At 52.5% G+C, this 57,671-nt stretch carries 50 protein-coding genes, 2 tRNA genes and 1 pseudogene (1 of these 53 running past the window's edge); 17 read left to right on the top strand and 36 right to left on the bottom strand.

Annotation, left to right across the window (positions count from 1 at the left end; translation table 11 throughout):
• The 3 genes in view from pyrH to CIK92_RS11380 are tightly spaced (at most 16 nt apart) and all read right to left on the bottom strand, a layout consistent with a single transcriptional unit that may run on beyond the window.
• Positions 1-200: the beginning of a UMP kinase gene (gene pyrH / locus CIK92_RS11390; RefSeq protein WP_022309541.1), read on the bottom strand. It extends 511 nt beyond the left edge of the window; the window shows 200 of its 711 coding nt (coding positions 1-200); it begins with the start codon at positions 198-200; the stop codon falls past the left edge of the window.
• A 16-nt stretch (positions 201-216) separates the two neighbouring features.
• On the bottom strand, positions 217-936 hold the full coding sequence (locus CIK92_RS11385; protein ID WP_371594222.1) for a biotin--[acetyl-CoA-carboxylase] ligase: 720 nt from the start codon (positions 934-936) through the stop codon (positions 217-219).
• 5 nt (positions 937-941) lie between these two features.
• On the bottom strand, positions 942-1,322 hold the full coding sequence (locus CIK92_RS11380) for a YraN family protein (RefSeq protein ID WP_094389148.1): 381 nt from the start codon (positions 1,320-1,322) through the stop codon (positions 942-944).
• Positions 1,323-1,688: 366 nt separating this feature from the next.
• Here CIK92_RS11380 and CIK92_RS11375 point away from each other — a divergent pair, with 366 nt between their 5' ends.
• On the top strand, positions 1,689-2,456 hold the full coding sequence (locus CIK92_RS11375; protein ID WP_094384753.1) for an immunoglobulin-like domain-containing protein: 768 nt from the start codon (positions 1,689-1,691) through the stop codon (positions 2,454-2,456).
• Positions 2,457-2,519: 63 nt separating this feature from the next.
• On the opposite strand, the gene CIK92_RS11370 is transcribed toward CIK92_RS11375, so the two are convergent.
• On the bottom strand, positions 2,520-3,500 hold the full coding sequence (locus CIK92_RS11370; RefSeq protein ID WP_094384755.1) for an IS982-like element IS1187 family transposase: 981 nt from the start codon (positions 3,498-3,500) through the stop codon (positions 2,520-2,522).
• A gap of 689 nt (positions 3,501-4,189) precedes the next feature.
• Between CIK92_RS11370 and CIK92_RS13980 the strand changes: the two genes are divergently transcribed.
• Together CIK92_RS13980 and CIK92_RS11355 are read left to right on the top strand one after the other, a co-directional pair.
• Positions 4,190-6,175 carry a DNA methyltransferase gene (locus CIK92_RS13980; protein ID WP_216820588.1) on the top strand — a complete coding sequence of 662 codons (1,986 nt, stop codon included), beginning with the start codon at positions 4,190-4,192 and terminating at the stop codon, positions 6,173-6,175.
• Between the two features lie 4 nt (positions 6,176-6,179).
• Positions 6,180-6,935, top strand: a complete 756-nt coding sequence (locus tag CIK92_RS11355) for an HNH endonuclease (RefSeq protein WP_094384758.1) — start codon at positions 6,180-6,182, stop codon at positions 6,933-6,935.
• A 484-nt stretch (positions 6,936-7,419) separates the two neighbouring features.
• On the opposite strand, the gene CIK92_RS11350 is transcribed toward CIK92_RS11355, so the two are convergent.
• Positions 7,420-8,592, bottom strand: coding sequence for an esterase (locus CIK92_RS11350; RefSeq protein ID WP_094389147.1), 1,173 nt, complete (start codon positions 8,590-8,592; stop codon positions 7,420-7,422).
• A gap of 171 nt (positions 8,593-8,763) precedes the next feature.
• Complete coding sequence (locus tag CIK92_RS11345; protein ID WP_094389146.1) at positions 8,764-9,555, bottom strand: Fic family protein; 792 nt, start codon at positions 9,553-9,555, stop codon at positions 8,764-8,766.
• A gap of 407 nt (positions 9,556-9,962) precedes the next feature.
• On the opposite strand from CIK92_RS11345, the gene trxA reads away from it, so the two are divergent.
• Entirely contained in the window at positions 9,963-10,277 is a 315-nt protein-coding gene (gene trxA, locus CIK92_RS11340; RefSeq protein ID WP_094384765.1) for a thioredoxin, read from the top strand.
• Between the two features lie 109 nt (positions 10,278-10,386).
• Here the strand turns inward: trxA and tsaE are convergent, their stop codons facing one another.
• The 6 genes from tsaE to CIK92_RS11310 are packed head-to-tail and all read right to left on the bottom strand — an operon-like array spanning position 10,387 to position 19,409.
• Positions 10,387-10,800, bottom strand: coding sequence for a tRNA (adenosine(37)-N6)-threonylcarbamoyltransferase complex ATPase subunit type 1 TsaE (gene tsaE, locus CIK92_RS11335; RefSeq protein WP_094389145.1), 414 nt, complete (start codon positions 10,798-10,800; stop codon positions 10,387-10,389).
• 6 nt (positions 10,801-10,806) lie between these two features.
• Positions 10,807-12,360 carry a bifunctional response regulator/alkaline phosphatase family protein gene (locus CIK92_RS11330; protein WP_094389144.1) on the bottom strand — a complete coding sequence of 518 codons (1,554 nt, stop codon included), beginning with the start codon at positions 12,358-12,360 and terminating at the stop codon, positions 10,807-10,809.
• A 22-nt stretch (positions 12,361-12,382) separates the two neighbouring features.
• Positions 12,383-16,570, bottom strand: a complete 4,188-nt coding sequence (locus CIK92_RS11325; protein ID WP_094389143.1) for a metal ABC transporter permease — start codon at positions 16,568-16,570, stop codon at positions 12,383-12,385.
• 1 nt (position 16,571) lies between these two features.
• Entirely contained in the window at positions 16,572-16,949 is a 378-nt protein-coding gene (locus CIK92_RS11320) for a hypothetical protein (protein ID WP_094389142.1), read from the bottom strand.
• Positions 16,946-18,193, bottom strand: a complete 1,248-nt coding sequence (locus CIK92_RS11315) for a 3-phosphoshikimate 1-carboxyvinyltransferase (RefSeq protein WP_094389172.1) — start codon at positions 18,191-18,193, stop codon at positions 16,946-16,948. The genes CIK92_RS11320 and CIK92_RS11315 overlap by 4 nt, the downstream gene beginning before the upstream one ends.
• 25 nt (positions 18,194-18,218) lie before the next feature.
• Positions 18,219-19,409: a zinc-dependent metalloproteinase lipoprotein gene (locus CIK92_RS11310; protein ID WP_094389141.1), complete on the bottom strand. Its 1,191-nt coding sequence runs from the start codon at positions 19,407-19,409 to the stop codon at positions 18,219-18,221.
• Between the two features lie 344 nt (positions 19,410-19,753).
• Between CIK92_RS11310 and CIK92_RS11305 the strand changes: the two genes are divergently transcribed.
• Positions 19,754-19,826 (top strand) — tRNA-Pro (locus CIK92_RS11305).
• Positions 19,827-19,871: 45 nt separating this feature from the next.
• On the top strand, positions 19,872-20,222 hold the full coding sequence (locus CIK92_RS13830; protein WP_094389140.1) for a hypothetical protein: 351 nt from the start codon (positions 19,872-19,874) through the stop codon (positions 20,220-20,222).
• A gap of 144 nt (positions 20,223-20,366) precedes the next feature.
• Here CIK92_RS13830 and folK read toward each other — a convergent pair whose 3' ends face one another.
• The 6 genes and pseudogenes from folK to CIK92_RS11270 all read right to left on the bottom strand — a co-directional run bounded on the left by folK (position 20,367) and on the right by CIK92_RS11270 (position 24,675).
• Positions 20,367-20,780: a 2-amino-4-hydroxy-6-hydroxymethyldihydropteridine diphosphokinase gene (folK, locus tag CIK92_RS11295; RefSeq protein ID WP_022311745.1), complete on the bottom strand. Its 414-nt coding sequence runs from the start codon at positions 20,778-20,780 to the stop codon at positions 20,367-20,369.
• On the bottom strand, positions 20,773-21,939 hold the full coding sequence (gene queA / locus CIK92_RS11290) for a tRNA preQ1(34) S-adenosylmethionine ribosyltransferase-isomerase QueA (RefSeq protein WP_094384773.1): 1,167 nt from the start codon (positions 21,937-21,939) through the stop codon (positions 20,773-20,775). The genes folK and queA overlap by 8 nt, the downstream gene beginning before the upstream one ends.
• Positions 21,920-22,639, bottom strand: coding sequence for a tRNA pseudouridine(55) synthase TruB (gene truB, locus CIK92_RS11285; protein WP_094384775.1), 720 nt, complete (start codon positions 22,637-22,639; stop codon positions 21,920-21,922). The genes queA and truB overlap by 20 nt, the downstream gene beginning before the upstream one ends.
• A gap of 9 nt (positions 22,640-22,648) precedes the next feature.
• Complete coding sequence (locus CIK92_RS11280) at positions 22,649-23,452, bottom strand: undecaprenyl-diphosphate phosphatase (protein ID WP_094389139.1); 804 nt, start codon at positions 23,450-23,452, stop codon at positions 22,649-22,651.
• 98 nt (positions 23,453-23,550) lie between these two features.
• Positions 23,551-23,775, bottom strand: a pseudogene (locus CIK92_RS11275) (DUF3098 domain-containing protein); the annotation flags it as partial.
• Between the two features lie 18 nt (positions 23,776-23,793).
• The gene (locus CIK92_RS11270; RefSeq protein WP_022311740.1) at positions 23,794-24,675 is read right to left on the bottom strand and encodes an ABC transporter permease; all 882 of its coding nucleotides are present in this window, start codon (positions 24,673-24,675) and stop codon (positions 23,794-23,796) included.
• A 133-nt stretch (positions 24,676-24,808) separates the two neighbouring features.
• Between CIK92_RS11270 and CIK92_RS11265 the strand changes: the two genes are divergently transcribed.
• Genes CIK92_RS11265 through CIK92_RS11255 form a run of 3 tightly spaced genes read left to right on the top strand, consistent with a single transcriptional unit; the run spans position 24,809 to position 26,697 of the window.
• Complete coding sequence (locus CIK92_RS11265) at positions 24,809-25,588, top strand: radical SAM protein (RefSeq protein ID WP_094389138.1); 780 nt, start codon at positions 24,809-24,811, stop codon at positions 25,586-25,588.
• Between the two features lie 27 nt (positions 25,589-25,615).
• Positions 25,616-26,143 carry a hypothetical protein gene (locus CIK92_RS11260; RefSeq protein WP_022311738.1) on the top strand — a complete coding sequence of 176 codons (528 nt, stop codon included), beginning with the start codon at positions 25,616-25,618 and terminating at the stop codon, positions 26,141-26,143.
• A gap of 5 nt (positions 26,144-26,148) precedes the next feature.
• A complete protein-coding gene (locus CIK92_RS11255) occupies positions 26,149-26,697 on the top strand; it encodes a hypothetical protein (protein ID WP_144289417.1) in 549 nt (182 codons plus the stop codon).
• A gap of 265 nt (positions 26,698-26,962) precedes the next feature.
• Here the strand turns inward: CIK92_RS11255 and CIK92_RS11250 are convergent, their stop codons facing one another.
• Positions 26,963-27,310, bottom strand: a complete 348-nt coding sequence (locus CIK92_RS11250) for a hypothetical protein (protein WP_094389136.1) — start codon at positions 27,308-27,310, stop codon at positions 26,963-26,965.
• On the bottom strand, positions 27,300-27,554 hold the full coding sequence (locus CIK92_RS11245) for a type II toxin-antitoxin system Phd/YefM family antitoxin (RefSeq protein WP_094384785.1): 255 nt from the start codon (positions 27,552-27,554) through the stop codon (positions 27,300-27,302). Before CIK92_RS11245 ends, CIK92_RS11250 begins: the two co-directional genes overlap by 11 nt.
• Between CIK92_RS11245 and CIK92_RS11240 the strand changes: the two genes are divergently transcribed.
• Positions 27,553-27,792, top strand: a complete 240-nt coding sequence (locus tag CIK92_RS11240) for a hypothetical protein (protein WP_094389135.1) — start codon at positions 27,553-27,555, stop codon at positions 27,790-27,792. The two genes, CIK92_RS11245 and CIK92_RS11240, sit on opposite strands and share 2 nt — an antisense overlap.
• A 116-nt stretch (positions 27,793-27,908) precedes the next feature.
• Here CIK92_RS11240 and CIK92_RS11235 read toward each other — a convergent pair whose 3' ends face one another.
• Positions 27,909-30,113, bottom strand: a complete 2,205-nt coding sequence (locus CIK92_RS11235; RefSeq protein WP_022311732.1) for a sodium-translocating pyrophosphatase — start codon at positions 30,111-30,113, stop codon at positions 27,909-27,911.
• 319 nt (positions 30,114-30,432) lie between these two features.
• On the opposite strand from CIK92_RS11235, the gene CIK92_RS11230 reads away from it, so the two are divergent.
• Positions 30,433-30,642, top strand: a complete 210-nt coding sequence (locus CIK92_RS11230) for a hypothetical protein (protein WP_144289416.1) — start codon at positions 30,433-30,435, stop codon at positions 30,640-30,642.
• Between the two features lie 1,392 nt (positions 30,643-32,034).
• Here CIK92_RS11230 and CIK92_RS14100 read toward each other — a convergent pair.
• The 13 genes from CIK92_RS14100 to CIK92_RS11165 all read right to left on the bottom strand — a co-directional run bounded on the left by CIK92_RS14100 (position 32,035) and on the right by CIK92_RS11165 (position 47,521).
• Positions 32,035-33,714, bottom strand: a complete 1,680-nt coding sequence (locus tag CIK92_RS14100; RefSeq protein ID WP_254046080.1) for a T9SS type A sorting domain-containing protein — start codon at positions 33,712-33,714, stop codon at positions 32,035-32,037.
• A 15-nt stretch (positions 33,715-33,729) separates the two neighbouring features.
• Positions 33,730-34,722, bottom strand: a complete 993-nt coding sequence (locus CIK92_RS14095; RefSeq protein ID WP_254046079.1) for a C10 family peptidase — start codon at positions 34,720-34,722, stop codon at positions 33,730-33,732.
• Positions 34,723-34,780: 58 nt separating this feature from the next.
• The gene (locus CIK92_RS14215) at positions 34,781-34,909 is read right to left on the bottom strand and encodes a hypothetical protein (RefSeq protein ID WP_256387338.1); all 129 of its coding nucleotides are present in this window, start codon (positions 34,907-34,909) and stop codon (positions 34,781-34,783) included.
• A 423-nt stretch (positions 34,910-35,332) separates the two neighbouring features.
• Positions 35,333-35,414 (bottom strand) — tRNA-Leu (locus CIK92_RS11210).
• Between the two features lie 55 nt (positions 35,415-35,469).
• On the bottom strand, positions 35,470-36,492 hold the full coding sequence (locus tag CIK92_RS11205; RefSeq protein ID WP_094389131.1) for a S41 family peptidase: 1,023 nt from the start codon (positions 36,490-36,492) through the stop codon (positions 35,470-35,472).
• Positions 36,489-37,304: a DUF3316 domain-containing protein gene (locus CIK92_RS11200; RefSeq protein ID WP_094389130.1), complete on the bottom strand. Its 816-nt coding sequence runs from the start codon at positions 37,302-37,304 to the stop codon at positions 36,489-36,491. The genes CIK92_RS11205 and CIK92_RS11200 overlap by 4 nt, the downstream gene beginning before the upstream one ends.
• Complete coding sequence (locus tag CIK92_RS11195; protein WP_094389129.1) at positions 37,291-39,984, bottom strand: DNA gyrase/topoisomerase IV subunit A; 2,694 nt, start codon at positions 39,982-39,984, stop codon at positions 37,291-37,293. The genes CIK92_RS11200 and CIK92_RS11195 overlap by 14 nt, the downstream gene beginning before the upstream one ends.
• Before the next feature lie 200 nt (positions 39,985-40,184).
• The gene (locus CIK92_RS11190) at positions 40,185-41,504 is read right to left on the bottom strand and encodes a nucleobase:cation symporter-2 family protein (RefSeq protein ID WP_094389128.1); all 1,320 of its coding nucleotides are present in this window, start codon (positions 41,502-41,504) and stop codon (positions 40,185-40,187) included.
• Positions 41,505-42,025: 521 nt separating this feature from the next.
• Entirely contained in the window at positions 42,026-42,595 is a 570-nt protein-coding gene (locus tag CIK92_RS11185) for a hypothetical protein (protein WP_094389127.1), read from the bottom strand.
• 22 nt (positions 42,596-42,617) lie between these two features.
• Complete coding sequence (locus tag CIK92_RS11180) at positions 42,618-43,619, bottom strand: helix-turn-helix domain-containing protein (protein WP_158214785.1); 1,002 nt, start codon at positions 43,617-43,619, stop codon at positions 42,618-42,620.
• Between the two features lie 287 nt (positions 43,620-43,906).
• On the bottom strand, positions 43,907-44,791 hold the full coding sequence (locus tag CIK92_RS11175; protein ID WP_094389125.1) for a carbohydrate kinase: 885 nt from the start codon (positions 44,789-44,791) through the stop codon (positions 43,907-43,909).
• Between the two features lie 171 nt (positions 44,792-44,962).
• On the bottom strand, positions 44,963-46,012 hold the full coding sequence (locus tag CIK92_RS11170) for a zinc-binding dehydrogenase (RefSeq protein WP_094389124.1): 1,050 nt from the start codon (positions 46,010-46,012) through the stop codon (positions 44,963-44,965).
• 99 nt (positions 46,013-46,111) lie between these two features.
• Entirely contained in the window at positions 46,112-47,521 is a 1,410-nt protein-coding gene (locus CIK92_RS11165) for an MFS transporter (RefSeq protein ID WP_254046078.1), read from the bottom strand.
• A 267-nt stretch (positions 47,522-47,788) separates the two neighbouring features.
• Here CIK92_RS11165 and CIK92_RS11160 point away from each other — a divergent pair, with 267 nt between their 5' ends.
• Positions 47,789-48,796 carry a LacI family DNA-binding transcriptional regulator gene (locus tag CIK92_RS11160; RefSeq protein WP_094384811.1) on the top strand — a complete coding sequence of 336 codons (1,008 nt, stop codon included), beginning with the start codon at positions 47,789-47,791 and terminating at the stop codon, positions 48,794-48,796.
• A 192-nt stretch (positions 48,797-48,988) separates the two neighbouring features.
• Positions 48,989-49,363, top strand: a complete 375-nt coding sequence (locus tag CIK92_RS11155; RefSeq protein WP_094389171.1) for a RidA family protein — start codon at positions 48,989-48,991, stop codon at positions 49,361-49,363.
• Between the two features lie 283 nt (positions 49,364-49,646).
• On the opposite strand, the gene CIK92_RS11150 is transcribed toward CIK92_RS11155, so the two are convergent.
• A complete protein-coding gene (locus tag CIK92_RS11150) occupies positions 49,647-50,864 on the bottom strand; it encodes a glycoside hydrolase family 27 protein (protein ID WP_094389122.1) in 1,218 nt (405 codons plus the stop codon).
• 306 nt (positions 50,865-51,170) lie between these two features.
• Here CIK92_RS11150 and CIK92_RS11145 point away from each other — a divergent pair, with 306 nt between their 5' ends.
• Positions 51,171-51,932, top strand: coding sequence for a 4Fe-4S binding protein (locus CIK92_RS11145; RefSeq protein WP_094389121.1), 762 nt, complete (start codon positions 51,171-51,173; stop codon positions 51,930-51,932).
• Positions 51,929-53,035, top strand: a complete 1,107-nt coding sequence (locus CIK92_RS11140; RefSeq protein WP_094389120.1) for a glycerate kinase — start codon at positions 51,929-51,931, stop codon at positions 53,033-53,035. Before CIK92_RS11145 ends, CIK92_RS11140 begins: the two co-directional genes overlap by 4 nt.
• A 228-nt stretch (positions 53,036-53,263) precedes the next feature.
• Here the strand turns inward: CIK92_RS11140 and CIK92_RS11135 are convergent, their stop codons facing one another.
• Entirely contained in the window at positions 53,264-53,578 is a 315-nt protein-coding gene (locus tag CIK92_RS11135; protein ID WP_254046076.1) for an Abi family protein, read from the bottom strand.
• A 787-nt stretch (positions 53,579-54,365) separates the two neighbouring features.
• On the opposite strand from CIK92_RS11135, the gene CIK92_RS11125 reads away from it, so the two are divergent.
• Both CIK92_RS11125 and CIK92_RS13515 read left to right on the top strand, forming a co-directional pair.
• A complete protein-coding gene (locus tag CIK92_RS11125; RefSeq protein WP_094389119.1) occupies positions 54,366-55,190 on the top strand; it encodes an FRG domain-containing protein in 825 nt (274 codons plus the stop codon).
• A 28-nt stretch (positions 55,191-55,218) separates the two neighbouring features.
• On the top strand, positions 55,219-57,671 hold a 2,453-nt coding region (locus tag CIK92_RS13515), incomplete at its 3' end, for an MBG domain-containing protein (RefSeq protein WP_158214784.1).

The raw sequence follows: 57,671 nt of genomic DNA, 5'->3' as shown, positions 1-57,671 counted from the left end.
TCGAAGCCCTTCTGGCTGCCGCTCAGTCCGCGGAAGATGTTGCCGCCGCCGATGACAATGCCTATCTGCACACCCATCTCGTGTATCTCCTTGATTTGGCGGGCATAGTCACCCAGTCGCTCAGGGTCGATACCATAATTCTGATTGCCCATCAAGCTCTCGCCCGAGAGCTTGAGGAGGATTCTCTTAAATCTTGCCATAGTCTTATTTGTATTTTCAGATGATAAATTCCACTTCCTTGAACGCATAGCTGCGCTGTCGGCCCTCGCTGTCGCGCAGACTGAGCCTGCCGTCGTAGGCCACGCCCACCAGCTCGGCGTCAAATTCGCCGTCTTTGTCGCGATAGCGGTAGAAACCCTTGCGGCGGTAGAGCGCCTCGTGATACTCGCGGCTTATGCCGGCATAGTCGCCCTCCAGCACCCGTCGGTAGTAGTCGTCGAAGGCTTGGAGGATGCGCTCGAGCAGATGGTCTATGCTCTCGTCGCTGCCCGTGATCTGGCTGAGCGACACGGGGTTGGGCGCGTCGCTGGTGAAGCGCCGCTGGTTTACGTTGATGCCTGTGCCCATAATCATGCGCTTCAGTCGGCCGCCGCTTACCGCCGTCTCGATGAGCGTTCCGCTGAGCTTGCGGTCGCGGTGGTAGATGTCGTTGGGCCACTTCAGCTCCATGCCGTCGGCATAGGCATCGAGCGCCCGCTTCAGGGCCAGCGCTTCGGCCATAGCCAGCACAAACTGGTGGCCTATCGCCACCTCCACGGGGCGTATCTGTATCGAGAAGAGCAGGTTCTGTCCCTCAGCGTCCTCCCATCGGTTGCCTCCCTGTCCGCGTCCGGCGGTCTGGTGGCGTGCTGTGACCACCACCACATCCTCGTCGCCCCGATAGGCGTGCAGATAGGTATTGGTCGAATCGACGGTGTCCAGTCTTATCACTCTCATATCACTCATCTACTCAGCAGCAATGGGTTGAAGGCATCCTCGGTGTGTATCACGTCGCAGTGGCGTGAGTCCATGCCCACCACGGTGATGATGTCAAACCTCACATCGGCGTCAATGCCCATCTGCTTGACATAGGCATTGGCGGCAATGGCGAGATTGCGCATCTTGGTCTCGTCGACGGCCAGGATAGGGTCTATCGTCAAGCCCTCCGAGCGCGTCTTCACCTCGACGATGACCAGCAGGTCCTGCGTCTCGGTAATGGCCACGATGTCCAGATCGCGCTTGCCCAGTCGCCAGTCGCGGTCCTTGATGATATATCCATGGTTCTCCAGGTAGCATGCCGCCACCTCTTCTCCCCATTTGCCTAAGTCGTTGTGTTCAGCCATAACTGTCTGCAAATGTAATACTTTTCCGCCACTCAGCCAACTAAAGGCAAGAGAAATAGGCTGCCCCCCACCAATATTGCCGCCCCCGCCGCTCCTGGTTTCCATCTCCGCCGCTTAAGGTGCAGCGGAGTTTCAATGACAGTGTAATTGCTAAATTCGAGTAGGGTGGTTATGCAAACTTCTCCTGGAAATGCGCTTTATTCAGCTAAATGTGTAAATTTTTGATAGATTTAGCTGAATATACGCCATGTTTTAGTATTTTTGCAACTGAAACATTGATACTTGAATATGTTTCCTGATACGAAAAGAAATATACTATAAGAGTTCATATCTCTCTACATGTTAAATTATTAATTGCTGATAACTATGAGATTGAAGCCAAAACTCCTCAATGCAATAATATTAGGATTGACAATGTTCCTTTCAATGCAAACAGCTTTTGCTGCTTGCAAACAGTCATTTGCCGCTCAACAAAAGAAGGTAGCGACCATTAGCAAAAAGAGAGTTGTCAAGAGCAAGAAGAGAACCTATCGCAAGGCTTCGGCGCGTAAATATTCGCATAGGGAACTGAACGCCATTATGCGGATACTTGAGCGGAAGTTCCTGTCGGAAGACAAGACCCCGGCCTTGCGAAATGTTGTTGGATTTGGAATGGGATCCAACTCCATTGATGTTGCGCTCCGTTGGAACACGAAGGAGAAGCAGCAGGAGTTTCGTAGGCTGATTTACAACTCGCCCGCCATCAGGTTTGAGGGCAAGTTGGACCCTATCATCGACAACAGGGAAGGCGTGAGCACCTACCAAGGCATCTTCCTCAAGGCGGAGAAGCCTTCCTATCCATTGGGCACCACGGAGATCAGATTCACGATTACCAACCATAGTGGCGAAGAATTTGTGTATGGCGATGCCTATAGCATCACGGCCCAAGGAGCGGATGGCAATTGGTTTGTTGTGCCCACCGATTGCTCGTTCACGGCCATCGGTCATGTTTTAAGCGATGGTCAAAGCGGCACCATCACGGCCCATCTTTTTCCCGATATTCTTCCAAACAATCCTGGCGTCTATCGCTTCTTCTATGAAGAAAACATAGATGGCAATAAGGTGCTGCTTATGGCAACCTTTGAGTTGAAGTAAATAAAAAAGAATTGTTGCTTATGAAAATACTCTTCAGTTTATTGGCATTACCTGTTGGCGGAATTAATTTAGTGCATACTTAATTCTGCCAATTGGCTTGTTGTTAATGAAGTTTACGTATTGCAGAATGGTAAGTGCACTAATTTTGCCAATGATTCTGGCAAACAATCCATTCGTTATTTTCGCGTAGTTCCTGATGACCAGGAACTGGTCTGTAAGTTGTGAGAATGTTGTCTCAATCCTCTTTCTTGCCTTTGCAAACGGAATGAATGTCGGTTTCCAATCCTTTTGGTTGAGCCGATATGGACACTCCAGTCTTATGTGTGCGGTTTCAAACAAGTCAAGCTGTACGTCAGCTCCAATATACCCTTTGTCACCATAGATGCTACAGTCGTGATAAGTATGTTTTACATCCTTCATATAATGGAGGTCAGCCACACTTGCCTTTGACAGATCATAGGAATGGATAACTCCACTTAACCCACAGAGAGCGTGTAACTTATAACCAAAATAATACGTGTTCTGCGAAGCACAGAAGCCGAAGTCGGGAGCTTGCGAGAAATTGCCGGCACGCCCCATCTTGCAACGTTTTCCTCTTGCAACCCTACAAACCTCTATCGGCTTGGAGTCAACAAAGAATTGTTCCTCTCCGCCATCCATTTCCATGGCAATCCTCTTGCGCAGTTCCTCACACAGGCCTGACGTTTTCTTCCTGCGGTCATTGAACTGTCTCCTTGATATGAGATTGGGAATACTGTCCTTGTGTTCTTGCAATTTATAGTCGAACAACCACTTCTCGCTATCAATGCTCTCGGTCTCTGCCGTCAGGGATAGCGCCACCACTTCCAAATCTGAAAACTTGGGAACAGGACCACGACGTGGAACATTACCAGATTCATTGACGAGATTTTCAGAGAATTGCTTGCATATCTCAAGTATTTTGACGAATTTTGTATAAAGGTTGTACATACGATGATTTGAACTTAATGTTTTGATCACCACTAAGTTACTAAAAATCAGCGACATGTACAACTTTTTACTCATATTTGTCAACTTAAATTAATTCCGCCAACTGGTAGAGATGGAAAATTCGTGCCTAATATGGTTACAGCTTATTGAGTTTACTCATGCTGTGGGCCTTTATTTTGTGTGCCAGGCTTATGAGGATCTAAAAAGGATTTCATTCTCGTAAAACTTAAAAATATGATTAATAATTGGTAATGCGCTTTATTCAGCTAAATATGTGTTTTTTTGATAGATTTAGCAGAATATACACCATTTGGGGTTATTTTTGCGGCATACCCCAAGTCAATCAGCACGCCGCCAAGAGTATAAGTGCCAACAATTATCTTAATCTTCTTCTTGATAATCTGCTGATGGCATGCAATGTGCCAATATACCACAATAACGTGGAATGTTGCTGTTGTGAGAAGCAAATTGGGGGACAAGATAATCGTTAAATCTTCAAAGGTTAGTGTGAGGCTGCATATATAACATGGTAATTAAAGGACAATTTTCGATTCAGGGAAATGTATGGAATAGATTAATGGGATGTAAAAGAGAAAATATTGCAAGTCTAAAGGCAAATATCGCTAATTAATGGAGAGTGGTATCAGGTTTAATTACTAAATATTAATAGAAAACGGACAATTATTCGCTATTCTCGTTGCTTTTACATAACTTTGTGTTCAAGTTTAATCAAATAGATAATTACTTAACGAAGAATAAGGACAATGAAAGACCCCGATTGGCAGAAGTGCGTTTTATGTGCAGACAGTAAGAATGTAATAAAACGTATTCCTGATAATTCTATCGACTTCATTTTGACCGACCCTCCATATAATCTCGGTCAACATTCAACTGGCAATATACCATTGCCAGGCCGTTCGGCTATGAATAATGATGTTGCTGATTGGGATATGGTAGATTTCAATCCAGAAGAATGGGCTGATGAATTCATTCGTATATTAAAGCCTACAGGAAATTTGTTCATATTCACTTCATATAATCAACTTGGACGTTGGTACAATTGTCTTGATCAAAAGTTTGATACAACAAATTTCATGATTTGGCATAAAACCAACCCTGCTCCCAAAATTTTTAAGGTTGGCTTTCTGAATAGTTGTGAAATGATATTTGTATGCTGGAATAAAAAACACACATGGAATTTCCTATCGCAGAGAGAGATGCATAACTTCATAGAAAGTCCGATATGTATGCGTCCAGAACGCCTAAGCAACCCAAAACATCCAGCGCAAAAGCCTCTTGCCATATTAAAAAAAATGATAGAGGTGGCAACAAACGAGAATGATATAGTATTTGACCCGTTTATGGGAGTGGGATCAACAGGAGTAGCCGCAATAGAACTGAAAAGGCGTTTTATTGGAGTTGAATTAAATAATGAATATTTTGAAGCAGCAAAGAAACGAATAAATATGGCATTCAATAAGGGCAGTAAATTAAACACCACGGATTACTCTTTAGAAGAGGATTCATACATGGTACACGAACCATCAGTCGGGGTACATACTTCGCTTTTTATGCTTGATAGTTTTTTCAAAGCCAAAGCATCTACAACGCAATCTGTGTTTATAGATAGGAAAACGAGCTTATCTCCTATAATTAAGTGGCCTGGCGGTAAGGAGAAAGAATTGAAGTATATTATTCCTAATCTGCCACAGTTTGAAAGATATTTTGAACCTTTTGTAGGAGGAGGATCCGTGTTCATGGGAATCAATGCAAAAGAGTATTTCATTAATGATTTCTCTGAAGAATTGGTTCAACTTTACCGATACATATCTGAAAATGACAAGGATTTTTACAGATATGTAGAAGCTATGGATGCGTCATGGAACAATGCAGAGAATTTTTTCCATAACAACAAAAAGCTAGTTGATGTTTACTTAAACTTCAAGAGTGGGCAATTAGACAAGGAAGGCCTTAAAAAATACATTGTAAATTTTATTACAAGAAAGAAGGATGAAATTGAAAGTATTTTAGATAATGCTTTTCGTGGAGTACAATGTATTATGTGCAAGGAACTTGAAACAAACCTATTTCGCAAGATGGTGCGCATGTGCGAACTTGAATTGCAAAAGCAGGATTTGCCTCTTAAAGACTTAAACGACAACATCGAAACGGCTATCAAGAGTGCGCTATATATGAATTATCGCAACTTGTACAACGACAAAAGTATTGGCGGAGATAATCCGCATATGTATAGTGCATTGTTCTTTTTCATGCGCAACTATGCATATAGTGGCATGTTTAGATATAGTAGGAATGGCAAATTCAATGTTCCGTATGGAGGTATAGCCTATAATAGCAAAATGATGAAAAAGAAACTCAATTATTATCGATCAAGACTTTTGCAGGATCATTTTGAGAATGCTCATATCTACAATTTAGATTTTGAAGCATTCCTAAGAGAAGTTCAGCCAAACGAAAATGATTTTGTTTTTCTTGATCCTCCTTACGATAGTGAATTCAGTACCTATGCTCAAAATACATTCACAAAGGCAGACCAAGAAAGACTCGCAAATTTCATGATAAATGAGTGCAAAGCCAAGTGGATGATGATTATTAAGAATACCGATTTTATATATGAATTGTACAGTAAAAAAGGTATAAATATTCGAACATTCGATAAGGAATATCTTGTTAGCTTCATGAATAGAAACGACAAGAAAGTTACGCATCTTCTCATAACAAATTATTGATAGTATGAAACGTATAACGGAAAGTCAGTTGGTTTTGCCAGCTTTATACTTGATGTCAAAATCAGTAAATGGTTTTGTCTCCACAAGTGATTTAATCTCTGGGTTGACCGAAGTGTTGCACCCAACCGGTGTTGATGCAGAAATATTATCAGGCAGATCAGATACTTACTTCTCTCAGAAAGTTAGAAACTTGAAAAGCCATGATACATTTCAACGTGATAATTATGCAACTAATGTACCTGGTGGTTTTTGTATCACTTCTGTTGGAAAGGAGTATCTCGGCGCTCATAGTGAGGCATTATCTTACTTGTTCGAAGAAGATTTCAACTACGAAGATGTAAAAACTGCAATTGAAAGCATTGCCTCAAGTGGCAATAGGCGCGTGCTGCCTATAGAGGAAATTGTATCAGAAGGAAGAGTTGTTACAAGAAATGTTCAGACGCGAGAAAGGTCTTCACATTTAAGAAAGATAGCGATTGAACATTTTACCCGTAACAATATCATCTCTTGTGATTGTTGTGGTTTTAATTTCCCCAAATATTATGGTGATGTTTATGGCAAGGATTGTATAGAAATCCACCATAAGAGACCTATTTTCCAGTATCAAGGAGATACATTTGAACAGTTGGTGGATAGTGCATTAGAAAACTTATTGCCTGTATGTCCGAACTGTCATAGAGTGATACACAAAAACCACATTGGAAGTGATGGCATTGCTGCTTTCATTCATGATGTTCAACAAAGAAGAATAATTCTCTAAGTTGTTATATAGTATGTGTAATCGTTTGAGTTTAGACATAATCCAAAACTCAAACGATTGGCTAAATCTGAATCATCGGTAGTAACTAATCAAACTATTAACCGCAATTTCGGAAGTCATTTATAAGCCTTTTTAGAAAGGAACTTGGCAATCGGACGAGATGGCAATCATCATGCTCCTTGTCGCGTTTCAGGATCTTCCTTCTTGCTTAAGCATATTGATAATTATTGCTGCCCTCTAAACTAAAAATAGCACAATTACTCCGCCCGAAGTCCTCCAATCTGGGACTCCGGGCTTGTTTTTTCAAAAAGTAAGCTCCTCTCTAATCAGACAGACTTTGGATCCGGGTGGCATAGCCTCCTGAACCATTTTTGCCCAGTCTTTTTCTGGTCCATCAAGTTTAGCGGACAGCAATAATAAAAAAACAAAGATACAGCCATTGCTGGCTGTATCTTTATGGTTCTCTGGGGGATGTCGTTATGCTTTACTTGAACAGCTGGGGGATGAACAGGAGCGAGTACTGGCGCCAGTTGCACCAGAGGTGGCCGCGCGGACTCTCGTGGAATGTGTACTTCAGTCCGTCTTTGTCCATGCGCTCCATGAGCCGCTTGTTCGCTGGCAACAGCCAGTCTTCGTTGCCGCATGCAATCCAGTAGAGTTTGGGGTTGCCTTGTGCCAGCTTGGTGAGCTTGGCATCGAGGTTGGCATAGGCTGGAACCTCTTCCATATTAAGATGAGAGAAGTCGACGCCGGCGGAGTAGAGGCCGATGTAATTGAACATGTCGGGATAGTTGGCTGTAATCATAAGCGTGTGCATTCCACCCATTGACAGTCCGGCAATGGCGCGATGTGCCTTGTCGGGGATGGTGTTGAATGTGGCATCGACATAGTTTACGATTTCAGGGAACGCCAGTTCGAAGAGTCCGTCCTTGTAGTGTGGCAAGAGGTGGGTCGATACGGGTCTGAACGCGAGATTCTCTGCCGTCTCGCCGGCAGCGGCCTGCTTGCCGAAGTTGCCGTTGGGCATGACGACAATCATCGGCACACACTTTCCTTCGGCAATGAGGTTGTCCATGATGCGCGCCATGTGGCCCAAGTCGAGCCATGCAGTCTCGTCGCCACCACTGCCATGGAGAAGATAGAATACAGGATATTTCTTGTCGGTCTTGCCATATCCGGCAGGCAGATACACATTCATACGGCGGTCGGCGTTGGCCGTGTTGGAGTGATACCATACCGTGCGCACCTGGCCATGGTCCACATCCTTTACCAGATATTCGTCGGCAGCGCCGCCACCCACATAGAAGATGCTGAATATGTTGCCCACATCGCGGCGCGTAAACGGATTTACAGGGTCGATGCCCAACACACCGTCGATGTCAAAGCGATAGGTGAACATTTCGGATGCGAGCTGTGGAGTGGTATACTCCCATACTCCATCCTTGCCTTTCTTCATTGTAGCCTGGCCGTTGTTCTGCTCCCAGTCAGCCAATATCTTCACACTCTTGGCCTTGGGCGCTTTCACGCGGAAGGTTACGGTGTGGTCGTCGTTTACCTGTGGCGAAACGATGTCGCCCTCACGAAATGAGATGTTCTGCTGTGCGCTCATGCCCATTGCTACGAGCATGGCTGCCATTGCTACGATAGTCTTCTTCATAGATTCTATTTTTAGTTGTTGATTTCTAATAGTATCTACAAAAGTAATAATAATTTGTCATAACCGGACACATCTTCCGTAGCTTTTTTCATTTATGTTATTCGGTTTCGACTCCGACTCTTTTCTTGTCGGTCAATGTAGAAACCTCAACGTGTCTTCGTTCAGGCTGCTTTAGAAGAGAAATGTCGTAAAGCGTTTGGTGTTTGCTTCTTTCTGCTTCAATTCTTCTTCCATTCTCCGTGTCGCCATCTTGAAAAAGAAACGAATGAGATGTTCATCGGTCGCTTCTGTACGAATCATGCGGAGCGCAGCAATGTATTCCTTGCGATTCTCTGACGGGATGATAAGGAGGGGATGCCCCATGCGCAACAGTATGTAGTTGCTGACGAGGCGCCCGGTTCTTCCATTGCCATCGCGGAACGGATGGAGATATTCGTAGAAACCATGGAAACGGGCAGCAAGTATCATGGGGTGTACATTAGCGGCGACGATGGCTTCCTCTGTCGATTCCAATAGCTTTGGCACTCTTGCGATGAGTTCTTTATGGTCGCCGAAGACCGTGTCGCCAGCCGTCATATCCGTAGTGGTGTATTCTCCCGCGATGGCCTCGGGAGCGTGATAAGAAAGCGTGTGACGGGTAACTCGCCTGTTGATTTCCTTGAGCAGTTCTTCGTCGATAGGATGCTGCGTATTTTGCATCATATACTCGAATGCCTCGAAGTGGTCAAGCATTTCGAATGCCTCGAAAAGCGTCTTTCCCGCAGGAATCATTCCCAATCCTTTCTCCTTCAGCTCTCGGGTGTCATCTACGGAGAATGAGTTGCCTTCAATGGCGCACGAATGAGTGGAAAAAAGCACCTCGTTATATTTGATGTACTCTTCTCTATTCATTTGATTGATAATCGAGGTCTGGTATTGCTGCCTTGCCGCCTCGTATTCTTTTATTTCTGTGTCGAACGCCATTATTGCTTTCTTGTTGTTCTCTGCGGTGATTGGGGGAGGCCTGCAGACACAGGCTTAGTTATTTATCATGGCAAAGATACTGTAAAAAAACTAAGCGTCAAACTTTTCTGACGGAAATCGTTCCTTTTTGTTAGGCAATGATGCCACCCAACACCTGAAACGCCACAGAGAAGCATGCTTTCTTATGTATTGCGCTCGGTTTGCATTACTTTACGGCATTGCCGTGAAGATAGGCTGCACCTCGACAATAAAAATAAATATGATTTATTTTGTATTGCGCTCGGTTTGCGTTACTTTGCGGCATAACCGTGAAGATAGGCTGCACCTCGGCAATAAAAATAAATATGATTTATTTTGTATTGCGCTCGGTTTGCACTATCTTTGCAGAAGAATTTATAATAATCAAGATGGAAGTAACAATCACTAACGAGAATTTTAAGGACTATCTGAATGGCGAACTGCCATTGGTAGTGGATTTGTGGGCTACATGGTGCGGACCTTGCCGCGCGCTGGCTCCCATTGTATCTGAGTTGGCCGAAGAGTACGACGGCCGTCTTGTGGTTGGCAAGTGTGACATCGAGGAATACGATGACATCGCTACCGACTATGGCGTGCGCAATATACCTACCATCCTCTTCTTCAAGGGTGGCGAACTGGTAGACCGCTTCGTGGGCGCAGCCAAGAAGGCAGTAATAGAAGAGAAGTTCAAGGCGCTGCTCTAATCCCACGCGCTTATAGGGGATTAACAGTCTGTACTGACCGAAAACAACGAGCCGGGTATGCTGACGATTGTCGCATATCCGGCTCGCTGTATATATAAATAAGGTGGAGCTAAAACTCCAGCAGGCGGCTGCCGTCGGCATCGACGCTGATTTTTACGCGCACGGTGTCATCGGGCAGGATGTCTTCTATCAGTTCGGGCCACTCCAGGAGACAGAGGTTGCCGCTGTAGAAGTAGTCTTCGTAGCCCATGTCATAGACTTCCTCGATGCGGCGGATGCGGTAGAAGTCAAAGTGGTAGATGGGGTCGCCATGCCCGTCGGTGTATTCATTGACGAGGGCGAAGGTGGGCGAGGTGATGACGTCTTCTACGCCCAGTTCCTGGCACAATGCCTTGATGAAGGTGGTCTTGCCGGCGCCCATGCCGCCATAGAATGCGATGACGCGGGCTTCGCCGATGCTGTTGACAAACTGCTGTGCCGCTGCGCGTATGGCGTCGAGCGACTCTATTCTGATCTGTGTCATATCGTTTTATCTTTTCTTGGGTTTCAGTGTGATGAGGGGGATGAGCATCTCTTCCATAGAGATGCCGCCGTGCTGGAACGTGTTCTTGTAATAAGACACGTAGTAATTGTAGTTGTTGGGGTAGGCGAAGAAGCTGTCGCCGGTGGCAAACACATAGCTGGTGCTCAGATTGGGCATAGGCAGCTGGGCCTGCTTGGGGTCGCGAATGACAAATACGTCCTTGGCGTTGTAGCTGAGGTTCTTGCCCAACTTGTAGCGCAGATTGGTGTTGGTGTTGCGGTCGCCTACTATCTTGATGGGGTTGGTGCAGCGTATGGAGCCGTGGTCGGTGGTCACCACCACGCGGTATCCGGTGGTGGCGAGTGCCTTGAAGAGGTCGGCGATGACCGAGTGGCGGAACCACCCGAGGGTGAGGTTGCGGTAGGCAGACTCGTCGTTGGCCAGCTCGCGTATCATCTTAGACTCGGTGCGGGCGTGCGAGAGCATGTCGATAAAGTTGATTACCACCACGTTGAGGTCGTTGCCCGTACACTCGTTGAGGCGCCCCAGAAACTTCTCTGCCGCAGCGCTGTCGTTGATTTTGTGATAGCTGAAGGTGTCGTGGCGGCGGTAGCGGTCTATCTGGGTCTGGATGAGTGGCGCCTCGTTGAGGTTCTTGCCCTCTTCCTCGTCTTCATCGACCCACAACTCGGGAAACATCTGCGCTATCTGCGTCGGCATGAGGCCGCTGAAGATGGCGTTGCGCGCATACTGGGTGGCTGTGGGCAGGATGCTGGTATACATGTCTTCGTCTATCTCGAAGAGGTCGCTGATCTCCTGAGCCAGCATGCGCCACTGGTCGTAGCGGAAGTTGTCGATGACTACGAGAAACACCTTCTCACCGCTGTCGAGCATGGGGAAGATGCGACGGCTCATGATGTCGTTGCTCATCAGCGGACGGTTGCTGTTGCCGGGCTTCACCCAGTCCAGATAGTTCTTGCGTATATACTTGGCAAAACCTATATTGGCTTCCTCCTTCTGCATCTGCAGCATCTCGGTCATATTGCTGTCGGTGCTACTCAGCTCCAGCTCCCAGTGGGTGAGCTTGCGGTAGATGTTCTGCCAGTCTTCGAGCGTCTGGCAGTCCATAATCTGCATCATCAGGTTCTGGTAGTTCTGCTGGTAACCGCTTTGGGTCACCTCGGTCTCTATCTCGCGCCGATGTATGTTCTTTTTGAGGGTGAGGAGTATCTGGTGGGGGTTGACGGGCTTGATGAGATAGTCGGCTATCTTTGAGCCGATAGCCTGGTCCATGATGTCTTCTTCCTCGCTCTTGGTCACCATCACCACGGGAGTCGCCGGGTTGATTTCCTTGATGCGTTGCAGTGTCTCGAGACCGGTGAGGCCGGGCATCATTTCGTCGAGAAGCACCAGGTCGAAGGTGCGCTGCGCACACTGTTCTATGGCATCGGTACCATTGGTTACGGTAACTACCTCGTAGCCCTTCTTCTCAAGAAACAAGATGTGGGCACGCAGCAGTTCTATCTCGTCATCGACCCATAGTAATAATCCGTTTGTCATAATTGTTGTCTCTGTTAATGGGTTAAAATCCCTCCAAGTCGTAGTATTCGTCTTCGAGGTCAAACTTTTTCTTCTTTGCCGCAGCCTTGGGCTTCTTGGTCTTGGTGGTGTCGGCAGGCGCCTTGGTGACTTTGTCGCCGAAGTAGAAGCCGGTCTTGCTTACGGGCTTGGGCGTAGCGGGCTTTGCCGCTGGCTTGGTGGCAGGAGCCGTCGGCTTGGCTGTCGTGGCCACTGGCTTGACGGCTGGGGTGGCGGTCTTTGTGGCAGGCGTGGCAGCCTTGGCCTTCTGAGTCTCTTCGGGCAGCGCGACGATGGTGCCGTTGGCCTTGGGCGCTTCCTCAGTCTGTGGCGCGCTGACGATGGTGCCGTTTGTCTTTGGCGTTTCCTCGGTCTGCGACTCGCTGACGATGGTGCCGCCTGCCTTGGTCGTTTCCTCAGTCTGCGGAATGCTGATGATGGTGCCCGAGGTGGCTGCGCCCTCCTTGCCCTCGTCGGGCAGCACGTAGGTACCACCTTGCTGCTGAGGCTTCTGCTCGCCCTCGTCTATCACCATACCCTCGCCCAGGGCATTGTCGATATCCTCTACCGAAGGCTCATCGCCCTGGCGGGTCACTATCTCGGCGGGCTCGGCCAGCAGACGGAAGGTGCTCACCTTGAGCGGCACGAAGTGCTTGTCGTAGTACTGCGCATAGTCGTCGTAGCTGTAGGGATGGCCGATGAGCTCGAGGTTGGCCTCGCTGATTATCATCGTGCGCAGTCCGGCATGGCGTTGCAGAATGTGCTGGGCGTAGAGCTGTCGCGCATATTGAAGGGCTTCGTCGTAGTTGCGGAAACCGCTCACCTCCATGTGGCAGAGGCCGTGGGCGTCGTTGACTCCTATCTCAAAGTTGCGCACCAGGTAGTTGGTGAAGTTATAGCGCGCCAGCTCATACAGCAGTTGGTTGGCATTGATGGAGTCGGGCTGGTAGACGATGACAAACTTGAAGTCGATGTCGCGCTCGTTGGTAAACGTGGGTATCGAGTCTCCACCCTCGCTGTCGAGCAGTGCCGAGCGGCGGCTCCACACGTCGCCGATGTCAAACTTGCCGCCACGCAGCTGGCGACCTGCGTTGACGCCGTTGATTATCATGCCCGCCAGCGTGCTTATCTCGCTCTGCGGATATTGCTCGACCACGCGCTTGAGGTCGGCCAGACAGCTGTCGGGCTGGCCCATGTTGAGCTTGGTCAGCGCTCCCACAAAGAGAAATTTGTCGCGGTTGTCGCCCATGGGGAAGCGCTGCTCCGACACCTTGAGATTGCGTATCACGTCGTCCATCCTGTCGTCCTTGAAGGCGGTGTAGGTGGCGGCGTAGAGCGAGTCTTCGAGATGGGTGCCCTCGCGGGCGTTGGCTTCAAAGTAGGGGTCGGTGAGGATGGTGGTCCACTGGCTCTCGCCATAGTGCTGGCGCATCAGGTCGAGATAGTGGCGCGCCGTCTCGCCGCGGTGGCTGCGCATATAGAGCAGGAAGAGGTGGTAATAGACCTCGTCCATGTTGGCGTAGCTCTCATACTGGTTAGCCAGACGCGTCAGGTATTTCTCGCTCAGCCTGAGGTTGTCGAGCTTGTCCTTGAATATCACGCCGGCATGGAAGAGGCCGTCCATAATCAGGGCGTTGCTCTGCTCCACCTGCTCGGGAGTGAAGGGTATCTGGGCGAGGTAGTACTCGCGCTTGTGCGGGTCGTTCTGCAGACTGTCGGTGGTCGATGCCAGCGAGTCTTGCAGCGCTTCCTCGCGGGCTATGGAGTCGCGCTGCTCGTCGGTGAGCTCGTCCTGCTGCCCCATGCCAGCCACCACGGTCTTGTTGACGCGCTGCCAGTTGTCCACATTCTCTCGCTTGCCCCACAGCTTCTGGAAGGTGGCCTTGCCCTGGCTCACGGCGATGGGGTTGTAGAAATACCACTGGCCGTTGCCTGTCGTGGCGGTGTTGTTGGGCCTCGACGGGGTGTTGTTGCGGTTGTTGCCCATATCGTCGCGGTCCATGTTTTCGTTCTGCTGCTGCATGGCGTCGGCTTCCTGCTGGGCGCGACGCTCTTCGCGTTCCTTCTTCTTGAGTGCGTCGATGACACGGTCTATGGCTGCGTTGCGGTCTTTCTCGCTCATGCGGGCGAGCGACTGGAGTGAGTCCTGCAGCTCCACGGCGTCGGTGTGGGGCACCAGCTCGTCGAGTATCTTGGAGCGGTCAGAGAGCTGGCGGTAGTCGGGGCGGTCCTGGTCCAGCAGACCTATCGCCTCGCCATAGCAGCGGCGGGCGTCGCCAAACTTCTCCTTCTGCCAGTAGAGGTTGCCCAGACTCAGCAGCAGCACGCCCTTCTCTATACCGTTGCGCACCGACTCCTTGGCGCCCTTCTCATAGGCACCGATGGCGTGGGCGGTATCGCGGTCGGCCAGATAGATGTTGCCGATGGCATAGTATACCTGGTCGAGATATTCCTTGTTGTTGTCCGATGCAGCCATGCGGCGCAGACGGCTTATCATGCGGCGCGACTGGCCCTTGGCCATTACCTCGGTCTGGGCGATGCGGGCGTTGAACTCGAGCTGGTAGGGCGGGTTGAGGCGCACCACGCGGCGGAAGGCGTGGTAGGCAGAGTCGGGCTTGCCCACGGCGGCATAGAGCTGCCCCAGCAGATACCACTCGCGGGCTCGCTGCTTGCGGCGCATCTCGTGGCGTATCACGCGGCGCAGATAGGGGATGGCGCGCTGATAGTCGGCCGTGTGTATGTAGTAGTCGGCATAGGTGTAGTCCCACTCCTTGACGGCGCGCCAGTCCATGGAGTCGCGCGCCATGTTGCGTATCACGTCTTCGGCGTCGTAGAGCCAGCCCTCCTGCACATAGCACTTGGCAAGCCAGGCGCGGGCCTTGCCATAGATGGCGGGCTGGGTGGCGTAGAGGCGGCTCATGTAGGAGAAGGTAGAGGCGGCTTCGTCAAACTGGCCCATGTGAAACTGCGAGCGCCCCATGAGCATCCAGGCTTTCCAGAGGAAGGGGTTATACTCGCGACGGCTGAGCCACTCGATGTCGCGCTCGGTCTTGCGCCGCTGCTTGTCCCACACGGGGCGCCGCTTGATGCTGTGCTGGTGTATGGCTTTCTCGGCCTTGGTCACCGCACGCTCAAAGTTGCTCTTGCCCAGCTCCTTGCTATTCTTGTTGCCGACGGTGTAGAGGGGTATCAGTTCGGTATAGTTGTCGCGGTTGCCCTCTTCCTTTTCGAGTGCGCCGTCTATGTATGCCATCGCACCGTTGTAGTAGGTGTTGTAGCGCGCGTTGAAGGCATGCCAGAACCTCGACGACGAGGTGTTTTTCTGCGTAGAGCACGAGCTGAGTGCCACCACCGCCACCGCTGTCAGCGCCATGGCGCCACGCAGTCGCCGGCGGCCCATCAGCGTCTTGGCGGTGCGTGCCAGGGCGTAGACGATGATGCCTACAAAGATGATGGTGGCTCCCGAGGGCACGTTGAGCCAGTAGGAGAGTGCCAGTCCCGTCATGCAGTCTATCCAGCCGATGACGATGCTCAGCGCTATCATGCGCTTGTAGCTGTAGGTGAAGATGTTGGCGGTCATCTGGGGGATGGTGAGCAGACTGATGGCAAGCACGATGCCCACCATGCGCAGGGTGGCCACGATGGTCATGGCTATCACCGCCATCAGCGTATATTCTATCATGTCGACGGGCAACTGCTGGGCGCGGGCGAAGATGGGGTCGAACGCCACGCTCACGATGCTGCGGAAGAACATCACCGTGAGTGCCGCCACTATCAGCGTGAGCCCGCCGAGCAGCACCAGGTCGCCATGGCCTATGGTGAGCAGACTGCCGAAGAGGTAGGAGTTGAGGTCGGGCATGAACTCGGGCGAAAGAAAGCAGCAGATGATGCCCACGCTCATGCCCAGGGTCCAGAAAAAGGCGATGGTGGAGTCTTCGCGCACGTCGCCGCGGTGCGACAGCCACTGCACGCCCAAGGCGCTGGCCACGGCAAAGGCCATGGCAGACACTACAGGATTGATACCGAAATACACCCCCAGCCCGATGCCGCCAAAGGAGGCATGGGTGATGCCGCCGCTGATGAAGACCAGCCGCCGCGTCACGATATAGGTGCCCACGATGCCGCAGAGGATGCTGGCAAGGAGCGAGCCTATGATGGCGTTCTGAAAGAAGGTGTAAGTCAGCAGTTCCATGTCATCTTTCCATCAGCATGATTACTTCGTCTTTGAGGGCGTCGGGGAGATTGATGCCGCGCAGGATGAGGCTGCGGTTCCACCCGGCCACCTCGTCGGGGTGCATGGTGTAGAGCACGTCGGCAAACTCGTGTACCTCGTCGTCGGTATACTCGTCGGAGCGGCGGCCTCGGTAGCGGTCCAGCTCTTCATCGTCGTAGTATTCTATCTCGCGGGTGGCGGCTTCCATCATGCACTCCTGCTCACACTTGGTGTTGGTGCCGTCGCAGGTGCCGCAGCTCGCGGCTGGCGGGGTAGCCTCGGCGCCGTCGTGCTGGCGCAGCGATAGGAGGGCTGCCACGATGCCCAGGACTATGAGGGAGGTAACGAGATATATCATGGGCGCTTGGTAATCTGGAAACCGGCACGACGCAGATCGTCCCAGTAGTGGGGATAAGACTTGGACACCACTTCAGGGTCGTTGATGGTGATGCTGCCCAGGGCCAGGGCTGCAGGGGCAAAGGCCATGGCCATGCGGTGGTCTTGATAGGTGTCGATGGGCTCCATGGTGGGCTCGCAGCGCTCGAGGTTCCATATCAGTTCGCTGTCGTTGCGGTCGGTGAGCACCACGCCCAACTTGCGCAGCTCGCACTTCAGCGCCTCAATGCGGTCGGTCTCCTTGATGCGCAGACTGGCGAGACCGGTGAAGTGGAAGGGGATGCCGCGCATGGCACAAGCCACGACAAAGGTCTGGACAAGGTCGGGCGAACTGACGAAGTCGTAGTCCAACCGGGGCAGACGGCGGTGCTGGTGGCTGAGCACCACTTGGGGGGTGCCGTCGTCGCCGGTGCCGAAGGTGGTCTTCACTCCCATGAGCGAACCGATGTAGCGGCAGATGGTGTCGCCCTGGCGCGAACCGTCCATCAGGCCGGGCAGTACCACGCGGGGCTCGTTGTCGTCGCAGAGGGCAAGCATCTCATACCAGTAGGAGGCGGCACTCCAGTCGTTCTCCACAGCATAGTCGGCGGGCTGGTAGGGCACGGGCGCCACCGTGATGGTGTCTACATCGCTCCACTCGGCCTTGGCGCCAAACTCGGTCATGGTCCACAGCGTCAGGTCGATGTAGGGGCGCGACACGATGTCGCCCTCAAGACGCAGCTCGAGGCCGCGGCGGAGCATGGGGCCTATCATGAGCAGGGCAGAGATATACTGCGAACTGACATTGCCGGGCACCGACAGGCTGCCGCCCTCGATGGCGCGGCCGCAGATGGCGAGGGGAGGATAGCCTTCGTCGCCCAGATAGCTGATGTCGGCGCCCAGACGGCGCAGGGCATCGACCAGCACGCCGATGGGGCGGTGGCGCATGCGCTCGGTGCCGGTAATCGTGTGGCAGCCATGGGTCACGCTGAGATAGGCGGTGAGAAAGCGCATCGCGGTGCCGGCAGCACCGATGTCGATGGTCTCGGGCATATCGCGCAGGGCGGCGGCGATGACGCGGGTGTCGTCGCAGTCGGAGAGGTTGGCGGGTAGTGAACTGCCGCCGGCAAGGGCCTGGATGACGAGCGCCCTGTTGCAGACGCTCTTTGAAGCCGGCAGCGTGATGGTGGTGTTGATATGTTGGGGTGGCTGGATGGTATATTGCATGTTGTCGATAATCTTCATTGTTATCCTACTTGACCACGCGGATGGGCAGGTCTATCACGCCCATGTCGTCTGCCGAGCCCGTGGCCACACGACTCTTGGTGCGCAGACGCTGCTTGGGGCCGGGGATGAGCGGACTGTTGTAGAGCACACGGCGGATGCGGGCTTTCTGCTGGGCAGTAAGCTCGAAGGCATAGGTGTAGGCGTAGTCCATGATGTTGGTAGAGAAGAACTTGTCGCCCCGGCAAGAGGTGCGTTCGGCGAGCTCCTTGAAGGAGATAGACTGGACCTGGCTGCTGTTGAGCAGGGCGGTGACGCGACGCAGATAGGCGGGACGGTTGTACGATGGGGTGTCGGTGCAGTAGTCGGTGTCGTCACAGGCATCTTCGAGGAGATTGCCGTTGGCATCTTCCTTCTCAGAGAAGGCGTGGAGCAGACCCAGATAGTGGCCCAGCTCGTGGGCAAGGGTGACATTGATGTCAAACTTGGCCTGGTTGAGGGTGCCCGAGGTGATGTTGTGCGACGCGTTGGTATAGCGGTCTACTTCGTAGTTGATGAAATCGCTGTTGATGGACGAACAGTAGGCAAAGGAGAGGTTCTTCTTGCTGATGTCGTTATACTTGGACTCGAGCGCAGAGAGGCCGTCGGTCTCGTTGACGCCCTTCAGCGTGAAGGGCAGATGGCTCACGCCCAGGGTGACCTCGGCAGAGTTGGCTTCGGGGGCAAAGGGATAGACCATCACATTGATATAGTCGTTGGGCTCCCACAGATAGCGGGCATATCCCTTCTTGTTGTTGTTCATGAAGTCGTTGGCGTCGATGGGGTAGGTGCCGTCCCATTTGACGTATTCCACACCGGGGGTGGCGAGGCGGTTGCCGCGCTCGTCGTGGGTGGCGAGATTGAAACGGATGTTGATATTCTCACTGGTACCGATGTCGGTGCTGTAGTAGCCGCCCTGGTAGATGCGGTTGACGTGGTCGAGAATATCGGCGAGACGCGAGGCGGTGACTTTCTGCTTCATCTCGGCCTCGTCCTTGTAGAATACGTGGAAGATAACGGGCAACTTGTAGGTGTAGCTCTCGTTGAGCTCGGCGGTGGTTTGGTCGTCGTCCAGGTCTACCTTGGGTGTAGGGTCTTGCTGCGGGCCGTCGTCACTCGAGCAGGCGCCGAAAGTGAGCGCGAGCACTGCCATCAGCATGTAGAGGAATGTCTGTTTCATATTGCATTGTCCGTTTGGCAAGGCGGAGCATGACCTCAGGGGCACCGGCGTCCACCTTATTATATATATAATAACACAAAGTTAATGCAAAATGGAGACAATACAAAAAAAAGGCCATCTTTTTTGATATTTTTAGGATTGGGCGACGGCGCTCATCATCGCCGTGTCGCTGGAGGTTATCTTCGCAACCGTGGAGGGTACCTCGGCGCCGCCCGGAGGTACCTCTATCGCCGTGGAGACTATAAAAACAACAGACAAACATCAAAAATAGAGGAATTTTTGAAAAAAGTAGAGTGAAAGTTTGGTTATTTCGCAATAAGTATGTACCTTTGCACCCGCAAGTTCGGGATTTAGCGCAGTTGGTAGCGCACACGTCTGGGGGGCGCGAGGTCGCTGGTTCGAGTCCAGTAATCCCGACACGAGAAGGAAGATTGTGATGAGAGTCGCAATCTTTCTTTTTTTATGTCCCTGGGTAAGGTCGCGCAGTCCGTGATGCCGCCCACCCTGTCCGAGCATCTCTTCCTCCTGTCCGAGCGTCTCTTCCTCCAGTCCGAGCGTCCCTTCCTCCAGTCCGAGCATCCCTTCCTCCAGTCCGAGCATCCCTTCCTCCATGCAGAGCGTCCCTTCCTCCATGCAGAGCTGCCCTTCCTCCATGCAGAGCTGCCCTTAAAGTTGTTTGCGCGTTGCGATACAGTTATTGCAAACCATGAAATTTCCGTTTCCAGTCATGAAACAGTCATTTCATGCCCCGCTTTCCCGATTATGGTCATCTCCATAATGAAAAACTCGCGCTCTGCACCACTCGGCACTTAAACGACAATCGCCGCCAGCACTCGCTATGGGCTTGTGCTGGCGGCGATTGGCCGTGTGGGGTACTGCGTGGTCGCGAAGGTTTGCAGGGAGTCCACCTCGTTTTGCTGCGTGGTCGCGGGGCTTGGCTCGGGCGGTGTGGACGGGTCAGTCCATAATCTCGCGCAGAGGTTTCATGACGAAGTCGCGCTCGTGCATCAGCGGGTGGGGAATGTGCAGGTCGGGCTCGTCGATGTGCAGGTCGTCGTAGATGAGTATGTCGATGTCGATGGGACGGTCGTGATACTGCCCGTCGGTCGACTTGCTCTTGCGGCCCAACTGCCGCTCTATGTCCTGGGTGGCGGCAAGCACCTCGCGCGGTGTGAGCGTGGTGCGGCAACGCACGCAGGCGTTAAGGAACCGGTTGGGGGAGTCAAAGCCCCAAGGCTCGGTTTCCAAAAAGACTGACCGGCGCTCTACGACGCCAATCAGTCTTCCTATTTCGTCTATGGCACGGCTCATGATGGCATGGCGGTCGCCCATGTTGGAGCCCAGTGCCAGATATACGCAGTGATCAGTCATTCATGATAAGCATGGCGTCGCCATAGCATCCAAACATAAATCCATGTTTCAAGGCCAGATTGTAGGCTTCCATCACCAGGTCGTAGCCACCAAAGGCGGCGGTCTCCATCAGCAGGGTGGAGTAGGGGTGGTAGAAGTTGGCGATCATCGTGTCGGCGAGTCCGAAGTCGTAGGGAGGGAAGATAAACTTGTTGGTCCATCCGTCGTACTCCTTCAGCAGTCCGTCGGTGCCCACGGCGGTCTCGGTGGCTTTGACCACGCTGGTGCCCACGGCGCAGATATGGTGGCCGGCAGCCTTGGCAGAGTTGACTCTGTCGCAGGCCTCGCGGGTGATAATCATCTGCTCTGAGTCCATCTTGTGCTTGGTGAGGTCTTCCACCTCGATGTCGTGGAAGGCGCCCAGTCCGCAGTGCAGGGTGACAAAGGCGGTCTCGATGCCCTTAATCTCCATGCGCTTCATCAGCTCGCGGCTGAAGTGGAGGCCCGAGGCAGGCACGGTCACGCCACCCTCGTTCTTGGCGAAGATGCACTGGAAGTCTTCCAGGTCTTCGGCGGTGCCGTGGTGGTTTTCGCGACGGTCTATGATGTAGCGGGGCAGTGGGGCTTCGCCCAGGGCGAAGAGCTCGCGCTTGAACTCCTCGTGGGGACAATCGTAGAGGAACCGCAGGGTGCGTCCGCGGCTGGTGGTGTTGTCGATGACCTCGGCTACCATGGTGCCCGAGTCGTCGAAGAAGAGCTTGTTGCCGATACGTATCTTGCGGGCAGGTTCTACCAGCACATCCCAAAGCCGCATCTCCTGGTTGAGCTCGCGCAGCAGGAAGACCTCAATCTTGGCGTCGGTCTTCTCCTTGGTACCGTAGAGGCGGGCAGGGAAAATCTTGGTATCGTTGAAGACGAAGGTATCGCCCTCATCGAAATAGTCGAGCACGTTACGGAAATCGAGGTACTCGCCTTCGATAGGATTGCCATCGGCATCCTTCTTATAGAGTTCTATAGTCTGCGATTTGCTGTGCAGTACCATCAACTTACACTCATCGCGTCGGGTGATGCGCGATGTAACCTTGTTGCCATTATCATCGACGAAGTCGTGATAGATGCTATGGGGGTAGAGGGCAATCTGCTCCTCGGGCAATTTGAACTTAAACTGTGACAGTTTCATTGCTTGTTTCTATTTCTTGGTTATCCAACCATTCCTGGAAATGGTCATACACTATACATTTATCTATATCGTATTCGCCCACACGCGTACGCCGCAGCTGGGTAAGGTAGGCTCCGCTGCCGAGGGCTCTGCCCAGGTCGCGCGCCAAGGCACGGATGTAGGTGCCCTTGCCGCAGACGATGCGCAGGTCGAGCTGCATGGTGTCGGGGTCGAAACGGGTAATCTCGATGCTGTCGATGTGGATGTTCTTGGGCTTGAGCACCACGTCCTGCCCCTCGCGTCGCATGGAGTAGGCGCGCTTTCCGTCTATCTTGCAGGCGCTGAAGGTGGGTGGGGTCTGCTGGATGTCGCCGACAAACTGGGGCAGCGCCTCGCGTATAGCGTCCTCGGTGATGTGGGCGGTGGCAAAGGTCTCGTTGACCTCGTGCTCCATATCATAGCTCGGCGTGGTGGCGCCCAGCTGCAGCGTGGCTTCATACTCCTTGGTATGGGCCTGCAGTGTCTCTATCTGCTTGGTACACTTGCCGGTGCAGAGTATCAGCACGCCGGTAGCCAGCGGGTCGAGGGTGCCGGCGTGGCCTATCTTGACTCTATGTCCGAGGGTGTGGGACAGCACGTAGCGCACGTGGGCCAGCGCCTTGAAGCTGGTAATGCCATAGGGCTTGTCGATGGCAAATATCTCACCTGTCTTGAAGTTCATGTCTGTGGTTTAGCAGAATGAACAGATGAGGGTGACGATACCGGCGATGGCACAGTAGATGGCGAAGTATATCAGCTTGCCACGCTTTACGATGTTAATCATCCACTTGCAGGCTACGCAGCCCGACACGAAGGCGGCCACGAAACCTACGGCCAACACGCCCAGCGAGATGTCGCCCATCACGGAGGCTGCACCGTGCTTCACCATCTTCATGGTGTCGAGCAGAGCCTCGCCCAGAATGGGGGGGATGACCATGAGGAAGGAGAACTGGGCGAGCTTGGCCTTGTTGTTGCCCAGGATGAGTCCTGTGGCAATGGTAGAGCCCGAGCGCGACAGACCTGGCATCACAGCCACGGCCTGGGCCAGACCTATGATGAAGGCGTCCTTTAGGCTGATGTTCTCCTTCTGGCGGGGCTTGGCGTAGTAGGAGAAGGTGAGCAGCAGCGCGGTGACGAGCAGCATCGAGCCTACGATGGCGAGGCCTGAGCCGAAGATTTGCTCCACATTTTCTTTGAAGAACAGGCCCACGATGCCCACGGGAATCATCGAGATGAGGATGTTGAACACATAGCGCGTCTCGTCGTTGACCTTGAATTGGAAGAGTCCCTTGAATATCCAGGCAATCTCCTTCCAGAGGATGACGAGGGTACTCAGTACTGTAGCCACGTGTACGGCGATGGTGAACGCCAGGTTCTCCTCGGCCTCGATGCCAAAGAGGGTTGAGGCAATCGTGAGGTGTCCGCTACTGCTGACGGGCAGATATTCGGTAAGGCCCTGTGTAATGCCCAACCATAATGCTTCAAACCAGTTCATTGTTATCGTTTGTTGTCTTGGGTTATGGTGTGGTCCTCGCAACCGTTGGCTGCGGCGATGTTCTTGTTCTCGGTTTCCTTGGTGTCATCGCTTCCGGCCTCGTCCTTAGGCTTGCGGATGACGGCATAAATCATGGATATGAAGCCCACAAAGCATACCACGGGGGCTACCTTGATGCGCATGGTGCTGAAGATGTCAGCGTTGTAGTGGGTCTCCGTAGAGCCGGGGCCCGACATGAGGATAAAGCCCAGCACGACTATCAGCATACTGATGGCCATGAGGATAAAGTTGACTTTATCAAAAGCAAAATTTCTCTTTTCCATATTGTTGTTGTTTTCTTCTTATATCTTGTAGAGGTCGCCAGCCTTCATCTTCAGAAACTTATTGACCGAGATGGTGGCGCTGAAGACGGTGATGAGGATGCCGAAGAGCAGCACGGTGGCAGCCGTGATGGCGATGACCTGCCAGGTGATGACGGCCATCATGTCGGGGGCGTAATAGTAGACGGCATAGATGCCGCTACCCAGCACGGCACAGGCCATCAGGGCAGCGATGACGCCGATGAGGGCAGCCTGGCCCAGGAACGGGCGGCGTATAAAACCCCATGAGGCTCCCACGAGCTTCATGGTGTGGATGGAGAAACGGCGGGCATAGACTCCCAGCCGCACGGTGTTGCTGATTAGCGAGAACGATACAAAGGTAAGCAGACTGGCAATCACCAGCAGCACAATGCTTACCTTGGCGAGATTGCGGTTGACGCTCTCCACCAGGTCTTTCTGGTAGGTGATGTCGCTCACCTTGGGATATTTCTTCAGCTCGGCGGCAATCCAGCGCAGTGAGTCGTTGTTGGCATAGTCGGCCTTGAGCGTGATGTCGGCAGAGGGGAGATAGGGGTTCTCACCATTGGTAAACTCGGTGGGGTCGGTGCCCAGCACCTTGGTCTGCTCTTTCAGCGCGCGCTCCTTGCTGATGAAGTCGAGGTGGTTGATATAAGGGCGGGTCTTCAGGCGGGCGCAGAGCTGGCTGCCTTCGGGGGTGGTCATGTCTTGCTCGAACATGACGGTCACTACCAGATTTTCCTTAACAAATTCAGAGGTGTTGCGGGCCACCAGTACTGAGAATATCACCAAGCCTAACAAAACGAGCACCATTGCGGTGCTTATGCAGAGGGTCACGGCTTGCAGTCCCTGACGATTCCGCGATTTAGTATGTCTTTTAGCCATTTGCCTTGTGGATATAATATGCCAATTTTGGTGCAAAGAAACAAAAAAAAACGCGAATATACGACATTTTAACCACCATTAACGCGTATTGCCTGAAAATACGAGTACCTTTGCAGCTGTTAATGCTAAAGATATGAGTACACAGCTACATAATTCGCCCATTTACGGCCCTGTTCACAGTCGCCGTCTGGGCCTCTCGGTGGGCATCAACCTCATGCCCGCCGACGGCAAATACTGTACCTTCGACTGCATCTACTGTGAGTGTGGATACAACCATGAGCGACAGACCCGCACACCGCGTCCGACGGTCGCCGAAGTGATGGCGGCGCTCGAGCGGCAGCTGCAGACGATGGCAGATGATGGCTCGCGTCCCGACGTGCTTACCTTTGCCGGCAACGGCGAACCCACCGCCCATCCCCATTTCGCCGAAATCGTCGACGCCACCATCGCCCTGCGCAACCGCTATTGCCCCGACGCGCGCATATCGGTGCTGAGCAACGCCACGCAGCTGCATCGTAGCGAGGTGCGTGAGGCGCTGATGAAGGTAGACAACAATATCCAGAAACTCGATACGGTCGACGATGCCTACATCCCCCTCGCCACCCGCCCCGCCAGTCGCGCCTATCGTGCCGCCGACATCATCGACCAACTGCGCCTCTTCGACGGTCACGTCATCATCCAGACCATGTTCATGCACGGCTCTATCGACGGCGAGGATGTGGGCAATACCGCCGAGCGTTATGTCGCGCCGTGGCTGGAGGCGGTAAGACTCATCCAGCCCGCCGAGGTGATGATTTACACCATAGACCGCCCCACGCCCGACACCTGTCTGCAGAAGGCGACGCCCCTCGAGCTCGACGCCATACGCCGCAGGGTCGAGGACATGGGCATCGCCTGCACGGCGTCATACTAAGTTGACAATGAAACAATAATAGAGAATATGAATTTTGAACAGAGAGTGAGAGAAGACCTGCTTACCTATCTGGCAGGCAGACAAGAGATAGACGTGCCCATGCCCGAGTGTCCCGATGTAGAGGAGGCATGGCGCAAGGTGGGTGAGGACTATATGCCCGACGGCATCCGCGAGTTCAACGCCTATCCTACCGTTTCCCTGGGTTGGATTATGTTTGTCGGCATGGCCATGGCGCAGCTGTGGGACACTGACTGGCAGCGTGCCGACGCCGATGCACATATATATAATACCTTGCGCGACGTGCGCGGTTTCGACCATACCGACGACTATATCCTCGACGAGGTGCTCGGTCTCGATGCCGAAGCCCATGGCGCCGTGAGCCGACTGGTCAACGAGTGTGCCAACCGTGCGCTGTCTCTGCTGCGCCACGAGGGGCTTACTCCTGGCAGCGCCGAGGCTTTCCGCGCCTATATCGCCTGTCTCCACCAGCTCTATCTGGCTGGCATGGCTGTACAGTTGCGCCGTATGGGGTATCACATGACCAAGATAGGATGACGGCAGTGGAGACTGCCTGCGCAGACCATTGGGCAGCCCGGCTTGCCCAGTCTCACGGAGCCGCCGAGATAGAAGCCCTCTGCGCCGAGTGCGCTGGCAATGATGGGCTGATGAACATGGTTTACCGGCTGATGGACAGCGACGACAGCCGCACCGCAACCAACGCCCTGTGGATTCTCAACCACTTGCCCAAGAGCGAGGACGCATGGCTGGAGACCCACCGCGCCGACCTGATTGCCAGGACTGTGGCAGAGGAGGTGAGCGGCAGAAGACGTATGCAGCTCTGCCTCGTCAGCCGGTTGCCGTTTGGTGCCGATGATGTCCGTATCGACCTGCTCAACTTCTGTTTCGACCACGCCCTGCAGCCACGCGAGACGGCTGCCTGCCGTGCCCTGTGTGTCAAACTGGCTTATGAGCTGTGCCGCCATTATCCCGAGCTGCTGCGCGAACTCCATATCACGTTGCGCGAGATGATGCTCGACCCGCTTCCGCCCTCTGTGGCATCGGCAGTCAGGAGCGTAAAGCGCCATCTGCCTAAGACTTGGAAAGTATAAATGGCCACACGGCCAGTCTGAAGGGATGTCTGCGGGCATCCTTTTCGCTTTTCCGCTCCTCGCGGCTGTTTCCCTGATGACAGGGCCTCCCGTAGGCGCCGCCCCGTCTTCGCTCTTCGTCGATATATCCACCGCAGCGTGACTCTGTTGGCAGCCCCGCATGTTTGTTCTTGCAGGAGGAACAATAAAAACCGATGATACCATCCGTCATGGTATCATCGGTTTCGCATGAATGTCTGTTACTGGCAATGTGGCTCGTTACGAGTCATCCGATAGGGTAGCCTTCTTCCTTAATGATTTGTTTGAGCACATTGACCTTTGCCGTTGCAGCATCCTCTTTGTCATAGATGAGCAGCAGCACTATTTCTCCATCCATCTCCTTTGTGATGAAGTTATAAGTGATGACCCTTGCTCCGCCGGCTTTTCCTTTGCTTTTGGACTTGATGGCCATTCTTATCTTACGGATGCCAGAAGCCAGTTCTGCACCTTGTAACGGGTTCTCGAGGAGCGACTTTCCAAAGTTGGTCAGGTCATCCTTGAATGAAGGATATTTCTTTGCAAGCCTCTTCGCTGTCACATTGAAATAACTTGATGTTGTGATTCTATAGTTCATCAATCAACTTGTCAAGTGTGTTCAGCTCTTTCTTGCCTGCAATGACATCCTTAAGTTCTCTGAGAGCTCCCCTTAGGTCGGCCGCAATATCTTGTGTACTCTCCGCAACGGAGTCGGAAGAAGTAACTGGAAGCAGACGGAAACTGCCTTCACGTGATTTCAATATCACTTGTTCACCGGAGTTCACCATGGAGAAGTATTTGCCCTGGTTGGCTCTAAAGTCTCTTGCACTAACTATCGTCATGACTATTGTTTATTTTGTTTATGCTACAAAGATAGTTATAATATTCCAATTGGCAACCATTTTGGTACCAAAATTAATACCAAATATGCAAAAAGAGTTGCTCAAGAAATGTAATAAGCACTTTTCCTGCAACGATATCCATGTCGCAGAGCAGTCTGAGCCTGTTGTCTTGAGCCCCGAACCTGTTGGCGGTCGAATTGTAGTTGTAGACGTTTGGGATGAGGATGAACGTGGCTGATGTGACAGTGTGGGTATCAATCTGTATGGGCTCCTAAATGTCATAACCAAGAAGTCTGCATATGCCCTGGTGGGCGATATGCAGACTTCCGCTTTATGGGTTAGCAGGCTCGAGCCTTACAGGAAGGCGATGGTAAGGCCTGCCATGACGATACTTACCATCGACATGAGCTTGATGAGGATGTTGAGCGACGGGCCGGATGTGTCCTTGAACGGGTCACCCACGGTGTCGCCTACGATGGTGGCCTTGTGGTCTTCGCTACCCTTGCCTCCGAAGTTGCCTTCTTCTATCATCTTCTTGGCATTGTCCCATGCACCGCCAGAGTTGGACATGAACACGGCGAGGGTGAAACCTGCAGCAAGTCCACCGGTGAGCAGACCCAGTACGCCGGCTACGCCAAGCACCAGACCGATGACGATGGGGATGATGATGGCCAGCAGCGACGGCAGAATCATCTCGCGCTGGGCACTGCGTGTGCTTATCTCTACGCAGCGGCCGTAGTCGGGAGTAGCCTTGCCCTCAAGGATGCCCTTGATGACGCGGAACTGGCGGCGAACCTCCTGTACCATCGACCCGGCAGCGCGGCCTACGGCTCCCATGGTGAGTCCGCAGAAGAGGAAGGCTGCCATGGCGCCGAGGAATGCACCTACGAGCACCTTGGGGTTGATGAGATTGACCTGGAAGAACTCGATGAAGTCTATCGTGGTGGCGTTGACGGGGTCAAACACCTCACCAGCGGCGTCGAAATACTGTTTGCCGTTTTCCACGGCACGTACCATGGCAATCTTGATTTCCTCAATATAAGAGGCAAGCAGTGCGAGGGCGGTGAGGGCAGCCGAACCGATGGCAAAGCCCTTGCCGGTGGCGGCGGTGGTATTGCCGAGGGCGTCGAGGGCGTCGGTGCGCTCACGCACTTCCTTACCCAGACCGCTCATTTCGGCGTTGCCTCCGGCATTGTCGGCGATAGGACCATAGGCGTCGGTGGCAAGTGTGATACCCAGTGTGGAGAGCATACCCACAGCGGCGATACCGATACCGTAGAGACCGGTGCTGATAGAGTGGGCAGACAGAGACATATCAAAGCCATTGGCGCAGAGATAGCTGAGCATGATGGCCACTGAGATGGTGAGCACGGGAATCATGGTCGATATCATACCCGTTCCTATACCCTTGATGATGACGGTGGCAGGACCTGTCTGCGAAGCCTCGGCTATCTGCTGTGTCGGCGTGTAGCTGTGAGAGGTGTAGTACTCGGTAGCCTGACCGATGATGACACCGGCTACAAGACCGCTGATGACAGAGAAGGAGAGGCCGAGCCAGTTGTCGATACCCAGGAGATAGAGTATGGCGAAGGTAGCCACGGCTATCAGACCGGCGCTGACGTTGGTACCCAAGCCCAGCGAGTGGAGCAGTTCCTTCATGGTGGCTCCCTCCTTGGTGCGCACCAGGAAGATGCCGATGAGGGAGAGGAAGATGCCGATGGCGGCGATAATCATAGGAGCGATGACGGCGCGGAGCTGCATGTCATCGTTCATGGCAAAGGCTGTGGCACCAAGAGCAGCGGTAGAGAGTATCGACCCGCAGTAGCTCTCGTAGAGGTCGGCGCCCATACCGGCAACGTCGCCCACATTGTCGCCCACATTGTCGGCGATGGTTGCGGGGTTGCGGGGGTCGTCTTCAGGGATATTGGCCTCGACCTTACCCACAAGGTCGGCACCCACGTCGGCAGCCTTGGTATAGATACCTCCGCCTACACGGGCAAAGAGCGCCTGGGTAGAGGCACCCATTCCGAAGGTAAGCATGGTCGTGGTTATGGTGATGAGAGCGGTGCCCTCTCCTTCATAGACGGCGTTGAGAACAATAAACCATATAGCGATATCGAGCAGGCCGAGACCTACAACGACGAGACCCATCACGGCACCGCTGCGGAAGGCTATCTTCAGTCCCTTGTCCAGACTCGTGCGTGCGCCGTTGGCTGTGCGTGCCGATGCGTAAGTGGCGGTCTTCATGCCGAAGAATCCTGCCAGACCCGAGAAGAGTCCACCGGTGAGGAATGCAAACGGAACCCAGGGGTTCTGCACTTTCAGCACGTAAGCCATGAAGGCAAATACGATGGCAAGCACTATGAATACGATGGTCACGACCTTGTACTGCTGCTTCAGATAGGCCATTGCGCCTTTCCTGACGTGCTCGGCAATTTCTTTCATACGGTCTGTGCCCTCTTCTTCTTTCATCATCGAACGGAAGAAGTACCATGCCATACCCAGAGCCACTACGCTGGCAATCGGGATGAGCCAAAATACTAAAGGAATGTTGTTCATTAAGATAAATTTAATTGGTTAGTAATGTATGTTCTTAGTTAATCGTTATAATAACGATGGTGCAAATATAATGAAATATATTGATACGGAAAATAAATTGATAAAAATATCTTAAAAAAAATCAACAATGGCTCCTTGGAGGTTGTCGTCAGCTCATTTTATGCCCGATATGGCGGTGCCGATTGGCCCGTTGCGGGCAGTGCTTTGCCGATGCAGACACAAAAAACCGTGGCTGCTGCTTGCGGGGGGCCAATTGCGCGTTTTATCAACTATTTATTGCGTCTATGAGGGAATGATATAAATACAAAAAGCCGTGGCTGTGGCTGTCGGCTTCGCCTTGGCGTGGCTGGCGGTGCCGACAGTCGGAAAACGAGTTTTCCTCCTTGCCGCCTCCACCATCCCCACCGTCATGCCGTGCATGACGACAGCCGCCGCGACGGTAAAAAAAGCGGCCCTTGGCCGTAAAAAAAGTCCGCCGTTGGCGGTACAAAAACAGCTGTTTATTGAAAGCATCTCCCCAGCCGTTTAGAAAGCCCCTCCTCAGCCCTCCTCCAGTGACTGGAGCTAATTCTTGCTGTGTTTGAGGCGGTTATGTGGTGCTCCTTCCCCTTGGGGAAGGCCGGGATGGGGCTTGCAGATGGATGGTGCGCACCCCTGGCAACTCTGTAGGAGTTGCGATTTCATAGCCCAGGGTTGAGGTGCGTAGCGCCTCTACCCTGGGTACAGATATAATAAGGTGTAGCTACTCTGTAGGAGTTGCGTTTAGCCGAAGGCGTTATACTCAGTTTAATGGTATTTTCCTATCCATTCCTGCCAATTGTCCTGGTGAGGGTAACGCCTACGGCTAATCGCAGCTCCTACAGAGTTGCCAGGTTAGTGGGGGCAGTTACCCAGGGTAGCGTGCTTCGCCCGCAACCCTGGGCTGGGGAAACGCAACTCCTACAGAGTTGCTGCTGCTTGCGGAGGGCCGATTGCGGGGTAAATCCATTAATGGATACTTCTATAATAGGTTGATATAAATACAAAAAGCCGTGGCTGTGGCTGTCGGCTTCGCCTTGGCGTGGATGGCGGTGCCGACAGTCGGAAAACGAGTTTTCCTCCTTGCCGTCTCCACCATCCCCACCGTCATGCCGTGCATGACGACAGCCGCCGCGACGGTAAAAAAAGCGGCCTTTGGCCGTAAAAAAAATCCGCCGTTGGAGGTAAAAAAACAGCTGCTTATTGGGAGCCCCTCCCCAGCCTTCCCCTTGGGAGGGCACTGAAAAACTAAAACCCACTATCAAATTGAAAGTTGATGACGGAGATATAGCTGTTTTACCCTTTATTTTCTGTCTATTTTAGCCTTATTTAGGCGATTTGCAGAAAGAGAAGTTACAAATCGTAAGCATTTTCCGTTTTGGTCATAAAAAAAGGGGACTTTTTCAGTGCCCTCCCTTGGGGAAGGCCGGGATGGGGCTTGTGGGTGGATGTCGTTGTCGGCCGGTGGGCATCGCAGTGGGGCGTCACTGCGCCTCTTGCTGTCTGCGCAACTCCCGTAACCCACGCCATGTTGCCCATGGTGATTTCGCGGAGCGTGATGGGCATTGCCGCTACCCTGTTGACCGCCATCCCGACTTGCGCAATCATCACGGCTGGCTCGTAACATATGATACGTGGGCTCGTGCCTTCTGAAACGTGGGCTCGTGACTTATGATGCGAGGGCTCGTGACATAAGGTACGAGCTGGCCATGGTGGTAGAGGTGATGGCGATGACGCCCTCTGGCTGACCCTGCGGCATGAGGGGCGAGGCGGAGCGGGTGGCGGTGCTTGGGTGGCTGGTGGCGGCGACGCAAAAAAGCCATCCCCGCTGCCTGTCGTTGGGCAGGGGGGATGGCTATGGTTGCGCCGTGGTGGCGGTGACGGTGGACTGCTGTCGCAGTGGCTATCGCAGAGGGGCGGCGGTGCGGTTCATGAACCGGTAGGTGGTGGTGCGCGCTCCAGCCTCTATCCGCAGGAGGTAGACGCCCTGGGCGAGACCCTGGAGGGAGAGTTCGGCGCGGCGGGCGTCGGTGGCTGGTGCCTGGCCGACCATTGTGCCACTCACGCTGTAGAGCCGTATGGCTCTGAGCCCCTCGGCGCTCACCGCAAGCTGACCGGCGCTGAGGCTCACTGTGGGCGCCGTGGTCGGGGCGTCGTCAATGGCTGTGGCGGTGCCGCTATAGATGGAGAAGATGCTGCCCTCGCGCTTGAGGTAGTAAGCCGGCGCCTTGGGCGAGGTCAGCTCCACATCGTTTCCGTCGGTCTTGCCGGTGACATAGATGCGATAGGTGTGGCCGTCTGCAAAGGGCTGGTTGCTCTGACGCAACCAGTAGCTGAAGAGCGGCACATCAAACGATGAATGGACGCTGACATTATCCTCGATACCCGGTATCTGGATGGTCTCATGGGTCTGCGTGTCTTCGCCAAACATATATACGTAGCCCTCGTAGCTGCGTCCTTCGGTTGCGCGTAGCGACACTCCGAGTTTGAAGAGCGGCATCCTGGTGATGTCGATGCTTCCCGACTCGACCTTGGAGTTGGAGTCGTCGGCCAGGAATATCTCCGCCTTGGCCATAATCGGTCTGTCCTGTCCCTTGACCACATCGATATAGGCGGCATCGCGGTCGTGGATGTTGAGGATGGGGTAGTGGAGCGTCTCTGCCTCGTCGCCCGTCATCTCGAGCTGCACCTCGTAGCGCGCTGGGGCGAGCGAGGCGGGGATGGAGAGGGGGATGGGTATCTCGGTCTCGGTGAAGCCCTCGATTTCGGTCAGTGCGTCCACGCGCGTGTCGAGCACCACTGTCCTGTCGGCATCGAGCAGCCTCACCCTCAGATAACAGTCGCGCGGCACGCCATTGAGATTTTTCACGGGGAAGAACGCCACCACCTTCTCGCCCTGATAGGCTTCGTCGGAGAGGCGGGGCTGGCCCATCAGCTGGAACCGCGCTTCCTCCGAACAGATTTCCGAGATACGTGCGGAGCCGTTGCTCAGTTCCACCTCGATGATGGGCGCCTTCTTTATGGGGAAGAAATCGTCCCACGAACCGTCGTCCTTGCGGGCGGTGCATACGGCGATGAGGCGGTAGTAGCCATCGGCGAGCTGGGCGAGACTCAGGTGGATGGGCTGGGGCTCGTTGATGAGATAGTCGGTGCCCATATATCCGTCGAGGCCGTCGCCGTAGATTCGCTGGGTGAGTCCGCCGGTGGCGTGGTCGTCAGAATAGGCCACGCGGACGAACTTGCCCTGGGCGTCGTAGACCGCCACGCCGATGTCGCCACGGAAGGGGTTGCCGCGGTTCACAAACGAGCTGACCTCTACGGTCTGCGTCTGCGACGGATTGAAGGTCTTGTCTGCGCCCTTGATGGAGAGCGAGCCGCCCTCGTTGAACATCAGTTGGGGCGAGGTCTCCAGCAGTCCGCGGTCGATGTCGGGATATTTGCCGTTGTTGGGGTGGGCGAGGATGGCGGTGAGGGCGCGGTTGAAGGCCAACGGCTTGCCTTGGAATTCACTTCCGGTCTCGGTCACGTTGAGGTTGGTGAGCGAGTAGTAGGCGTCGCCCTGTCCTTCCCAGCCGAAGTTCATGTGGAAGAGTCCGTTCTAGTCAAATCCGTCGGCCACCCAGGCGTGCCCTGACGCCGTCCCTGCGGGCCGTCCGTCCAGATAGACTGGACACCCGTTGAGCAGTTCCTGCCGCAGTATCTCGGCAAAGCGGCTGGGGCCCTCTATGGCTTTGGTGACATAGGCAGCGGTGTAGTCGAAGTGCTTCTGCAGCGCCTTGTAGGCAAAGAGTCCCTGGGTACCGCTCGCGTCGGGGGTGTACTGCATAAACGAGGCTATGCCCACGTCGCTCATCAGCAGCGCCACGGCGTCTTCCTGCTTCTGCGTGGCGGCGATGGGGTAGCGGTAGTCGGGCAGCATGTTGGCCCAGTCGTAGCGCGACTGGCTGAAGTCGGCGCTCACCGTCGTGTTGTAGTACTTGACGAGATACTCGTTGCTCCCCTTGCCCTGGGCGGGCCACTGGTAGTAGTACATCATCTGCGCCACCGCCGTAGCCACGCATCCGCTGTAGGGGTAGCCGGTCTTGGCGTTGAAGGGGTGCGACTGTCCCCACTTGCTCTTCAGCAGCGGCTCTACGGTCTTGGTGTAGAGTGCGCTGCGGGTTCTGGGGCTGATGGTCACCCACCCCTCCTTGATTGCCTCGTAGGTCTGGCGGTAACCCTCTAAGAGCAGTTTGACGCAGGGGTTGGCTGTCAGCGTGTCGAGCGTGGCCTCCCTGCTGTAGGCCAGGATTTCTCCCATCTCGTCGTCGCCGGCAACGATGATAAATCCCTGTCCCCGCGCGTCGTTATATATATAATAAGGTGGAATGGGCGTCGCCGTGCGGCTCTGCGCCCTGGCTTTGGCGGCACAGTCGTCCGACAGGTTAACCACTCTTCGGGCAATCCTGACAGCCTCCATCGGGCTGATGTCCTTGGCATGCGCCGCTGGGGCAATGGCCGCCAGCATGCTCACCACAACAGTCGCCACAGCCACAGCATGGCTGCGCCACACTGCAAGTCTAAGTATTCGTGCGATATCTTTCATTTCCATTGTTCTATATGTAGATTCAGACATAGGGCATTTGGTTTCAAAAGCATTGTGCATGGCTTCAAAAGCGGTTGCGCATGGCTTCGGAGACATCGCGCTTGGTCTCGTAATTATTGCGCTTGTCTTCAAAAGCGGTTGCAAAGATAATACTTTTTTGCTGATAAATAGCTGTTTTCGCCGTTTTTTCCATAATGCCACATAGATACATTTATTGGGTCATTTATTGGGCCATTTATTGGGTCATTGGGCTAACCGAGTATGGCATTGCTTTGAACAAGCTGGTTCAATCAAATCTGTATTGGTTCTGGTTACTCCCGTAGTTAGGGTCTCAAGCAACGCTTCTCATTCCAAGCATTCAATAATAGCGGAAATTCCGAATAGGGTTGTCTCCTCAGCCATTTTGCAGAATATATTATGCTTGTTGCCCACTTCAAGTTATCCCTCTTCTATCTCTACACATTCCTCCAGCCTGTCAGTAGTGGTGTCATCAAATGTAGAGGCTGACAGCCTGGCCATCGGGTGACCACGAGTGATGACCGCGCAGCCAATGGGGCTTGGGTAAACAAACAAAAAAATCCTAACTGCTTGTTGATAAGCAATTAGGATTAGCGGGTGCGCCTGATAGGACTCGAACCTACACGACCTGAGCCACCAGATCCTAAGTCTGGCGCGTCTACCAATTCCGCCACAAGCGCAATAATGGTGCAAAGTTACGATAAAAAAATGAGAAACGTGACGATGCGTGAGTTTTTATTTGCTGTCATTCAATTTTTTACGGGCTTCCTCGATGATGGTGTCAATGCCACGCTGGAGGTCGCTGTCGGTAATGCTCACCACATGGTCGGGGGCTATGCCGTCTTCGGTGCTCTGGCGGTTGCGGTCGTAGATGGGGCAGGCAGAGAACCTCACGCTCCATCCGCACGGCAGCTCGCTGCTGAAGGGCATGCCGCCTCCGCCACCGGTGTGGTCGCCCACGGTGATGACGCGTGGACAGCAGCGCATATACTTGACAAACTCGTTGGCGGCGCTGAAGACGGTGCGGTTGGTGAGCACTGCCACCGGCTTGTGCCAGCGTATGCCGCGGCTCGGGCGCAACCGCTGCTCCTTCATGGCAGAGAAGTCGTTGTGGCCGCGGCCCGTCTTGTGCTGCACATATCCCACGAGGATGTCTTCGTCGGTAAAGCGGGCAGCCAGTTGCTCGGCGGCGCTTATCATTCCACCGGGGTTGCTGCGTATGTCGATGATGAGGGCGCGGCAGGTGAGCAGGTAGGCCATGATGTCGTCGAGGTTGCCTTCGCCGAAACCGTTGGCAAAGGTGGAGCAGCGCATATAGCCTATGTTGTCGTCGAGGATGCGGTAGCTGATGCCCGACGCGATGCGGTAGTCGGTGCCGAGATAGCGTCGGGAGAGTGTGTCGGAGAAGTTGGAGGGATAGTCTTCGCGCCAACTCCAGTTGCGGCCGATGTCGAAGGTGGAGTAGAGATTGACATGGCCGTCGCGCAATTCGCTGAGCATGTTGCAGAGCACTTCAAACTGCTGGTTCTCGCTCATGTGGTTGTCTATCTGGCGTGAGTAGCGCTGATAGACCTCGTTCCAGTCTATGCCCTTCTGGCTGAAGAAGCAGTAGTGCTCGTCCATGATGCGCCATAGGGCTTCAAAGTTGCCGCTCGGCGAGTTGGTGTATTCGTCTTCATCTACGCAGCTGGTCATGCTGATGGCGACAAGGCATGCCAGGCATAGGCGGAACAAGAGAGAAAGGCGTGGAAGGGTCATGGCTGTTTAATCTTTTGGATGCTGAACTTGCGCACCACACCGATGACAAACGCATGGGTGTAGATGTGTGACTTGAGGTGGTTGACGCTGGCTTGCTGGTAGTCGCCCAGATAGCCGGCGCGCAGGGTGGTGCCCCACAGGTTGTAGTCGACGGTGAGCATCTGCCTCATCGACGGCGCGTTGCCTACCCAGGTGGGCACCACGTTGTGGTCGTAGTTGCCCTTGGAGAATATCTCGTAGTAGGACTGTCCGTAATTGGGCGAGAACATGACGCCGGCAACTGGCAGCCACACCTCGTATCTCACTGCCAGCGGATGGCGCCAGTGCAGGGTGTAGGTGGCGGCGGCTGTGGGCGTAAGGTTGAGATAGGCTCGGGCCTGTGCGGGATTGTTGGAGTTGCGGGTGTTGTAGATGAAACCTATGTTGGCGTCGATGTTTCCACCCACGTCGAGTCGCAGGGTGCTTCCCTTGAAATGGAAATCGCATAGATGCCAGTGCCATCCGTACTGGAAATTGTAGCTGCCTGCCATCTCGCCACCGTAGCCGCTCTTGTTTTCAAGAAGAGAGAGGCTGCCCTGGTGGATGATTTCATGGAAGAGGCGCGTGGTGTCGGTCTTCTCGCGCAGGGTGTGTGAGATGTATCTCAGCTCGGTGCCCCTGTAATGGAGCGGGGAGAGATAGGTGTCAAGCACCTCGGCGCCTCCAATGCCCACCATGCGGGCATTGGTGACTATGCGCTCGCTCTGGGCCCAAGCGATGGAGCAGGGCACGACTGCCAGGAGCGCCAGGAGGATGGTCTTAATTGTCGTCATTGGTGAAAAGGCTGAGTTGGCCGGTGATTTCGTCGATGACCTGCTGTTGGCTCTTGCCGGCATCGGGGTCCAGGTTGGTGTCGTCGGTGCTGTCGTCGGCGTCACTGGCAGTGGGCTCGGGCTCAGGCTGGCGGGTAGGCTCAAGCTCTTCTACCGTCTTGACCTTGTAGATGGTGAGACGGCGGCCGTGGGCCTTGACCGAGCGGATGGTGGCGAAGTCGGCAGCCTCGACCTCAAGCGGCGGCTGCTTGACATCGACGCCCTCGAAGGTAACCCTCAGACGGGGATAGGGCGTGTCGGTGAGCAGCACCATCTTGCTCTTGAGGTTTTCGCCCATGATGTTGAGCGGCTTGCGCGAGTATTCCAGCGCAAATCGCTTGATGTAGAGCAGACGGTTGTTGTCGGCATCATAGAGCACGGCGGTCCATATCTTCTCGGGATTCCACTTCTCGATGACGACGATGCCCTCGCTATAGTGGTTGTTGGCGTCGAAGTCGGTGAAGTAGTAGCTGTAGTCGTTGAGGATAACCAGTATACGGTCGTCGTCGCTGAACTCTCCGAGGTAGTTGCCCCGCTCTTCATAGTTGATGCGTCGCACATAGGGGTCGTACCACACCTTGCGTCCGCCCAGGGTGGAGTGGCCGCGGCTCTTGAGCGAGATGCGGTGTACGGGCTTCTTGGTGAGGATATTGCCTCGTGCCGTACGGTTCTTGATAAGTATTTCGGAGAAATCCTTTTCGAGGAATATATTGGCCTTCTTCTTGGCTGTACAGTCGGGTTCGAGCGTTATCTTTATCACTTCGGCCTCGCCGTTGGGGTTGGCAGTGAAGTACATGATGCGCGAACCCTCGGTGCCTTGGGTCAGGTCGTACTCGCGGTCACGAGTACAGCCGTTGACGAAGAAACGCTTGATGAAGCACATGCCCTTGCGGCCGTCGCGATAGACCACGTTGAAGATGGTGCGCACATCGTTCTTCTTGAACACCTGCGCCCAGATTACGTTCTTGCCCACGAAGAACTTGTCGGCCACCTTGACGATCTTGTATTTGCCGTCGCGGTAGAAGATGATGATGTCGTCTATCTTGGAGCAGTTGCACACAAACTCGTCTTTCTTGAGTCCGGTGCCCATGAAGCCGTCGCTGCGGTTGATGTAGAGCTTCTCGGTGGCCTCGATTACCTCGGTGGCTTCGATGGTGTCAAAGTTGCGTATCTCAGTGTGGCGTGGATGGTCGGCGCCATATTTCTCGATGATATACTCATACCAGTTGATGGTCACGTCGGTCATGTGGGCCAGGTCGTGCTCTATCTCCTTGAGCTCTTTCTTGATACGCGCCAGCAGTTCGTCGGCCTTGTCCTTGCTGTATTTCAGGATGCGCTGCATCTTGATTTCGAGCAGACGCAGCAGGTCGTCGCGTGTGATGCTGCGCACCAGCTTCTTCTTGAATGGAGCAAACTTCTCGTCGAGGAACTCCACCACGGCGTCCTGGTTGGGAGCCTGCTCGAAGCGGGTCTCCTTGTACATGCGTTCCTCGATGAAGATGCGCTCGAGCGAGATGAAGAACAGCTGCTCGAGCAGCTCGTTGCGGCGTATCTCCAGCTCCATCCTCAGCAGGTCTTTGGTGTGCTCGACCGAGTGGGTCAGCACGTCGCTGATGGTGAGGAAGCAGGGTTTGTTGTCCTTGATTACGCAGCAGTTGGGCGAAATGTTGGTCTCGCAGTCGGTGAAGGCATAGAGCGCGTCGATGGTCTTGTCGGGGCTTGTGCCCGGCGCCAGGTGTATCAGTATCTCCACCTCGGCGGCGGTATTGTCGTCGATGCGGCGTATCTTGATTTTACCTTTCTCTATAGCCTTGGTGATGCTGTCTATCAGAGTTGATGTGGTCTTGGTGAAGGGGATGTCGCGTATGGCGAGCGTCTTGCCGTCTACCTGCTCTATCTTGGCTCTCACCTTGACCACTCCGCCTCTCAGTCCGTCGTTATATTTGGATACGTCTATCGAACCGCCGGTGGGGAAGTCGGGGTAGAGGGCAAACTTCTCGCCGCGCAGATAGGCTATGGCAGCCTGGCATATCTCGGTAAAGTTGTGGGGCAGAATCTTGGACGCCAGACCCACGGCTATACCTTCGGCTCCCTGGGCCAGCAGTAGCGGATACTTCACGGGCAGCGTGATAGGCTCCTTGTTGCGGCCGTCGTACGACAGTTGCCAGTCGGTGGTCTTGGGGTTGAACACCGTGTCGAGGGCAAACTTGGTAAGACGGGCTTCGATGTATCGTCCGGCAGCAGCACGGTCGCCGGTCAGTATGTTGCCCCAGTTGCCCTGGGTGTCGATGAGCAGCTCTTTCTGGCCCAGCTGCACCAGCGCGTCGCTTATCGACGCGTCGCCGTGGGGGTGCAGCTTCATCGCCTCGCCCACCACGTTGGCCACCTTATTGTATCTGCCGTCGTCCATGCGCTTCATGGTGTGCAGTATGCGGCGCTGCACAGGCTTCAGACCGTCCTCGATATGAGGTACGGCACGTTCCAGGATCACGTAGCTGGCGTAATCCAGAAACCAGTTCTTGTACATTCCCGAAAGGTGATGCACGGCAGAAGCGTCGAAGCGGTCGGCAGGGCGATAGTCGGAGTGCTGGTCGTTGTCCAGTATATCGTCTGTTTCCTCTTTGGTCTTGTCGTCGTCCATAGTTATTATCGTTTATTGCAGAAAGTATACAAAATTAGGAGTTTTTTTTGATTTATGCAACGAAAGAATGGCAAAATGCTTGATTTTACATGATTATGATAGACACGCAGACCCCTGAAACCGAAGAGACGACAACCGGCAGGGCGCTGTGGGGCCCATCGTCGGCTGTCGTCTCTTCAGTAATGGAGTGTCTTGTATCGTTATTGCTTGTCAGCAGCGTCTTCCTTCTCCTTGGGCAGAATCAGATTGAGCACCACGGCCAGGAGGAATACCACAGCCACACAGTTGTCGGCAAATACCGTACGCACAATCTCGGGGAAGATGTTGAACATGTCTGTGGCCTGGGTGAAACCGAGTCCCACGCTCAGCGAGAGGCTCACGATAATCATGTTGCGCTGAGAGAATCCGGAGCGGGCCATCATGCCGAAACCGGCAAAGAGGATGCTGCCAAACATCATGATGGTGCAGCCTCCAAGTACGGCCTGGGGTATGGTGGTAAGCACATAGCCTATAGCCGGGAATATGCCGCCCACAATCATTACCACGGCACCCACGCCTATCGTGAAGCGGTTGACTACGCCCGACATGGCAGCCAGACCCACGTTCTGGCTGAACGAGGTGATGGGGGTACAGCCGAAGAGTCCTGATACACTGCTCACAAAACCGTCGCAGCAGATGGCAGACCCCATCTCCTTCTGCTTGGGGTCGCGTCCGAGCGCGCTGTTGCAGAGTGCCGACGTGTCGCCTATCGTCTCTGTCGCCGAGACCAGATAGACCGCCGTCACCGAGAGTATCGCGCCGATGTTGAACTCAGGCGTAAAGGGCAGCAGCTTGGGTAGCGCCACAATCGATATATCGCTGAGTCCGCTGTAATCAATCATACCCATGAAGAGAGCGAGGATATAGCCCGCGATGAGGCCCATGAGTACCGACAGCGACCGCAGGAATCCCTTGGTAAACACCTGGCAGAGCAGACAGGCCAACAGCGTAACGCTGCCCACAATCCAGTTGTCCATGCTGCCGAAGTCGGCTGCGCCCAGTCCGCCGGCAAAGGAGTTGGCTCCCACCGGCAGCAGCGAGAATCCGATGGCTGTCACCACAGTGGCTGCCACGACATGCGGAATCAGTTTTATCCAGTATTTGGCGAAAAGTCCCAGCAGTCCTTCCAGCACGCCGCCCACAATCACCGCTCCGATGAGGGTGCCCATGCCATAGGCTGCGCCAATGCTGATGGCCAGCGAGAGGAAGGTAAAGGAAATACCCATCACGATGGGTAGCCGCGAACCTATTCGCCATACGGGGTAGAGCTGCACCAGCGTACCTATACCCGCTATTACCATACAGTTTTGTACGAGCACCGCACTGACTGATTTGTCCAGCCCTATGGCGCTGGCAAGAATCATGATAGGCGCAATGTTGCTGACAAACATGGCCAGTACATGCTGAAGACCGAATGGGACAGCTTTGCCCAATGGTACTCTACCGTCAAGCTGATAGAGATTCTCTGTAGAATTTGTCATAACTATATCAGTATAAATAGAAATATCGCTTGATAACATTTCTTTCCGCTCCGTGTCTATCCCACAGCCATAACTGCTTGCGCCGTCAAGCCCCAGGGTTGCCACAGAGACGCTACAAAGTTACAAAAAAACATTGACCTCCAATCCCTCAATCCCCATTTTTTCTTCTGCCATGCACAAAGGGGCGGGATTGGGCGCGGATATATACCTTATTATATATATAGGAGGCGTCGCATCCGCTTTTCCATCCGCTGGTGGAGTCGCTTGGGGGAGAAAGGCATCTCGTGTTGTCTGTTTCTACATCAAACCACAACGCGTGATTGAATTGGCTGGGAGCCATGATGGTTGTATATCGTCCGTTTCCTACATCAAACCACAACTGGTATTAAAGAATAGATGCGGCCTATAGAGTTGTATATCGTCCGTTTCCTACATCAAACCACAATAAGGCAGTAATGCCGAAGGGTAAAACCTATACTCCCGCTTCGGTGGGAGTTTTTTTGTTTTTAGCCCTCTTGACTTTACAAATCCTCCATAATGTTTTGTCTCAGCTTGTCCTGGTTGGCTTTGTCGTAGTAGCTGAGCTGCACGAAGCAGTCGAATTTCTGATGGGTTATCTCGAGGGTTATATCTCCGTTCTTGCAGGCAAAGGTGCTGTGGTATTTGCAGCGGTCAAGCTGAACTTCGCACATGCGGCTGTTGTCGTCATCTGCATACTTGTTTTGAAATTCCTCCACACATACTTTGGGCTCGCCGTATTTCTCGGTGAGCATGTCCTTATAGCTGGAGTAGCAGCTTTCGAGGTCACTCCACTTGTCCATTTTGGGGAACTCTACGCAGACGCGACATATCATGCCGCTCTTGTCGGCCACGGCATAGATATGGCAATTCTTGTAACCGGCAAATTCGCCTTTCAGCACCGATACGCCGTCTTCGGTGCCTAAGGGTACATATCCTTTGGCCTTGAGTTTGAGGGTAAACGACTGCAGAGTTCCTTCCATAGGGATGCCCTTAAACTTCATGTGTTCGGTCTGGGCTGAGCAGAGGCATACTGTCAATGTCAGCAGCAATGTACATAATAGATGTTTCATAGTTGTATGTGTTAGTTGATTGTTATTGGGTTCTCGGTATACTCTTTTCGGCGATAGACTTGATACGTTTTTCCCTGCCTATGGTTTCGGCAATGTCATATTGCCCCCATCCTTCTTCTCGTGGATTTTTCTTGATCATCTCGTCATACCACCAGTCGTAGTGCTCGCGGCCGATGATGCCCAGATCGTAGGCTTGATGCACCATTGCGGCTATCGAGGTACCATAGACACCGCGCAGGTCGGCCAACTCTGCGAGGGTGATGCTGTTGCGGTGGGCGCCTACCTCTTCTATATATGTGTCAGGAGGGAAGAGAAAGTAGCTGGCAAACTTGCTGCATAGTTTCTCTGTCATCGCAGCCTCTGTGCCGTCGGCAATGGTGAGTATCAGGTGCCCTAACTCGTGACAGGCGGTGAAACGCAGTCTTTCGACGGTAGTCTTCTCCGGGCGCGAGTCGATGATGATGAGCGGATGGATGGCGTCTGCCCAGGTACTGAGCCCGTAGACATCCTTGGGCAGAGGCGTGTCGAGTATCTTTATGCCCTTGCGCTCCATGAGCCGCAGCAGATGGGGCAGGGGACCCTCGCCGCAGCGCCATGACTTGCGTAGCAGTTGTGCTGCCTTGAGTGCTTCATCTTGGGTGCCCACAACGACCGGTGCTATCTCGTTGACAAACGTATGGGCTATGCCAGTCCGCTGTTCTTCAGCCAGATACTGCTCAGCCCAATATGCCACTTGGGCCGATATCATCTCTGTCGCCTCGTCTCCCATGCCGCTTCCTATCCCCGTGCGCAGCATGGGGCGGTCTATCTCTACGCCGTGGCCCATCAGATAGTCAGTACTGATGGCGAGCGCCTCGGCGAGGGCGTGCAACAGAGGTGGCTTGGGAGTCATCGCCCCTTGCTCATAGCGTGATATGCTCTGCCGCGTCAGCCCGATTCGGCATCGGTCAGCCAGCTGTGCCATGCTGAGGCCGCTCATCAGGCGCGCCGCCCGCAGACGTATGCTAAAGCAGTTGTGTTTCATCTTAATAGAATATTTGTTGACAAATTTAGTGATAATATCTCGAATTGTCAACAAAATCGCCATATTTTTTTTATATCCAGGCGATTATCTGCAGTTTTCCCTCTTCCTCCCAGCCATCACCTCCTCATCATCCGCAAATAAAATACAGGGAAATATAGTTGGTTGTCGTAGGCATAACAAGTGCTCATAACGCTTCCTGCTCTGCGTGTGTCCGAGTCCAGCGGTCCGCATGCTGATTCTGCCCCAATGTCACGGCCGCTTTCAGCCGCTATGGGGCAGAAGAGGTGTCATCTGGTATATTCTTCGGGCAATACAGGCATGGCACCATGCTGTGTGCAGACGTATGCCGATACCTTCACCGCCAGTTCGTGGGCTTCCCTTACGCTCTTGCCCTTCAGGATGCTTGCCACAAATGCGCCTGTGAACGAATCGCCGGCGCCCACGGTGTCAGCCACTTCCACTCTGGGTGTCTCGATAAATGATATCTCGCCTGGGGTAAATACGTAGCTGCCGTTTACGCCACAGGTCAGGATGAGCATCTTCAAGTTGTATTTGCCCAGGAGAAGCCAGCATTTGTTCTCCAGGTCTATACCCGGATAGCCGAAGAGGCGGCTTATGGTGATCAGTTCCTCGTCGTTGATCTTGAGGATATTGCATCGCTTGATGCTCTCGGTGATAATCTCCTTGTTATAGAATCCTTGACGCAGATTGATGTCAAAGATTTTGAGAGTTTCTTTCTCTTCAGGCATATTGTCGAGAAAACGGTAGATGGTATTGCGTGACACCTCGTTGCGCTGGGCCAGCGAGCCATAGCAGACGGCGGTGCAGTTCTTGGCCAATCTGTCCAGGGCGGGGGTATAGGGTATATTGTCCCAGGCTGCTCCTTCCTTGATGTCATAGCAGGGTATTCCATTGGCGTCGAGCGTCACCTGTACGGTGCCGGTAGGGTAGTCTATCTTTTCTATCTCATAGTTGAGATGGTGGTCGTCGAGTTCCTTTTCCAGTTCCTTGCCCAACTCGTCATCACCCATTGCGCTGACAGCCCAACTGTCGAGCCCAAACTGAGAGACATGATAGGCGAAGTTGGCTGGAGCGCCACCGAGTTTCTTTCCACTTGGCAGCATGTCAAAGAGAGCTTCGCCGATACCTATTACTGATTGTTTCTTTTCCATTGTCGTTTTTAGTTTTAGATTGCTGGATACATCGTCTGTTTTCCGTTGCGTGGGCATCTTTCTGGCGGTGTCCATTGCTGCGGTCCAATCTTTTGGACAGTCTGCACACGTCAGTACATCCTTTCTCTGTATCTGCCAATGGTGTGCAGACTGTCTCTTCTTGCCTGTCTGCTATTTCTTCTCTTGTGGTTTCTGGTCTAAGTCGATAATAACCTTCATACTCGTCTCGCGATGGCTGTCGATGAATCTGTATGCGTCATCATATTCCTCAAAGGCGAAACGGTTGCTTATGAGAGGCGTGAGGTTGACGATGCCTTTGCTCACATAGTCGATGGCGGTGAGATAATCCTCGTGGCGGTACATCATCGATCCGATCAGGCGCAGTTCGTGTTCGCCCAGGTGAAACATGCTAAGAGCTGGGTCTTTGGCAAAGACAGCCACGACCACGATGTCGCTGCCCTTCTCGATGGTCTCCATCAGCGAGCGGATAGAAACCTCTACGCCAGCCACTTCAAAGCCTACCTGATAGCCTTCTTCGCCGAAGAGTTCTTGGGCAGCTGCCTTGAGGGGCTTCTTGGTGATGTTGAGCGTATGCTCGATGCCACACTCGCGGGCTTTGGCCAGACGCAGATCGCTCACGTCGGTGATCAGTACGTTCTTGGCGCCACGGGCGATACAGAACTGGGCGATGAGATTGCCGATGGTTCCAGCACCGCTCACCACTACATTCTTGCCTTTCACCTCGGTGCGGTTGCTGGCATGGGCACCTACGGCGGCAGGTTCTATCATGGCTCCATAGTCGAGGCTCATCCCTTCGGGCAACTTGGCTACGCGGTCATCGTCTACGACGAAGAGGTCCTGGGCTGCGCCGTCAGCCTGGAATGCCTGTACACGCAGATGTTCGCAGACATTATACTGTCCGCGTTTACAGGGGTTGCACTTGCCGCAGACCAGCTGTGGGCGGGCGGTGATGTGGTCACCGGGGCTGCATACGGTTACCTCGCTGCCTACAGCCACTACCACTCCCGAGTACTCATGTCCCTGTACCACTGGATAGAATGTGGCGGGGTGGAGACCGTGGTAAGAGTGTATCTCACTGCCGCAGATGCCGATGCGCTTGATGTTGACGAGCACCTGATGGGCTGTCAGGTCAGCTGCCTTGGGTTCTGCTATTTCCTTAAACTCGATACGTTTGGGTTCTACCAATATTGCTTGTCTCATAGTTGTATTGTTTTTTTATGGTTGTTATCGTTAATGTTAGTGTGTTGGGCAATTTTCGTTTGTCTTGTCCCACCCATCGGCCTGATGACCGATGGAGTTTTATTTCTTTTTGTTTTCCAGTTCTGTCATGATCTGGTTGTATTGTTTCTTGTTGAGTCTGTATAGACAGAGACACCCTGCGGTGATGATCCATAACACTCCTGGTATGGTGCTGAAGGCGTGGTGCATGATGCTCAGCACTTCCGGGTTCTGCACAGCGTTGCTTACATATCCTGCACTGCCCAGGGCAATGGCGAGAAGCGATGTGCCGAGCGCCATGCCTATCTTGTTGCCCAGAGAGATGAAGGCATACTGGAATCCATCGTTTCTGATGCCCGTTTTCCACTCGCCATATTCCACGCAGTCTGGGATGATGGCATAGATGGCAGTGTTGAATCCAGAGAAGAAGAACCATGACAATGCTGAGAACAGGTAGAACATGATGGCGCTACCGTTGGGACTGAAGAAGTACAGAGCGATCATCGTGACACCGGTGAGGAAGGCGAAGATGGCTGCAGCCAGACCCTTGTTGCCGGTCTTTCTGAATACCATGGGGAAGCAGGCTGCACCGATGATACTTGGCACGATGATGGCCATCGAATAGAAGGAAAAGAGCGTGGCCGAACCTTCTACATAAGTGAAATAGTAGAGCATGTCGGCGTTGCGTCCATAGTGGATGAAACCGAAGAGCAGCTGGCCTAAGAGAGCGAGCATATAGGGCTTGTTCTTCATCATGGCACAGAGCTGTACCTTCAGCGGGAGCTTCTGACCCACAGGTATCTCCACCACCTCTCTGGTTTTGCGGAAACAGAACAGATGGCAGGCGGCGAAGATGATGCCATAGAGCACAGCCACGGCGAGATAGCCATATCTGGTGTCGCCGGCGCCAAACCAGCTGATGAGTGGCACGGTTACGATGTTGATTACGCCGATGGCCATCATCGCGCTTACCGAGCGGCTGGTGTTGAGTTTGGCTCTCTCGTCGATATCCTGTGTCATGGCTCCGCAGAGAGTGCCATAAGGCAGGTTGACGCAGGTATAGCCCAGTACCAGGATGCAGTAGGTCACTGCCATGTAGATGATCTTGGCGGTCTGGCTCCATTCGGGGTGTGCCCAGAAAGTGAGTATCAGCACCAGTGCCGTGATAGGGGCTCCGAAGAGCAGCCATGGGCGGAATCGTCCCCAGCGAGTATGGGTCTTGTCGGTGAGTGCGCCGATGATTGGGTCGTTGATAGCATCCCAGAATCGGGATATAAGCATCAGGGTGGCTACAGCGCTCATGCTGATTCCAAACACGTCTGTGTAGAATATCATGAGGAAGTTGCCTACAAACATCCAACTGAAGTTGCAGCCCACGTCGCCCATGCCATAGGCGAGCTTGCTGATGAAGGGAACTTTACCCTCTGCATTGTTTTTCTGCGAGTCGTCCATCTGTGAACAGTTCGCTTGACACTTACTGTCTTGTTCCATCTTTTTTAGGTTTGGGTAGTGTATTGTTTTTAATTCTTAGGCGTTGGGAAGTAGTACTCTCCGAGAGAACCTGCTCTTCCCTTATCACGCTGTAAAGGTAGCGTGAATTCGCAGGCAATTCAAGAAAAAAAGCATCTTTTTTCCCACAACCGTTCTCGCAACCGTTCCCATTTTCTGCAACCGTTCCCAAAAAGATCCGCATTTTGTTGTTGCTCTCATGGAGAATAAGTATCTTTACAAGCGCATAGACAAAAGACCCAAAGAGATATGGCAAAATACGTCACCATTATGGATATTGCAAGGGTGTTGGGCATCTCCAAGTCCACCGTCTCCCGTGCCCTCTCGGGAGATACCGGCAATGTGAAGGCCGAAACTCTGCAGAAGATTTTGGCAACCGCTGAGCAGATGGGGTATCATCGCAACGAACTGGCAGTACATCTCAGACAGCAGAGTACCCACAACATCGGCATCATCATCCCCGAAATCGTCACCACGTTTTATATGATCTTTATCAACGAGGCACAGGCCATCCTGCGCAGACAGGGCTACAAGGTGATGATAGCCATCTCCAATGAGAATCCCGAGCAGGAACGTGAGAATATCCTGATGATGGAGCAGCTGCGCGTCGATGGCATCTTGATGAGTGCCTGTGACAAGGAGCGCAACGTAGATCTATATAATAAGGTGATAGAGCGAGGCATCCCCATCGTGTTTTTTGACAGAACCGTGGAGAGGGTCAGGGCTTCCCAGGTACGCATGGACGATTATATCATGGCGTTTTTCATGGTTGAGGCTTTGCTGCGCAAGGGTTACAAGCACATCATCCATATTCCCGGTCCGTCTTATATCCGCAACAGTTATGAACGGTTGAGAGGTTATCGTGAGGCGCTTGAGAAGTTTCATGTCGAGTACCAGTCGCATGATGTCCTGCTGCCGGCATTGTCGGCCGAAGAGGGCAGTTGGGTGATGGAGCAGTATCTGGCCAAGGGGGTGCCTTTTGACGCCGTCTTCGGATTTACGGAGACCGCTGTCCTGGGAGCCAAGAGCGTCATCCAGAAGCACGGCTTGCGCATCCCTGACGATGTGGCGCTCTGCTGCATGTCGGGTACTACCCTGGCCACCCTGGTACATCCCCAGCTGACGGCTGTCGAACAGCCCATCGCCAAGATGGCGCAGGAAGGTTGCCGACTGCTGTTGGAGCATCTTGCCGATGCAGACAAGCCGATAGAGGAGATAGCTCTAAGAGGTGAAACCGTAATAAGAGAGTCTACATAGAGGCAGCGGGTGTGTCATCCATAGGATATGACACACCCGCTGCTTGTCTTGTCTGCTTCCTTTACGGCTCCAGAGTCTCTGCTTCCGCTTCTGCCATGCAGCTGTAGAAATACAGGGAAATATAGTTGGTTGTCGTGGGAAAATAGTATTTTTGTAACCCGAAGGACAATATATACACTAACAGATAATATGATGAAAGTAATCCATTCTGAACTCGCCCCCAAAGCGGTGGGGCCTTACAGCCAGGCCATCGTGGCCAGTGGCTTCGTTTTTGCGTCGGGCCAGCTGCCCATCGATCCTGCCACAGGTGAATTTGCCGAGGGCGGCATCAAGGAACAGACCCGCCAGTCGCTCACCAATGTTACCCATGTGCTTGCCGAGGCAGGCATCGACCTGAGCCATGTGGTCAAGACCACGGTGTTCCTCTCTGATATGGCCAACTTTGCTGCCATGAACGAGGTCTATGCCACATTCTTCAGCGAGCCTTATCCAGCCCGTTCGGCTGTGGCTGTCAAGACGCTGCCCAAGAATGCCCTCGTAGAGGTAGAGGTTGTGGCTGCTCTCTGATTTCCCTTCCTCAGCGCCCCGATGGCGTGCGAGTCTAATTGACAAGCCGTGTGGTTTCCCGAGGTCATTGTGACTGGTATCGGGTGACCACACGGCTTGTTTTCGGGATGTCCGCAGACGATAGCTGCGCCCTTCCTCCTATGCGACGGCCGCCGAAGGCAGAGAGGAGGTTGTCGCGGTTGCTGTCAGTATGCTATAAGATGACAGGAGCATCATGGTTGCAGCGTTCTTCGCTTGCCGCCAGATGCTCCTGTTATTCGTCTTTCGTCGGTTAGGTGTCTTCTTACTTCACCACAAACACCTTGGTCTCATGCGCGGCCACGCTTCCTTTCCAGCTCTTGGCTTTCCGGGCTATGTCTCGGTGCTGCCATACATCGCGCACGGTGTACTTGCCGTTGAGCCCGAGGCTTGCAAAGTTGAGGCTTATGCGTTGGGCTTCGTCCGAGGGGTTGAGGATGGCCACGGCGTGCGAACCGTCGGCGAGCGGTTTGATGTAGACCTGCTGCGCAGGCAGGTTCACAATGCGTTCGGCAGCCTTGCCCAGAGCGTCTTGGTTGATGGCGATAATCTCCTTGTTGAGCAGAATGCGGCGGTCATCGTCGGTCACCTTGCGCAGGTCGTTGGTCATGGCAAGCACCGACGACAGCATACACCACATGCTCATCTGCGTCTGATATTCGGTCGTGGTGCAGCCTACGCCACCGAGGTCGCTCGACGGGCCGCCCGTTCCGTACAGGCCGACCACCAGCATATCCATGTCGGGCCATTGTCCCGGACGGGCGTGTTTTGCCAGAGGCGCCGTTATGTCGATGATGTCCAGAATACCCATGCCGCCTTGTTTCACGATGTCCTTCCACATATCGCGCACATCGCCTGAGGTACGCCAGAGCTGTCCTCCCACCTCTTCGCACCACTCTTCGCATTGGCGCTGACCCCACTCGCAGATGCCGAGCACGATGTCGCGCCCCGAGTTCTGCAGAGCGTTAGCCATAGTGCGGTAGCGCTGTCGGGCGGTGGCACTGTCGGCAGGAGCGTTGCAGTAGTCGTACTTCAGATAGTCTATGCCCCACGAGGCGAAGGTGCGTGCGTCCTGCTTCTCAAAACCCAGACTCGCTGTCCGTCCGCCGCAGGTGAGCTGTGCCGCATCCGAGTAGATGCCGAGCTTCAGTCCTTTGGAGTGTACATAGTCGGCGAGCGCCTTTATGCCCGACGGAAACTTCTCCGGGTCGGGTATGATGTTGTTCTCACGGTCGCGTCCGCCTTGCCAGAGGTCGTCGATGAAGATATATTCGTAGCCGGCGTCGCGGAACCCGCCTTCAACCATGGCGTCAGCGGTCTCGCGTATGAGCTGTTCGTTGATGTTGCCTTGGAAGAGGTTCCATGTCATCCATCCCATTGGTGGTTTCGGAGCAAGTTGTCGACGTGGGGTGGGGGTGTTCTCTGCCAAAGCGAAGAGCGACGCGAGGCAGAGCGCTGCCGATAGGATAAGCGATTTGTTCATAATGATTTGTCAATTGGTTGTTTGTTATTGTCCATAGGCTGTGCCGTGGCGATATAAAGCACGGGGCTTCCGTCTGCTTTATATGCCTTGCGCATAGGCTTTTATATTATCACGTACAAATTTAGCAATTATTTCCCGAAGTCCCGTACCAAGTCTCCGATTATTTCATTATCGTGGCACCAGCCCCTCAGCCCACCGCCGGCATATACACTGCCCCAAGCACTGCCCTGTATGTGATTTTTACCGAAAAACTGCACGCTTGGCGTATTTTTTTGTATTTTTGTGACCATATTATAGTGTTTACCTATGACTATACATCAAATCACATTCAGTCCCACTGGCGGCACGCGACGCGTGAGCGAGTTGCTGTGTGCGGGCATCGGCATCACGGACACCGCCACCGAACTCTGCTCGTGGGAGGACGACATCGCTTATCCCGACATTGCTGCCGACGACCTGGCCGTCATCTCCATGCCCGTCTTTGCCGGACGCGTGCCGATGCTGGCTGTAGAGCGGCTGAAACGCGTCAGCGCCCATGTCGCCCGGTGCGTGATAGTCGCCGTCTATGGCAACCGCGCCTACGACGACGCCCTTGTAGAGATGCAGGACATAGCCACCGCAGCGGGTTTCCGGGTGATGGCAGCCGTGACAGCCATCGCAGAGCACAGCGTGTGCCGACAGCTTGCCGCCGGACGCCCCGATGCGAGCGACGCCGCGCAGCTTGGTGAGTTTGGTGCCGCCATCCTTGCCCGCGCAGCCCTGTCGGTGCCCATCCCCGAGTTCACTCTGCCGGGTCACCGTCCTTACCGCGAGTACAGCCCATGCGCCGTGCCCGAAGCCGATGACCGCTGTCAGGGCTGCGGAGCATGTGCTGCCCAGTGCCCCACCAGAGCCATCGCGCCAGACCATCCCCAGACCACCGATCCGGCCCTCTGTATCAGTTGTATGCGTTGCGTGCAGGTGTGCCCCGTCCATGCCCGAGGCATCGGACAGCGCCTCTCCATGCTGGCAGCCCATCTCGAACCGCTCTGCCGCGAGCGACAGGAGAACAGACTCTATCTCCCATGATGCCGACTATACAGGGACCGGAATACACCGCGCATGGGGCTGCGGTACGCAAGGTCGTCGCAGCCTTCGACTCGTTCAAGGGCAGTCTCTCTGCCCGGGAGGCATGCGAGGCGTGTGCCCAAGGCATAGGCAGAGTCCTGCCCCACGCCGCAGTAGTTCAGCTGCCGCTGAGCGATGGAGGCGAAGGGCTGGTCGAGTGTGTATGCCGGCTGCTGCCCTCACGCCCTGTTACCGTCGAGGTGCATGGCCCCCTGATGGAGCCTGTCACCGCCGAATATGCAGTGTCTATGGATGGTCGTACCGCCTATATGGAGATGGCGGCGGCAAGTGGACTGACGCTCGTGCCCGTAGGGCGGCGCGATGTGATGCGTGCCACCACCTATGGCGTGGGCGAGATGATGGCCGACGCCGTAAGCCGAGGCTGCACCGAGATAGTGATGGGTATCGGCGGAAGCGCCACCTGCGACGGCGGCAGGGGCATGATAGAGGCCCTGGGCGACTGTCGGCGCCTGGCGTCACGGTGTAGAGTCACCGTGGCTTGCGATGTAGACAATCAGCTGTATGGCGAGCGGGGTGCCGCCTGCATCTTTGCCCCGCAGAAGGGTGCTTCGCCCGAGCAGGTCAGGGCTCTCGACGCTCGTCTGCGCGACTTTGCCCGTGCCACTGAGCGTGCCGGACTCGCCACGCCACTACTCGCCCTCCACCCGGGGGCAGGTGCGGCGGGAGGACTGGGCTATGCGCTCATGGCATACCTCAACGCCGACCTCCGCTCGGGCATAGACATCATGCTGGAACTCGCCCATTTCGACGACGCCATCCGTGATGCCGACCTCGTAATCACGGGCGAGGGCAGGTCTGACGCTCAGACACTTATGGGCAAGGTTCCCTGTGGGGTGCTGGCGCGCTGCCGCCGCGAGGGAGTGAAGGCGTGGCTGCTGTCGGGCGCGGTCGACGATACCGAGGGGCAGCTCTCGACTGCGTTTGACCTGGTGGCGGGCATCAACGATGCCGACCCCCGACCGCTCGCCGTGCTGATGCAGCCCGAGGTGGCACGCCACAACCTGGCTGCGACCGTGGCAAGACACATTGGTGGGGCGGGGTAGACGGAGGTGTGGAACACCATGCCATCATTTCTCATGAATGTGAGCACGTTATTGTATATTCATCCGCATGTGGATGAATGGTTTAAGAAGACAACGCTTCTAAGAAATGACAATTGTCAGACATATTCCGACTTGTTTACATCAAATAGTTCATATATCAAGAAGAAAGCCTGTCGGTAATGAAGAATTTTCACTACCGACAGGCTTATCTGTATTTTATCTATAAAGTTATCTCCATAGAGGATCCGAAATCCAATTCTTAGGGAATCCCATTGCTGCCGGATCTACCTGGGGATAAGAAACGAGTAAGGATTTGAGTTCATTCTTGAAGTCCAATCCATATCCCATGGAATCAAGCCAGAATGCAATACAACAGGCTATAGCATAAACTTTGTTCGCATCAACACCATTAATGTCAACCCACGCACCACGTAAAGAGGCTTTCATTTGTGGAGCGTTGGAAAGATAACGATTCCAAAGTCGTGAGTGGTGAGCGCAACAGTTTCTCAGGACAGTTACACTACGCATCCAGCTTTCCAACACCTCATGCTGTGGAAGATTGAATTGACGAGCTACACGCTGTAACTGACCTCTTCAAGAAATGTTGCAGCCTTGGATGAATCAGCAATATTTAAGCCTCTACTTTTTAGTAGTTCTATTTGTTCCGAAATAGAAATAGCCTGTTTAGTGTATAATCTTAATGTTCCCATAAAAGCAAAAGCCCCGCCCTGGTTCGCTGTTCAAATGGGAAGCGTGGCGGATTCTGTTGCTGTAAAGATATGAATAATCATTGATAATACGAACTTTTTAGCGAGAAAAATCACGCAAAAGTGGAATTCTTTGACGTATTTATGTTTAATAATGTTAAATCGGACATTGAAACCATACTTTACCAGCTAAACAAAGTGGTTTCCAAGATGAAAGTGTTATCTTTGTAACGTCTATACCCATGCCGAAAGCCTCAATGGGCAGAGGTTGGGCAGACATACATATGGTAAAAGGCGTTTTTGTACGCTTTGGTTTTGACGTGTAGGAATCTGGCAGTTCACGACACAATTTGTCAAAAACAAAGCAATGCAGAACGCCTCATGAGGTGTATTGTATACAGCTCTCATTGGCTTCGGATGATTCTGTCGTTCGTTGTCAAGGGTGCTTTCTATATACGTACACAGGCGTGGGGCTTTCGGCGTTGCTCGTTTCGACAAATTGGGCGATGCCAGAGCCTCTACACGTGGAACGAGTGACAGAATTGGCTCCACGCTTTTTCGTATGTATAACATCTAAAAAGTTCTTGCCTTATTGGAGCCTATGGGTATAAATCAATTCTAATATGGAACGTTGTAATGATAAAGACTTATTCATAGAACCACATCCTCTCGAAGGTACAGTTCTTGACATAGATACGCCTTGTTCTCAGAAGGCTATAACATCTTTACCCGATAATTTTCAGATAAGAACCAAGTCTGATATTAAGATATTGCAGGAGTATGTTGCCTTTAATTATACCAAAGGGATAAGTTTGTATCGTGGACATGAATCACGTGATTACAAAATAGAATCAACCATTGTTCGACATGTAAAGGGAAAGAAAAAGGAATGTTCTGTTGAAGATATACTTGAAGCGGAAAAGAATGAATATAATTTGTTCCGTCGTGATGTTTTCAAAACAGAGTGGTTGCACAACAAACCACAAAAAACAGATGAGATGCTGTTTGCTATGTCTATTGGAAGGCATTTAGGCCTACCTTGCAGATTAATAGATGTAACAGCAAGTCTTGAGACTGCGATATGGTTTGCTGTAATGAATCCCAAATTTCATAACGTAGATGGTGAGATTATTCTAATTTATCTTTACAAAAATGACGTTTTAGAGACAAATCAATCTCCTTTCAATGCAACAAAATTGTCATATGCTCATGAGCCATTTATGACAGATTCTCTTAGTGATTTACCACTTGGCGAACAACGAAGATTTGTACAGAATGGACATTTTATATGGGTTGACAATAATTCTTTGTTGAATGAAGAACAAGTTATTAAAGACTCTGTAGTTCTTGTCAGACATTTTACGATTTCTTGGCGGGCAAAAAACACTTTGGCAAAAGAACTACGAAGAGATGTGTACAAAGGTTTCATACATAGATTTAATTGCTAATAAATAAATGTAAAACTTAATAACCAAAATGAACATGAAGAAATTTTTGTTTGCCTTATCAAGTATAATAGTATTAAGTGCAAATGCTAAAACGAGAGTGAAGGTAGGTGATTTGTATTATGATTTATCAGGTGCTTATGCTTCTGTTGCATCATCTCGTCCTGTACCTAGGGATTGCAGAGGCTCAGAAGCGAGCTTATACACCAATGAGAGTTACATTGTTCCATCTACTATCACATATGATGGATTGGAATATACAGTAACTGAAATTGGATATGCTGCGTTTGCAGGTTGGACTAACGACCTCTATGCGAACCCTAAGTTTGACTCAAGTTATGCAATAGGTAGCACGGCAAAGAAAATCGTATTGCCTCCTACTATAAAAAAAATTGATACATATGCTTTTGCCAATTGTCGCAATTTAACCTCTATTGTAATTCCGGAAAATGTAACAAGTATACAAGGAAGTACTGCTTTTCTAAATTGTGATGGATTAAGAGAGATTTTCTATTTATCGCAAACTGCACCTACCAATTGGACTGCTACTTCATTGACTTATGTGCCTTTACTCAGTGCATATGGCAACCCTGGTACTAAAATAAATGATGCACAAATAATAGAGATGGGGGCATTTAATACTACAACATTTACATATACAGGAAGTGTTCCAAGTACAGAATGGACAAATAATGTTGCAGGGTATGAAGCTAATTTGGATTTGTCTAGTATTCAATTTGAAGTAGGCACTTATTCTACTCTATTGCCATTAACATTAACTAAAGACGAAGAAACCATTAATGTGAATATTCCTTTCACATATACTATAAAAGCAGCTCCATTAACAATAAAAATCGATAATGTAGAAAGGGAATATGGAGAAGAAAACCCTACTTTCACTTATAGTTATGAAGGATTCATAAATGGTGAAGATGAAACATCATTATCATCATTACCTAAAATTACCACATCTGCAAGTAAAACTTCAGATGTAGGAACGTACACTATTAGTGGAAGTAATGCTGCAAGCAGTCATTATTCTATAAGTTATTCAACAGGTACTTTATCAATTACCAAAGCACCATTATCTACAAAAATAAAGGATGCTTATAGGGAATATGGAGCTTCCAATCCTTCTTTTTCTATGGAATATGTTGGGCTAAAAAATGGAGAAAGTACACCTTCTTGGACCAGTTCCCCATCTTATACTACTACTGCTACAAATAGTAGCCCTGTTGGTGAATATGAAATAACTGCAACTGCTACACCAAAGAACTACGAGTTGTCAAAAATCACCTCTGGAATACTTACGATTAATGCAGCCCCATTAACAATTCAAGCAAATGATGTTAGCAAAACATATTATTCCGAAAATCCAGAATTGACTTATACTTGTAGTGGGTTAAAATATTGGGATGATAATTCTGTCTTAACTATTCAGCCAACTTTAGCAACAAATGCAAAAAAGGAAAGTGATGCAGGAACTTATGATATCACGATCGAAGGTGCAAGTGCTAAAAATTATGTTATTATCTACAAGAATGGACATATGACAGTTCAAAAAAGGCCCCTATATGTAAGCGTTGGCAATTATGAGAGAAACTATGGTGAAGATAATCCCCAATTTACTATAGAATATGAAGGTTTTGTCGGAACTGATAATTATAAATCTATTGATACAGAACCTTATGCATACACATCAGCCACAAAAGACACTAATGTTGGAACTTATACAATTAATATAACTGGTGGGCAAGATGATAATTACTCATTTTATTATAATTCAGGAAAGCTCACTATCAATAAAGCAGAACAAGATATTATATGGAATCAGGATTTAACGAATTTAGCAGTAGGAGAACAAGTGCAATTATTGGCAGAAGCATCTTCTGGCTTATCTATTGCATATTCGCTTGATTCAAATGAATTTTGTGAAGTTTACACAACAGGTAAATCTTCATATATTGATTGTAAAGCGGAAGGTGAAATTCAAATAAGGGCATCACAAGAAGGTAATGGTAATTATTACTCTACTCCAAGGGTTTCAAAGAAAATAAAGATTACTTCTTTAGGTTCTGAAAAACCATCTCTTACAATTAAGCAAGCAGGGCTTGGAGCAATCTCGACTTATGTAGAGAGAGGAAGTACGTACCAATTTACGATTACACCCGAAGATGAATGGGTAATACATTCTGTTTCATTTAACGATAAAGACTATTCGTCAAAACTTGACAAATCAAACACATTTACTACTCCGCAAATTACAAAAAACTCTACAATTATAATTGTTTATTCGCAAAATCCGTCAGGCATAGCTAATAATAAAGTCGCATCTTTCAAGATTATAGGAACGAAAAATGGAATTAAAATATCTGGAGCAGAAATTGGCACAGATGCAGATGTTTATACAATTGATGGCTATTTAGTAAAGACACAAGAAATACGCTCTATAAATGAAGAAATAGAATTCGACAATAATAAAGT

Source organism: Prevotella sp. P4-67 (assembly GCF_002251325.1).
Classification (GTDB): Bacteria; Bacteroidota; Bacteroidia; order Bacteroidales; family Bacteroidaceae; genus Prevotella.
This window is presented reverse-complemented; position numbering and strand designations above follow the sequence as displayed.

Coding starts and splice junctions, on each gene's coding strand:
- CIK92_RS11245 (WP_094384785.1), bottom strand. CDS start 27,554: ATGACGATAGTTAGTGCAAGAGACTTTAGAGCCAACCAGGGCAAATAC.
- CIK92_RS11235 (WP_022311732.1), bottom strand. CDS start 30,113: ATGAACAACATTCCTTTAGTATTTTGGCTCATCCCGATTGCCAGCGTA.
- CIK92_RS11270 (WP_022311740.1), bottom strand. CDS start 24,675: ATGGCTAAAAGACATACTAAATCGCGGAATCGTCAGGGACTGCAAGCC.
- CIK92_RS11175 (WP_094389125.1), bottom strand. CDS start 44,791: ATGGAAAAGAAACAATCAGTAATAGGTATCGGCGAAGCTCTCTTTGAC.
- tsaE (WP_094389145.1), bottom strand. CDS start 10,800: ATGACACAGATCAGAATAGAGTCGCTCGACGCCATACGCGCAGCGGCA.
- CIK92_RS11180 (WP_158214785.1), bottom strand. CDS start 43,619: ATGAAACACAACTGCTTTAGCATACGTCTGCGGGCGGCGCGCCTGATG.
- CIK92_RS14215 (WP_256387338.1), bottom strand. CDS start 34,909: ATGGAAAAAACGGCGAAAACAGCTATTTATCAGCAAAAAAGTATTATC.
- CIK92_RS11375 (WP_094384753.1), top strand. CDS start 1,689: ATGAGATTGAAGCCAAAACTCCTCAATGCAATAATATTAGGATTGACA.
- CIK92_RS13830 (WP_094389140.1), top strand. CDS start 19,872: ATGTCCCTGGGTAAGGTCGCGCAGTCCGTGATGCCGCCCACCCTGTCC.
- CIK92_RS11160 (WP_094384811.1), top strand. CDS start 47,789: ATGGCAAAATACGTCACCATTATGGATATTGCAAGGGTGTTGGGCATC.
- CIK92_RS11330 (WP_094389144.1), bottom strand. CDS start 12,360: ATGACAAACGGATTATTACTATGGGTCGATGACGAGATAGAACTGCTG.
- CIK92_RS11185 (WP_094389127.1), bottom strand. CDS start 42,595: ATGAAACATCTATTATGTACATTGCTGCTGACATTGACAGTATGCCTC.
- CIK92_RS11125 (WP_094389119.1), top strand. CDS start 54,366: ATGGAACGTTGTAATGATAAAGACTTATTCATAGAACCACATCCTCTC.
- CIK92_RS11155 (WP_094389171.1), top strand. CDS start 48,989: ATGAAAGTAATCCATTCTGAACTCGCCCCCAAAGCGGTGGGGCCTTAC.
- trxA (WP_094384765.1), top strand. CDS start 9,963: ATGGAAGTAACAATCACTAACGAGAATTTTAAGGACTATCTGAATGGC.
- CIK92_RS11315 (WP_094389172.1), bottom strand. CDS start 18,193: ATGCAATATACCATCCAGCCACCCCAACATATCAACACCACCATCACG.
- CIK92_RS11195 (WP_094389129.1), bottom strand. CDS start 39,984: ATGGACGACGACAAGACCAAAGAGGAAACAGACGATATACTGGACAAC.
- CIK92_RS11350 (WP_094389147.1), bottom strand. CDS start 8,592: ATGAAGAAGACTATCGTAGCAATGGCAGCCATGCTCGTAGCAATGGGC.
- CIK92_RS11205 (WP_094389131.1), bottom strand. CDS start 36,492: ATGACCCTTCCACGCCTTTCTCTCTTGTTCCGCCTATGCCTGGCATGC.
- CIK92_RS11260 (WP_022311738.1), top strand. CDS start 25,616: ATGAATTTTGAACAGAGAGTGAGAGAAGACCTGCTTACCTATCTGGCA.
- CIK92_RS11320 (WP_094389142.1), bottom strand. CDS start 16,949: ATGATATATCTCGTTACCTCCCTCATAGTCCTGGGCATCGTGGCAGCC.
- CIK92_RS11170 (WP_094389124.1), bottom strand. CDS start 46,012: ATGAGACAAGCAATATTGGTAGAACCCAAACGTATCGAGTTTAAGGAA.
- CIK92_RS11165 (WP_254046078.1), bottom strand. CDS start 47,521: ATGGAACAAGACAGTAAGTGTCAAGCGAACTGTTCACAGATGGACGAC.
- CIK92_RS11150 (WP_094389122.1), bottom strand. CDS start 50,864: ATGAACAAATCGCTTATCCTATCGGCAGCGCTCTGCCTCGCGTCGCTC.
- CIK92_RS13980 (WP_216820588.1), top strand. CDS start 4,190: ATGAAAGACCCCGATTGGCAGAAGTGCGTTTTATGTGCAGACAGTAAG.
- CIK92_RS11380 (WP_094389148.1), bottom strand. CDS start 1,322: ATGGCTGAACACAACGACTTAGGCAAATGGGGAGAAGAGGTGGCGGCA.
- CIK92_RS11140 (WP_094389120.1), top strand. CDS start 51,929: ATGATGCCGACTATACAGGGACCGGAATACACCGCGCATGGGGCTGCG.
- folK (WP_022311745.1), bottom strand. CDS start 20,780: ATGACTGATCACTGCGTATATCTGGCACTGGGCTCCAACATGGGCGAC.
- CIK92_RS14100 (WP_254046080.1), bottom strand. CDS start 33,714: ATGAACTTCGGCTGGGAAGGACAGGGCGACGCCTACTACTCGCTCACC.
- CIK92_RS11145 (WP_094389121.1), top strand. CDS start 51,171: ATGACTATACATCAAATCACATTCAGTCCCACTGGCGGCACGCGACGC.
- CIK92_RS14095 (WP_254046079.1), bottom strand. CDS start 34,722: ATGGAAATGAAAGATATCGCACGAATACTTAGACTTGCAGTGTGGCGC.
- CIK92_RS11310 (WP_094389141.1), bottom strand. CDS start 19,409: ATGAAACAGACATTCCTCTACATGCTGATGGCAGTGCTCGCGCTCACT.
- CIK92_RS11385 (WP_371594222.1), bottom strand. CDS start 936: ATGAGAGTGATAAGACTGGACACCGTCGATTCGACCAATACCTATCTG.
- CIK92_RS11240 (WP_094389135.1), top strand. CDS start 27,553: ATGACTATTGTTTATTTTGTTTATGCTACAAAGATAGTTATAATATTC.
- CIK92_RS11355 (WP_094384758.1), top strand. CDS start 6,180: ATGAAACGTATAACGGAAAGTCAGTTGGTTTTGCCAGCTTTATACTTG.
- CIK92_RS11370 (WP_094384755.1), bottom strand. CDS start 3,500: ATGAGTAAAAAGTTGTACATGTCGCTGATTTTTAGTAACTTAGTGGTG.
- CIK92_RS11250 (WP_094389136.1), bottom strand. CDS start 27,310: ATGAACTATAGAATCACAACATCAAGTTATTTCAATGTGACAGCGAAG.
- CIK92_RS11200 (WP_094389130.1), bottom strand. CDS start 37,304: ATGACGACAATTAAGACCATCCTCCTGGCGCTCCTGGCAGTCGTGCCC.
- truB (WP_094384775.1), bottom strand. CDS start 22,639: ATGAACTTCAAGACAGGTGAGATATTTGCCATCGACAAGCCCTATGGC.
- queA (WP_094384773.1), bottom strand. CDS start 21,939: ATGAAACTGTCACAGTTTAAGTTCAAATTGCCCGAGGAGCAGATTGCC.
- CIK92_RS11190 (WP_094389128.1), bottom strand. CDS start 41,504: ATGACAAATTCTACAGAGAATCTCTATCAGCTTGACGGTAGAGTACCA.
- CIK92_RS11265 (WP_094389138.1), top strand. CDS start 24,809: ATGAGTACACAGCTACATAATTCGCCCATTTACGGCCCTGTTCACAGT.
- CIK92_RS11280 (WP_094389139.1), bottom strand. CDS start 23,452: ATGAACTGGTTTGAAGCATTATGGTTGGGCATTACACAGGGCCTTACC.
- CIK92_RS11325 (WP_094389143.1), bottom strand. CDS start 16,570: ATGGAACTGCTGACTTACACCTTCTTTCAGAACGCCATCATAGGCTCG.
- CIK92_RS11345 (WP_094389146.1), bottom strand. CDS start 9,555: ATGGCGTTCGACACAGAAATAAAAGAATACGAGGCGGCAAGGCAGCAA.